The following is a 57,671-nucleotide window of genomic DNA, read 5'->3' on the forward strand; positions in this document are numbered from 1 at the left end:
CTCTTATTTTCATGTACTTTTGTGTCCTGAAAATCTTTTTTGAACTGACGCCATCTGTCGGCGTTCCAATCCGATTACAATATGCACGAAAAAATTATCATCCTCGACTTCGGTTCGCAAACTACGCAGCTGATCGGTCGCCGCGTGAGAGAATTGAACACCTACTGCGAAATAGTGCCCTACAATAAATTCCCTTTCGGGGATGAATCGGTAAAGGGTGTAATCCTTTCCGGAAGCCCTTTCTCGGTGAATGATACCGAAGCTTTCAAAACCGATTTAAGCAAAATCCGCGGCCACTACCCTGTGCTGGGTATCTGCTATGGTGCGCAGCTGATGGCGCAATTGGCAGGTGGTGCAGTGGAGAAAAGTGATAGCCGTGAATATGGCCGTGCCCGTTTGCGTGTGGCTGATAAAAATGACCCTTTACTGGGATTTATTACACAGGAAAATCAAGTATGGATGTCGCACGGAGACACGATTGTCCGTATTCCGGATGGCTTTCGTGTGATAGCGTCTACCGAAGATGTGCCTTTGGCGGCTTATAAGGTGGATGATGAAAAGACCTGGGGGGTACAATTCCACCCCGAAGTATTCCATACGGAACGGGGAACAGGGATATTGGATAATTTCCTTACCGTATGCGGCATGAAGAAGGATTGGACGCCCGCTTCGTTCATTGAGACTACCGTGCAGGAGTTGAAAGAACAGTTAGGAGACGATAAGGTGATCCTTGCCCTTTCGGGTGGAGTAGATTCTTCGGTTACGGCGGTACTGCTCAACAAGGCTATAGGTAAAAACCTCACCTGTATTTTTGTAGATCACGGCCTGTTGCGTAAGAATGAGTTTGAGACCGTCCTTGAAAATTACGAGCATCTTGGACTAAATGTAATCGGCGTAGATGCGAAAGAGTATTTCTACAAGGAACTGGCAGGGGTAACTGATCCTGAGCGCAAACGCAAGATCATCGGAAAGGGATTTATTGATGTGTTCGACAGGGAAGCTCATAAGCTGGAAAATATCAAATGGTTGGCACAGGGTACCATCTATCCCGATATTATAGAATCACTCTCTATTACCGGTGTTACCATTAAGAGTCATCATAACGTAGGAGGATTGCCTGAAAAGATGAGCCTCAAGCTCTGTGAGCCGTTGAGGCTTTTGTTCAAGGATGAGGTGCGGAAGATTGGATTAGAATTGGGCATGCAGCCGCACCTTATTCATCGTCATCCATTTCCCGGACCGGGATTGGGCATACGTATACTGGGGGATATTACCCCTGAAAAGGTGCGGATAGCACAGGATGCCGACGATATATTTATCTCAAATCTCCGTTCTGTCGGGTTGTATGACAAGGTTTGGCAGGCAGGTGCCATTTTATTGCCGGTGCAATCGGTTGGTGTGATGGGGGATGAGCGCACTTATGAGAATACAGTTGCATTGCGCGCTGTGACATCTACGGATGCCATGACAGCCGACTGGGCACATCTGCCGTATGAGTTTCTGGCAAAAGTGTCGAACGAAATCATCAATAAGGTCAAGGGAGTGAACCGGGTCGTATATGATATCTCATCAAAGCCCCCCGCTACGATAGAGTGGGAATGATGAAAAACGTCTGAACAAATAGTTTATGAGTCTAATAAGTATCATCATTCCCGTACATAATACAGCCGGATATGTAAGAAGGTGTATTGATTCTGTTCGAAATCAAACTTTACAGGATATCGAAATTATTCTGGTAGAGAATCTCTCTACGGACGGTTCATCTGAGATATGCGACGAGTATCCAAGTCTTGATTCCCGCATTAAGGTATTGCATCTGGATGTGGCGGATCTATCTACTGCACGTAACGCAGGGATAAAAGTTGCCACGTCTCCCTATCTCGGATTTATCGACAGTGATGATCATATTGATCCTGAGATGTACGAGTCGATGTTAAGCGCCCTGCAGGTGAATAAGGCTGAAATGGTATATTGTAACTTAAGGTACGAAACTGAAAATGGAGAGATCCTCAGGCCTTTTTCTGACACAGGGTCAATTCAGGTAAGGCCTGCAGAGGAAATGCTTAAAGACATCTTCAGGAATAATATTGATAATTCGTGCTGTACTAAACTTTATAAAAGGGAATTATTCAATACGATATCATTTCCCGAAGGATTCTTGTTTGAAGATCACAGTATTATTTATAAAATTGTTCATCTTTGCGATACTGTGGTGCATATCGACCACGTTTTTTATCATTATATTCAACGTGAAGAAAGCATTACCAACAATTGGCAATTCAAGAAAAGATATCATTTTTTTCTTGCCGATTACGACCGGATTCTTTTTATCCGTCAGCATCCTATTTTCTCCAAGGAAGAGGAGCCTGTTGTGGTGGGCGTTATACTTAAAAATTGCTTGCGTCAGTTTCGCGATGCGCTGCTTAAAGCCAATGCGCGGGAGAAAAAAGAGGATATTCCCGTCATGAAAGAGATGTTGCGAGATTTATTACCGATTCAAAAAGATGAATTGGGTGAGAAAATGTATAAACGTTTAAGGAAAGTGCTCTATTTTACTTTTTTCTACCGGAATTTTTATCTGTTGAAAAGAAAATTGGGAAAAGAAAAGAGAGATGAATGATGTGTTATTACCACAAAAGCCATTTATCATAATCTACCCCATAAGCATTATCCAAACACATGCCTAAAAACATTCCAGGATTAGAACTGAACGTGCCCACAAATATTTCGGATTCCCTCAATATTTCCATAGCCGCAAAAAGTTTTATCATATCCTCCTTTTTGTCTATACCTTCCTTCTTCTGAAAATCTGAATAAAAATATCCTCTTTCAAAAGAATTTGTAAGAGTGTAAAAATGCCAATCTGGGAAATCTTGTCGCAAAGTTTCAATAATAGTATAATCATCAGTTAAGACAAAAGCATCTCTCAAAGAAGAATATTGCTCAGCTTTCTGAATATATGTTGCGCACTGTTCAAATGGATGCTCGACAAACTTATCTCCCCCTCGAATATGAAAACCAATGTATTTATCGGGTAGATGTAACGGTTTTATCAATTTCTCGATCTCTTCTGTTGTATGACTATTAAATCGATATATCATATTTACTATTTGCCGGGCGATATCACGCAATCCACCTTCCATCCCATTCTTCGGCTCGGAAAGATGAAGCCGGGAAAACGACGCCATCCGGAACTTACAAAATAAATCAAAAGTAAGGTAAGTCTGTTTATGATGTAATTTCCACCAGATATACCTCCATCGGTCCAGTCCATGCATGTCAAACCAAGGATCTTCGGCACGTGTATTGAATTTATGGTGAAAACTATCGTTCACTTCTTCACAGAAAGGTAAAAAATAATCATTCCAGCCATCTTTGTACTTAAAGTTAGCATCTGCAGAATACATTGTAAATTTAATATCAGCCAATAAGCAATAAATAATGGCGAGTATCATGTTATTGAACTCTGAGTAAAATCCTGAATCGCATCCCATGTGGAATATCAACTCTTTCCTAAAAGATTGATTCATCTTTTTATATTGTTCCAATGTCAGCATTTCTTTAAATAAAGACAGGGTTATGTAATAATTCTTTCCACGAATACTCTATTTCATCGTCACAAAGTACTACTTGTTTTTCAGCATTGTCAGTTAAAAGAGCAGCGTATTTACCTAAAGTTCCTTTGCTCGTTATCTGGTGTTGGCAACGGGCCATGAGGAACAAGTCCATATATCCTTTATCCGAACCATTCAAGTCTACAATGGTGAAGTTGTTCACCAGATGAAGAGAAGGTGTCAACTCGTCTGCAACCCAAGCAGGTTCATCTGAGAAAAAGTAAAAATATGCATTTTGATTCTTTTCCTGAAAGAAAGAAACAGCCTTTGCAAAATACGCCAAGGAAGCCGGTTTCCCATAATCGAATATTTCAATCTTCAAGTCTCCCCGTCGTACATGCACACCTATAGAGTAAGGACGATATATAATCTCTTCACAAAGCCTGGCATTTGTGTTATCTAACACGCCGTTTTTCATTCGGTACAAACGTTGAAATGCAGGAAGCCAGACGGCAGCAGGTAAATGATAATATCCCCCCAAATACACCGGCGGCTTTTTATCAAGAAAGCCAAAGTCCTCTACCCGCTCACCGGTATTATTACCAAGAATAAAAAAATTTCTTTTGTACACCTGGATAGCCGTGGAAGAGGCTTTCTTGAATTTAAGATACGGAAAAGCTTTCAGCAGGTCAAAGTTGCGGGCAAATTGGTTATTCAGATCGCTTCCCCACTCGTGGAAGAAAGAGAGATCATAGCGAACCCTATATCCTTTTTCAGCATACAATTGTCCGAGTAGATATTGATGCATCTGGGAAGAAACGCCTCCATCCATATTCAAAATAATCTTGGGAGAAATCAATTTCATCCGAAGAAACCTCTTATACAGACTTCTTCTCCATCTTGAGAGTACTTTCATTGCTTTATAATTTCTTTTTCCATTGATAATATTTCAACCTGAGATATCCCAAGACCGGCGAAATCTTGTAACTGGCAAATATTTTGCGTTGTCTACGAGTTAAGGTGGATTTTAGATCAGGATATAATGCAAAGCTTTTCTCCAACTTTCTCATGTCTTGTCTGGTATGATCAAAATATTCCCAGGATATTCCGTCGAAAGTCGATTGCAGATGCATCTTCGTCAATTCTTTTTTGAGAGTTTGTTTCAAACCTATTTTCTCTAGGTAATTTTTAATCCAGTCTCGGCATGCCCGAAATTGTGTGTACTGCGAATGGCTTATCTTGTAGGTCATAGAGTTCTCATAGCGATTATAGTTAAGAATTGGAGCAGCCTCTGATACAATTTTATTGGCATAAAAAATCAACTGCGTCATCAGGATGGCATCCTCTCCTAAAGAAATATCAGCCACCGTCTCTATTGGGTGCTGAAATAAAGAGCGTTTTTGAAAGTTGGACCATACACTCCAATAAGCTTTTTCGTCTAAAATCGCTCTATAATATGCTATACCTGTGAATTCTATGAATGGTATATTTGCGGATAATATAGGTTCCTTGTCGGGGTAGCAAAAGAAAAAAGGAGCAGATACAATATCCGCATTGGTTTCCTCGGCTCTATCAACTAATCGTTCGATAGCATCATTGATCAATGTATCATCAGCGTCTAAATGTTGTATATACTTGCCTGATGCTTTTTCAATACCCGTTTTCCTTGCTAAAGGGAGTCCTTGGTTCGACTTACTGATACATATGATGCGATTATCTTGCCGTTGAAGGTTTTCTATAATCTGTGGGCTATTATCAGTGCTGCCATCATTTACGATAATAATTTCTATATTGCGATAAGTTTGATGAAGAGCGCTACGGATAGATTCTTCCACATATTTCTCACTGTTATACACAGGTATAATAATAGAGACTAAAGGGGATTCCATCCTATTTTTCATCTTTTAACAATGAGTCAAACAGGTTCAACCAATTTTCCCCGACAATATCAGGGGAATACTGTGCAGCCTTGGCTATTAGCCCGGGTCTCATCGCATTTTGTTTTTCTGTGTCTTTTATCAATGCCAACAAAGTTTTTGCGTACCTCCCAAGTTTAAAAGGGGGAATTAAAAAACCATTTACTTCGGATGGAGAGAGCATTTCGCGTACTCCTGCGGTACAATCAAAGGCGACAGGTATTACCCCATTTGCCTGTGCTTCGGAAAGACAAAGTGGCCAACCTTCATACACAGACGTAAGACAAAGAATCGACGCATCATTGTAATATGATTGCACATCATTGGTATATCCTGCAAATTTTATCCGTTCTATTCTTTTCCTGTTCACATATCTCTCCAGATGCTCACGCTCAGGGCCATCTCCCACAATAATGAGCTCCCACTCTTCTGCCTTTTTATAAACCCGTTTCCATATCTTAAGTAACTTATCAATTCGTTTGTCAGCATAGGTAAGGCGCCCGGCAAACATAACCTGCTTTTTCTTGTCAAGATTGACGGTCTCAACGACTCTCTCTGTGTTATAAATTACATCTATCTTATCCTGGCTTGGTGCCCATTTCCGCAAATACTCTCTTTTATATTCATCACACAATACAGTATATGCATCTGCTAATTGATAAATACGGTCATATGTATTTATCATAGGCTTGTCATATTTTCTCAACCACATCGTTTTAGGGTAAGTCAACAAATGCCATTCCAACATTTTTCCAATAGATCCCCGACTTTTATTTTTCTTTTCATATAAGTGATGAGTAATCTCCCAAAGAGGGATGCTATGTAATGAGAAAACCAACTTGCAACCGGTCTTTGTATGTATTTCTTCAAACAATTCTACTAATTGCAGTACTACAAGAACAAATATATCTATATGTAGTTCTTTTACTGTCCTTGTAAGAAAATCAATGTTTATATGCGAATCAATGGTTTTCTTATCCGGCAGTTCAATTACTTGAATGCTTTTATTTTCACACACATTTAATGTGCGTGCACTCACATAAACCTCATACCCAAATGTTGTAATATAATTAGCGATATCAATAGTAATCCTTTCTGCTCCACCGGCAGGGAAAGTATCATGAAGAAACAGTATTTTTTTTTTCATTAATTATGCGGTTGTTTCAATTCCGGATAGGCAATACGTGAATGATATATTGTGACTAATTTTTCCGCGAAAACATCTTTTACTGTCTGTATATCTTTGAAAGTGATAGGAGCCGACTTGAAATAACCTTCGGTAACCTGGGCGTCTATAATTTTGTCAATCAGGGTATGGAGCGACTCTTCCGTATATTCGGGTAAGCTGCGTGAGGCAGCTTCCACCGAATCAGCCATCATCATAATGGCGGTTTCTTTCGTAAACGGGTTGGGGCCGGGGTAACGAAAATCGGCTTCATTCGCCTCTTTGCCGGGATTGGCATTCTTCCATGAGATATAGAAAAACTTGGGCATACTTGTCCCGTGGTGTGTTTCGATAAAATCGATAATCTGCTGAGGAAGATTGTGTTTTTGCGCGATCTTCACTCCATCCCTTACATGATTGATAATAATACGGGCGCTCTCTTCAAAAGGTAATCCTGCATGGGGATTCATGCCCGGCACCTGATTTTCTGTAAAGAAGGCGGGATTTGCCATTTTACCAATATCATGGTAGAGCGCTCCCGTTCTTATTAAAGAGGCATTGGCTCCTAATTTTGCTGCTGCCGCCATGGCCAGGTTAGATACCTGTAATGAGTGCTGAAAAGTTCCGGGCGCTTTTTCTGAAAGTTCTTTCAACAATGGTTTATTGATATTGGAAAGCTCTACCAGCGAAACTCCGGAAATAAAACCAAATGATTTTTCTACCATATAAACCAATGAATAGGAGAACATGATAAAGATAAAGTTGATAAGAAAGTACATCAACACGATCCAGTTGATCTCTTTCACATTTCCTTCCTGATACAATTCCAATCCGATATACACTATAGTATAAGTGAGGAGGATAAAGAAAGAGCTCTTGATGAGCTGGGAACGCTCCGACAATTCTTTCAGCATGAATATGGATACCATGGCTACCGCCATCTGGATGACGATGAATTCGAAGGGAAACGGCACCATGAGCGCACTCATGAGGATGGTGACGAGGCTGGCGAACAGTGCGGTGCGCGAGTCTATAAAGGTGCGGATAAGAATGGTGACGATGGCGTAAGGAATGATATAGATGCTGAAAAGTTCAAGCTTGACAGTGATAGCGGTGAGCAGTACAAAAAATGCTATCAGCAACACCATGAAAACTACATGTTTTCGGTTGCGGTATTCTGCCGGACGGAAATAAAGAAGATAGGTGTAAAACGCGATAAACAGGAACGAGATAAGTATGAATTGCCCCAATAGTATCCAATTGTTTCTGGTAGTGCCTCCGCTTCGCTCTTCTGTCACATGTTTCAAAGAAGAGAGTATGTTATAAGTCTGGGAATCGATAATTTCACCCTGGTCGATGATTCGTTGTCCTCTTTGCACCATACCATGGCTTATATCTACCTGTTGGATAAATTCTTTTTGCGCCTTTTCCGAAGTGGTAGCATCATATATTACATTTTCGTGGATATATTCATTGATATTGGCGGCTTTAAGGGTATTGGCTTCGATACTTGCCGGGACATCGTCAAGGACCTTTTCATAAGCCGAACGAATGGTAAAGAACATTTCTACTTTTCGGGACTCGGCTACATTTCCTTTTTTTATGCGGATGCTCTGCGTGCGTGATTGGTATATGCGGTCGTAATCTTCCGACCGCATAATGCCGTTATCATATATTTCATTTAATTTGTTTCGGATATAGAGTTTATATTCGGAGGGGAGTTCGGTAAGTTTGGCATTCAGGTTTGCATCCGCATCAAACTCGGCGAGGGCGTTGTGCTGTATCTCCTCATCAACCACAAAGTAGGGTTCATAAAATTCCAGAATGCTATCCTGCTCGGCCTTCAGTTGTGCAGCAGGTTTATACACGGGGAAATCGAACGGTGCAGTGAGCAGACCATATTGCCATGGCCTGCCTTCATTGAAGTTATACTTGAAACTTCCCTGTCGAGGGAAAAAGTAGGTGATAACAAGTATACCAAAAATGAAAACCAAAGGGACAAACACCCTTGTTTTGATTCTGATTTTTTTCTTATTGGTTGCCCCTTTATTCATACCTCTATGCCCTGACTTTGTAATCCGTATAATATGTCTACAACAACCAAAACGGAGAATTGTTTATATTATTGTGATTATATAGTATGGTTTCAAAATTTCCTCGTAAACCATATTACTTTTTAGCCGTATTTATTTCCAATTTAGCATTTTTTTTTGACATGTAGAAAACCGAAAGATGTTTCTTTATTTGAATTATAAAAACTATTTTTGTAGATATAATGAAGAAAAGGTAGAGCCTTATTCTATTATTTGAAAAAAATATGACCAATAAAAAAAACGATATAAAAGCCATTGCATTTTATTTGCCTCAATATCATCCTACACCGGAAAATGATCAGTGGTGGGGAAAAGGTTTTACTGAATGGACAAATGTGGGTAAGGCAAAACCTCTATTCAGAGGTCATGATCAACCTAAGGTCCCCGCAGATTTGGGATATTATGATTTACGCTTGTCGGAGGTTCGTATTGCCCAGGCAGAACTTGCTAAAGAATATGGGATTGATGGTTTTTGTTATTACCATTATTGGTTTGGCGAAGGTAAACAGATGCTGGAAAGACCGTTTAATGAAGTGCTGAGTTCGGGTGAGCCGGATTTTCCTTTTATGCTTTGCTGGGCAAATGAAAGTTGGCATTCTAAATTTTGGAGTTATAACGGAATTTACTCCAAAAAGATACTTGTTGAACAGAAATATGGTGATGAGATGGAATATGAGAGGCATTTCTTCTCTCTCCTAGACGCATTCAAAGATCCCCGGTACATACAGATAGATGGGAAACCCGTTTTCATGATCTATAAGCCGTTGGAGTTCCCGGATGTTGAGAATTTTATAAAAAAATGGCAATCTCTCGCCATTGAAAATGGATTAAAAGGTATTTTCTTTATAGGTCAATACGGTAATCCTAAGGGATGTAAGGCGGAAATGGAGAATAAAGGTTTTGACGCATTTAACTCTTTGAGGCTTTTTGATCTATTTTATAAGAAAGGATTGGTGAATAAGCTTAAGAAGAAATTGAGGTCTTTAATTCACAGGCCACATATTCTCAAATATGAGACAGTAATGAAACATTTAGTTTCCGAAGAGGATATGGAAGATGATGTATTCCCTACTATTGTGCCAAATTGGGATCATACTCCAAGGAGTAAATCGGCAGGTAATTTACTGAAGGATGCTACCCCTGAACTATTTGAGAAACATCTTGAGAATGTTTTCTCCCTATTAAAAAGAAAGAAGGGGGAACCTGTTTGTTTTATTAAATCCTGGAATGAATGGGGTGAAGGTAACTATATGGAGCCGGATTCAAAATTTGGACTGAGGTATCTTGAGGTATTCAAGGAGGTGAAGGATAGATATAACTGTAGGTAAAAAAGTGATGAATAAAGTAGCGATTGTCGTACAGCGCTATGGCAAGGAGATCAACGGAGGCGCGGAAGTCCATGCCCGTTTATTGGCCGAGCATCTGAAGGAAAAGTATGACGTGGATGTCCTGACCTCTTGCTCGCTGGCTTATCCTGACTGGGGTAATCATTATCCTGCCGGTGAGGAGGTGATAAACGGCGTCCGGGTTTTGCGCTTCCCGGATGAGGGCGAAAACCGCAGGGGGAACCGTCGGTTAGGCCGTTATCTCCGTGGAAACCGAAGGTATTTCAATGAGGCATATACACCGAAGAATTTCATCTCCTTGTCGATCAAACGTATATGGTACAGGAAAAGAAGAAATCATGACCTTCTCTTTGACTGCTGGATACAACATCATGGCCCGGTTTGTAAGGAGATGATTGCATATATTGAGCAAGAAGGTTTTCGTTATAAGGCATTTATATTTTTAAATTATCCGTTCTATCCTACTTATTTCGGGTTACAGAAAACTTCGGCCAAGAGCATTCTCATTCCATTGGCTCATGATGACTCGATGCTGTATATCCCGGGTTTCGGAAAAATGTTCTCCCTGCCGAAATTTATCATGTATAATACTGAGAGTGAAAAAAAACTGCTGGAATCGGTGTACCCCGTTACGCGCACCATCAGCTCGGATATAGCGGGGGTGGGTTTCGATTTGCCGGTATTGAATGAAAACAGGAAATCACCCGTCAGTTCTCCTTATTTTGTCTATATTGGGCGGATAGACGTGGGAAAAGGATGTCCGGAATTAATACACTACTTTTCAGCATTGAATAAATCGCATCAGGATATAAAGTTGGTAATGATTGGCAAGAACAATCTGAAAACTGTTGTTAAGAACGATCATATTATTTTTACCGGATTTATCGATGAGGAGGAAAAACTGCTGTATCTACAGCATTCTATGGGTTTGATCATTCCTTCTCGCTACGAAAGCCTGTCGATGGTCACGTTGGAGGCGATGTCTTTTGGCAAACCGGTTTTAGCCAATGGGTATTGTGATGTGTTGAAAGATCATATAACAAAGAGCCGGGCAGGCTTCCTGTATTATAACGAAAAGGATTTTATTGAAGGCGCAGATAAAATAATAAACCTGTCGGACGCTGACAAGAAGGAGATCGCGCAGAATGGCCGGTCGTATGCCTCTGAAAATTATCAATGGAAATCTATTATGGCTAAATTTGATGCTGCGATTGAGTATGTTGGAACATAAGGACGTATAGATGAAAACAAACAAGAGAAGACAGAAAAAAGTATTGGTCGATTTGTCTGAATTAAGTAATACGTATTGTGGCCTAAAGCAGGTAGCTTTAGCCTATGGAAACTATTTCAAGGAAAACTATAAAAAAGAGGAGTCAGGTTATGCGTTGACCCTTCTTATGCCTAAAAAAATGTTCGGCATGTTTGGCAGCGAGGTTCGTTATCTCAGTTCTTCAAGCCGGCTAAGAAGACGTTGCCCCTACCTGTTTCCGACATTCGACGTATGGCATTCCACGCACCAGTTGAGTCGGTTTAGACCTGTATTCCCCCGGACAAAACTTATACTCACGATTCATGACCTTAATTATCTTTACGAAACTGATGGGGACCGGCGCGAAAGAAAACACCGCAAATTACAACGTAAAGTCTCACGTGCCAATGAAATTATTTGCATTTCTGAGTTTACCAAATTGGAGGTGGAAAAGAATCTCCAACTAGGTGGCAAGGTCTGCAAAGTTATTTATAATGGCGTTGAAAATATATCCGTGAAACCGGAAATAAAGCCCCTCCGGGAAATTAAAGAACCGTTTTTCTTTTCCATAGGAACAGTCATGCAGAAAAAAAACTTTCATGTTTTGCTTGATATGATGAAATTGATGCCCGATAGGCATCTCTATATAGCGGGTGACACGAAGGTGGATGAATATGCCGGAATGATGAAGAAACGTATTGAGACGGAACAAATAGATAACGTTACGCTCCCGGGAACAATCTCGGAGGAAGAAAAAGTGTGGTTCTACGCCCACTGTGAGGCTTTTTTGTTCCCTTCGTTGCTGGAAGGATTTGGCATACCGGTTATTGAGGCCATGCAATTCGGGAAGCCTGTTTTCTCATCTCAGAAGACCAGCCTCAAAGAAATTGGAGGTAACTTTGCCTATTTTTGGCAAAACTTCGATCCGGAAAGCATGAAACAGCTGATAGATGAAAACTTGGGCAAGTTTTACCAAGACAAGGAGTTGGCGCTGAAAGAAAAAGAATATGCCGCTTCCTTTTCATACGAAAAGCACTTGGAGGCATATGAAGAACTGTACACAACTTAAAAATAAAGTTATGGAACCATTTGATATTGACTTGGTATATCTCTGGGTAGATGGAAATGATCCTAAGTGGATAGAGAAAAAGGAGCAATTTACCGGGAGGCCGGCTGATCATTCGGAAGAGAACAATAAAGGAAGATATATCAATAATGATGAGTTGAAATTTTCTTTAAGATCCGCAGAGCAATATCTACCATGGATCCGACGGATTTATATTGTCACCGATGACCAGTGCCCTGTTTGGCTGAAGAAAGATCATCCCAAGATCCAGATTGTGGATCATACGGAAATCCTTCCCCGGGAGGCATTGCCCTGCTTTAACTCGAGTGTCATTGAATATTTCCTGTATAAAATTCCCGGTCTCGCCGAACATTTCCTGTTCGCCAACGATGATATGTTCTTTAATAAACCGCTCTCGTATGATTATTTCTACGATAAGGAAGGTATGCCCATTGTCCGCTTAAAGAAAAAAATCTTTGGAAAATACCATTACCGGTTAAAAAAAATGGTACGTAAGAATCTGGGGCAATTTACTTCAATGGTGGTGGATGGCGCTTCACTTGTAAATCAGGAGTTCGGGAAATATTACTCCGGAATACCACATCATAATGTGGACGCCTACCTAAAATCAGACTATCAGTATGCCGTTGAGCAAGTTTTTGATAAACAGGTGGAAAGGTCGTTGTCGAGTCATATCCGGATGTATGGAGATATGCACCGTTCCGCTTTCTTGTATTATTCGTTGGCCGTAGGCAAAGGGCATTTACAATATGTGGGACGAAAAGAATCGATCCGTATCCCCGTGCATAAGCATGACTACGAAAACCGGTTAAATAAATATCAGCCGGATTTATTTTGCCTGAATGACAGTCAGCGGTCTAAAGATACAGATCGTGCCAGAATAAGACCTTTTTTGGAAAAACGGTTTCCTATGAAATCATCTTTCGAAAAATAATTTTGTCATACAACTTGTTGAGACTGGATTTTTCTTTTGTGCTGTGCCGGATATCTTTCTCCTGAAAGTATTTTAGAAATGTCTTACAACAAATTTTTTCCAGGCATAAGGTATTTTATCCGAGTTTATTCCCGGAATTTTAAAATTGTGTTCGTGCGCAAAGTTGCGGATATAGGTTCTGGCATGCATCAAATCCCGAAGATACTTTTCGCGATGCGCTTTATCCTGCACTGTTGAGATGGAGTTCTCCCAATAATAATAGAAATAGGTAGTATTGGGAACAACCACTAATTTATTGGCATAATATACCGCAAGAAAGGAAAATATAAGGTCTTCCACAAACCGTCCTTCCTCAAATCTCAGATTTTGTCTTTTCAAAAAATCAGTCTTGAACAGATACCGCCATACATAGCCGAATTTGCCGACATAGGTGGCCTTCATCCTGCCGTGGAGTGAAGTATATACTTTGATTTTTTTAAAGCGTTGAGATTTATACCTGTATCTTTCATTCCACATGCCGCCACATGCTATATCGGCATCCGTTTTGATAACGGCTGCCGCCATTTCCTTGTAGTAGTCAAGATTCACGGTGTCATCTACATCCATGAAATGGATATACGCACCTTTTGCGGTGTCTATGCCGATATTTCTGGCTGCTGATAAACCTTGGTTCTGCGCAAGATGAATCACTTGTACGGGATATTCCTCAGAGATGGTGGCAGACCGGTCCTGGGAACCGTCATTTATAACGATGATTTCCAGGTTTTTATAGGACTGGTTGAGCATATTCTCTAAACATGTCCTTATATATTTCTCTCCGTTATAAACAGGGATAATAACAGAAATTAATGGCTCTTTATCCATGGATTCTACTGGTTGGATAGGATGTAATTAAAGCTCAAACTGCGATTTCTCCGGCATGATGCTTTGAAACGCATCCTCAATTTCCTGCATGGTTTGGTTGTAATTGCGCATATGCTCGTTGTCGTTGATGCAGATCAACTTGTAGGATTGTTGACGTATGGCAGTCATTGACTTTTTAGCCCTTATCAGCAAAGGGAACATTTTGGTGTCCCGGTACGTGTTATAGGGCTCGAAATTCGATTGGCAAATCTGCCAGGTTTTGAACAATTCCGGCGTGTAGTCTTCCGAAGACCGGAATCGGTGAGTGGACATAGCCCGTAACTCTTCACCGGCGTATTCCCACACTTCCTCGAAAGTCTTTTTCAGGAAGGGTTGCGCATTGTGAGGAGTGCGTAGCGTAACAAATTTGTTATACCATGATAGCAGATAATTGAGTCGAGCCTTATTGCCGTACGTAGAATTATACCATTTTTCATGATCACGCTTCATAATCTCTTTCTTGTCGAAGCGGCGATTGATAATCCTGATGTTGTTCTTTAAAGATTTACTCCAGGGAGAGAATCCAAAATTTATCCGGAATGTGGCGATGTCTTGAGGAAGTCCGTTTTTAAAAAAACGTTCGACCGGTAGATGATTGGTAATGAAAAAGTCATCGTTGAAATAGACGAAGTGCTCCGTTAAATTGGGTATCCGGTGCATGTAGATCTCAATAAGGTTGGAATTGAATACCGGTAGGAATTCACCGGGGATAAAATCCTCGTGATTGACCAACTTTAACTTGGGGTGATCCGTATTGAGCCATTCGGGTTTTTGGCCGGAGGTGACAAAATGAATGTTCCTCACCCATGGTGCAAATTTTTCTACACCCCTGAACCAATATTTCAAAAGGCCGTGATCCCGAAAACGGGCTTCTGAAACTTCGTTTTTCATATTATTAATGACGCCGGAATGTTTGGCAAAACTCTCCTTCCATTTCGGGTCATCCATATCAACCCAGGTAATCACTAAATCGATATCCATTGTTATTATAGGGGGTTAAAAGATTTTCTCTTTACGGCAGGGTGCATATTGCCTGCCGTATACGACGGAGTGTTTCTTCCTTACCGATCACTTCGGTAATGTCAAACATGTGTGGTCCTTTCCCGGCACCTACGATTGCCAGCCTGAATGCATTCATAACGTTTCCGGTATGCAATTGGTTCTCCCGAATCCAATCCATTACCATTTTTTCCTGGTTTTCAGCAGAAAAATCATCCATTCCTTCGAGCAGTTCGATTAGCTGTTCCATCAATCCGGGAGTCTCTTCTTTCCAGCGTTTTTTTATTGTTTTTTCATCATATTCAGTGGGGGCAACAAAGAAAAAGTAGGATTGATCCCACAGCTCACTGATAAAATGGATACGTTCTTTTACCAGGCTCACCACTTTTTCTACTTTTTCTGCCGGAGCAGAAATCCCTTTTTCCTCCAACACCGGCATAAACTGCTTGGCCAGGTCGATATCGGCCATTTTGAGGAGATATTGGTGGTTGTACCATTTGGCTTTTTCTATATCGAATTTGGCGCCGCTCTTGCTGCATCTGTCGAAAGAAAATGCCTGTACCAGTTCGTTGAGAGAGAATATCTCCTGCTCCGTGCCGGGGTTCCATCCTAAGAAAGCAAGGAAATTGATGACCGCTTCCGGGAGATATCCGCTTTCACGATAACCGGAAGAGGTCTCGTTGGTCTTCGGATCACGCCATTGTAACGGGAAAACGGGAAACCCAAGGCGGTCGCCATCGCGCTTGCTCAGTTTGCCGTTTCCTTCCGGCTTGAGCAGAAGCGGCAAGTGGGCGAATTGCGGCATATCATCTTCCCATCCAAGGCTCCGGTAGAGCCATACATGTAGTGGTGCCGAGGGGAGCCATTCTTCACCTCTGATCACATGGGTTATTTCCATCAGATGGTCATCCACCACATTGGCCAGGTGATAGGTAGGCAATTCGTCGGCCGATTTATAAATTACCTTGTCGTCGAGTACCGAAGAGTTGATGACTACCTTGCCCCGGATCATGTCATCGACAATAATTTCCTGATTGGGTTCAATCTTGATGCGAACTACATATTGTGTGCCCGATTTTATCAAAGACTCGGTCTCTTCTGCCGGGAGTGTAAGTGAATTACGCATCCGGTCTCTGGTGGACGCGTCGTACTGGAAATTGGGAGTCTCCGCCCTTTGGCGTTCCAGCTCCTCGGGTGTGTCGAATGCGATATAGGCAGCTCCTTTATCAAGCAGGCTCTTTACATATTTTTTGTATATATCTCTTCGTTGCGATTGCTTATAAGGTCCGTAGTTCCCTCCTTTGAGGGGGCTTTCATCAAAAGGAAGCCCCAGCCAATCGAAAGTTTCGCCGATATATTCTTCGGCACCCGGTACAAACCTTGTAGAGTCGGTATCTTCTATCCGAAGTATAAAGTCACCATCCTGCTGTTTGGCAAAAAGATAGTTGTATAATGCTGTGCGTACTCCGCCTATATGTAATGGTCCGGTGGGACTGGGGGCAAAGCGCACCCTTGTCTTGTGTGTCATAATTCTTTTTCAAGTTCTAAAGGTGTTCATTCAGAAGCGTATCCTGTGAGGAATGAACCCTTCGTTTTCTTCAGTCTACAAAAGTAGAAAAAAAAGATGATGAATAGAAATCATTAATCCGTCCTTTCCGGTAAATCTTCTTTTTGTATTGGTTTGTAAGGATTCTTCATCAGGTAGATCCGGGTTTCATTCCCCAGATTGAACAACAGGTCGATGATGCTTAAATTAGGGATAAATGCCTGTTTCCGGGTAAATACCTGGTAATATGCCTCCGGTTTATAAGAAGACGGTTTTTTGGGATCGATCGTTTCACGCAGGTCAATTGTTGGGTGAGAAGTCTTTTTCGTATACCCCGAAGTATGGCTGCAAGGTGTTTCAATGCCGATATAACTACAGATAAGAAGGCGCAACTCTTCATTGAAATCGTGCAGGAAAGTGAATTTCCTCTCATAAAAAGGTCTAAAATCCTCTTCGAAATACTGAAAGAAAGGAGTGGAGTTATATGCCGAGACAATCGCATTCCAATGCAGGTGGCGCCACTCGCCATGTTCAGAGATACGAATATCCTTCATACGGTTCTTCTCTTTTTCAGGCTTCTCCACCGGAATACTGAGGGCAAGAGGGCCGTTTGCACCGGCAATGATACACCGGTTACGGTACGACTGCTTCCGGTAGCTGTCATGGACCTCGATCAGCGCCCTATCCGCATGGAAGAGGGCTGCGTAATACTCTACGGGCGCCAGATAGAACGACGACAAAATTATCATCATCAGTAAATTATCGCATCACCACATCGGCAAATCATCCTATGCCGGTATCTTGGCACTGCGGAACAGCCGTTTCCATCTTATCTTGCCGTTGAACCAGTTTTTGTCTTTCTCCAGCGACAACCAAATGAGTATGGGTTGGCCAACGATATGGTCCTCAGGAACAAATCCCCATACACGCGAGTCGGCAGAATTGTGGCGGTTGTCACCCATCATAAAGTAATAATCGAACCGGAAGGTGTATGAGTCGGCTTCCTGACCGTTGATATACACTTTGCCGTCGCGGTAGGCAAAGTCGTTGCCCTCGTAATTCTTGATGCATCGTTCGTAAGCCGCCACCTTGAATTCGATATTGTTGTCGAAATTGATCGTCTCACCTTTTTTAGGTATCCACAGCGGCCCGAAGGTGTCGCGTGTCCATCCCGTGTCGTAGTTGAGCGGATAATAATATTGTCCCGGTTGTTCCTTCTCTTTGATGATATCCCAGACGAAAGGTTTGGCTTTCAGCTGTGATACCATGTCGGCTGTCAGCGGGATGCTGAAATAAACCCTTCCGTTATTCCCGTTGCGGGGATGCAGGTTGAGCCAGGCCATACTCAGGCTGTCTGCTCCGGCAAGATCTTGTGAGCGGGGCACAACTTGTCCGTATTCATTTTGTATGAAGTAGTCGTCCTTGTTAATGCCCAAATCGCTGAAGATGCCGTCAGCAATTATGGTGCCGTCGGTATGGATCATATAATTGTGTTGGGAGAGACGGGGATTAGGCAGGAGGACGCCATCGATAAAAACGGAGTCGTTCTGCATTGCAATGGTTTCCCCGGGAAGACCGATACATCGTTTTACATAGTTCTCGCGACGGTCCACCGGACGATAGACAATCTCTCCGTAAGTGCGTTTGTCCGACCTCACTCCGGCACTGCCGTTGGAATTGTATTTCGAGAGCACATAGAAGTCACTTGCCTGCTGATTGACCGCAACGGTATCTCCGGTGGGGAAGTTGAATACTACGATATCGTTTCTTTTTACTTTTCCAAATCCTTTTAAGCGCCTGTATTTCCATTGTGGCTTCTCGATATATGATTTCCCCCCAATCACCGGCATGGTGTGCTGGGCCAAAGGAAACGATAAAGGGGTGATCGGTGCGCGGGGGCCGTAGCTCAGTTTGCTTACCGCCAGAAAATCACCCACCAGCAACGATTTTTCCAATGAAGAGGTGGGGATCTGGTAATTCTGGAAGAAGAAGGTGTTAATGAAATAGACCGCTATCAAAGCAAACAGGATGGCATCTACCCATTCCATGGTTTTTCTGAAGGCATTGTTCTTCGACTGTTTCCAGAACGACCATGGCACAAATTTAGTAATATAGATATCGAAGAATAGCAGGATAAAAAGCAATAGCCATGGAGAGCCGACCCACAATGAAAACAGCGTGGTGGCTGCCACCCATACGACAAACCATATCCATTGCCGGTGCGACGCATTTGAAAACCTGTCTTTTATAGTCATATTCAATTAAATTTTAAAAATTAACGGGTGAAGTCCAACAAATCTTCCATCGTGAGAAACCCTTTCTTCCCTCGGGTAAATTCTGCGGCAAGTACGGCGCCAAGGGCAAATCCTTTCCGGCTCTTGGCATCATGGGTGATACGGATGGTGTCGGCGTCGGATTCATAAATTACCGAATGGATACCCGGTACCTCTCCTTCCCGGAAAGCATCGATACGAAGCATATTGTCATTTGCTGCATTGTCTCCCAATGCCCATCCTTCTTTTCTGTCGCTATTGGCAAGGATACCTTCGGCAAGGGTGATGGCCGTGCCGCTGGGAGCATCCAGCTTGTGAATATGATGGGTTTCCTCCATGCGCACGTCGTAGTCGGGGTAACGGTTCATCAGTTTCGCAAGATAGTTGTTCAGTGCGAAGAAGATATTGACTCCCAGGCTGAAGTTGGAAGCGTAAAAAAATGTCCGGCCATTTTTCTCACATGCCTCCTTGATTTCATCGAGGTGTGCAAGCCACCCTGTTGTGCCCGACACCACCGGCACTCCGGCCGCAAATGCCCGGCGATAATTGTGTAAAGCACTTTCGGGAGAAGTGAATTCAATGGCTACTTCTGCACTTTTAAACTCGGAAGAACCAAATTTTTTCTCTTCGCCCATATCAATGGTGCATACAATTTCATGTCCTCTTTCACGGGCAATCTTTTCGATCTCATGCCCCATTTTTCCGTAACCGATCAGTGCAATCTTCATTTATTTATTTTCTTTAGGTAGGCAAAAATACAAAATTAATGGATATATCTGGTTGTTGATGATGATAGATTAATCTTTTTTGCGAGTTGCTTTGTGGCAGCACGGTCGGTTTTTCCATTTCCTGTTTGTGGAACGGCTTCGGTTGTATGGATGAGGAGTGGTTGCCGATGACGCGGAAGGAGTTGATGGATGGCGTTCTCAACGTAGGCCGGATCGTCCGATTGTTCTATCATAAGGATCATTGCTTCGCCTAACTTAGGGTGGGGGATGGAGGTGACAGCGAAGTTCCCGGTGATATGGGGGCGTAGAACCAGCTCTACCTCCTCTATCTGTATTTTGATTCCTCCCGAATTAATTATGTTATCACTCCTCCCAATGATACGAAAGCGGCCATCCGCACGAAATTCAGCAATGTCATTGGTGATAAATGGCTTGTCGGCCACCAATGGTGCGTCAATACTCAATCGGTTGTCCCGTGATAATGAGAGGTTGACAGATGGGAAGGGAGTATAATAGCTGCTGGCAGCAGGCCCACTGATCCTGCGTAAGGCTATATGGGAAAGAGTTTCGGTCATTCCATAAGTGGAATAGATGGCATTGGGAAATTCTTTCAAAGCTGCCTCAAGGCTTTTATCTATGGCACCCCCGCCGATGATAAGATATTTGATATGGGATAATCGTTCTTTCTCTTCGGCCAATTGCAGTGAGTTATAGACTTGAAGCGGTATCATGGCTGCAAAATCAAAAGGAATATCTGTCTGCGCAAGAGGATGGCCTCCCGGCATCACGGGGTAAAGGTCCAGTCCGGCATATAGGGCGCGAACTACCATCATCTTGCCTGCTATGTATTCGAGTGGCAGGCAGAGCAACGCTTTGTCTTCTTTTTTCAGTTGGAAGAAATCGCAGGTGCTTTTGGCACTTTGCAGCATATGCTCTTTTCGTACGGTTATCTCCTTGGGTTTTCCCGTTGATCCGGAAGTATGCAGCCGAAGGGTGGGAGATTGGGAGAACCACTCTCTCAGAAAAAGATATAATTGATGGTGAAAAGGAGATTTTCCGGCAAAACTGATCTCCCGCTCCCCCGTAAAATCTACAGGAGTGTGTACTTCGCCTTCTATCCTTATTTCATTCATTTTTCAGGAATTTTCCATTTGGATCGAGCCACAACCGGTCTCCCCTTATTTCCAGAGGCATCGGGATATTGTTGGTATACAAGGTTCCGGTACCCAGCCCCTGCGGTAACGGGTTGTTGAAGGTGGCACACCATTGGGCGATACTGTTGAGTCCTATATTCGATTCCAGGGCAGAGGTAATCCACCATCCCGCATTAATTTCGTCGGCCCGGTTGATCCATTCGGTACAGCCGGCTATGCCGCCATGTAAAGAAGGTTTTAGTATGATATACTGGGGGCGGATTGTTGCCAGTAACTCCCTCTTTTGATCGGGATTGTTTACTCCGATCAACTCTTCATCCAGGGCGATGGGCAGGGGAGTGGAGGCACATAATTCCGCCATCTTCTGCCATTCTCCGGCAGCAATGGGCTGTTCGATGGAATGGATATCGAGTTTAGCCAGTTGATGCAGTTTTTCCATCACTTCGTCATAAGTAAAATTGCCATTGGCATCCACCCGTAAGGTAATTTCATTCGCCGTATAATGATTCCGGATAAAACGGAGCAGGTGGAGTTCCCTCTCGAAGTCTAACGCTCCTATCTTGAGCTTGATACAACGGAATCCTCTCGATAGCAGCGACTCGATCTGTTGCATCATGGTGGCATGGTCTCCCATCCACACAAGGCCGTTGATGGTGATTCCTTCTTCCCCCCTGCTGAACGGGGAGTCCCATAGCTGCCATGAGCGCTGTTGATAGTGTTGCATGGCCGTTTCCAATCCGAAAAGTATCGATGGGTGGTGGCGAAGTAATTCCCGGTCCACTTGTTGCTTCTCTTCCGTAATTTTACAAAAGGATGCCAGTGTTTTTGCATAATCCGGAATATAATCACAACTAAGGTCATGGAGAGGTGCACATTCGCCTATGCCGTAATGAGATGCGTCATTATTATCCCGAAAAACAACAAACCAGACTTTATGGTCTGTATAAACACCTCTTGAGGTGCCTGCCGGCCGTTTGAACCGGAGTTGGTGGGGGATAATCTTTATCCTGAACATCTGTTGGGTTTGTTGAGAAGTTGAGAACCACTTTTCCACTTCAGGGTAGTTTGGGAAATTGCTTGAAATTGGGCTTCCGCTTTTCAAGGAATGCCTGCTTACCCTCCTGCGCCTCGTCGGTCAGATAGTAAAGCATGGTGGCATCTCCGGCCAGCTCTTGAATGCCTGCCTGCCCGTCGAGTTCGGCATTCAGACCGGCTTTTATCATACGCAGTGCCAGTGGGCTGTGCAGCATCATCGTCTCCGCCCACTCAACCACTTCGTCCTCTAATTTGTCGAGCGGTACCACCTTGTTGACCAACCCCATCTCGAGTGCTTCTTGGGCGTTGTACTGGCGGCAAAGGAACCATATCTCACGGGCTTTCTTTTGTCCCACGATTCGGGCGAGATAAGAAGAGCCGAAGCCGGCATCAAAGCTACCCACACGTGGACCGGTCTGTCCGAAGATGGCATTGTCGGAGGCGATCGAGAGGTCGCAAACTACATGCAAGACATGTCCCCCGCCAATGGCATAACCGTTGACCATTGCAATTACCGGTTTGGGAATCGACCGGATCTGCTTCTGCACGTCGAGTACGCTGAGACGGGGCACACCTTCCTTGTCGATGTAGCCGCCTTTTCCTTTTACATTCTGGTCGCCCCCCGAACAAAAAGCTTTATCGCCTGCTCCTGTAATTACCACCACGCTGACCTCCGGCATTTCACGGCAGATGCGCAAGGCGTCGCTCATCTCACCTGTGGTAGTCGGTGTAAAAGCATTGCGATAACGTGGGCGGTTGATTGTTATTCGAGCAATCCCGTTATAGAAATCGAAAAGAATATCTTCGTATTCTTTGATAGTTGTCCATTCTCTGGTTGTCATAATTTTATTTATTTAAAAATATCTTTTTGGTGATGATAATAAGACCGGATTTGTTCCGCATTCCCCTCCATTGATGTGAATACTTCCAGTAAAACCGGTTTTTCATTGTCAATACGGGTAAAGAGTGGCAAATGTTGTTCTAATTCATCGCTATTATGTGCAGAAAGATAGATAAATCCCTGCTGTTCGGCCCAGGCTTTTGCTTCTGTTGTATGTGCGGCGGCAATGTATTCATCCAAAGCCTCCGATTTGTTCAATCCGCGCAGGATGCTGAATATCTCTCCTCCTCCGTTGTTATTCAGTAGGATACGTAAGTTTCGGTCCAAATAATTATTCCAAAGACCGTTCATATCATAGAAGAAACTCAAGTCTCCAATCAGCAGGAAAGTGAGGTTGCCGGATGCCGCAGCATATCCCACGCAAGTAGAGAGTGACCCTTCTATACCGTTGGTACCCCGGTTACAGAACACCCTCACCGACGGAGGAGCTTCGAATAGTTGTGCCAGTCGTACGCTGTTGCTGTTGCCTATCTGTAGAGAAGCATTTTCCGGCAGCGAGTGCATCAATGCGCCTGTGGCATAAAGATCGGAAAAAGCGACTTCCGGTTCCGTCACGGATGCACAGGCACGTTCCCAAAGATTCCGGAACCCCCTTGCTCCTTCGGGTGTGGCGGACGGGTTTTCTGCCAGATAGCGTAGAAATGTTGCATAATCGCTCCGTATAATATCAGTAACCCGCTGAAATGGGTCGGTGACCTCGCCGGAAGGAGAAATATGCCAGTGTTCACGTATATTTGCTGAGCGGATGAACTGTTTCAACCGTTTGGAAACAATATGTCCGCCCAGGCTAATCACCAGATCGGGTGTCCACTCTTCCAATGCTGTCTCTGATGCGGCATAGAGCACCGTGTCAAAAGCTGATATCTCTTTTACGGGGATATTGGATAACTGCTCCGCCAGTACAACGATATTAGTTTTCTGTCGAAGTTTTTCCAATATTTCGGTCAGGCCATGATTGGGAGGGAGTTGGCCAACAATGATCATCCGTTTGGAATAGTTGGCGAATCGTTCTGCATACCTGTCTTCCTTATGGATTATATATCCGGCTGTGGATTGCCGGATTACACGAACGGGGGGCAGGGCAGGGGTATTGAAGCCAAATAGCGGTTCACCCAAAGGAATGTTTATGTGTGACGGCCCTTTTACGTTGATATCCAAGCTGAGTATAGCCTCATTGATCAACCGGTTACAATACCATTCTTCCTCTTCATCTCTTATTTGGGGAAGATGGACCGACTGTCGGGTGATTTCTCTGAAGATACCTGTCTGGGGGATAGTCTGGCCATCCATTTGCCCTATCCAGGCAGCAGGACGATCGGCCGTGATGACCAATAAGGGTAACTGTTGATAAAAAGCTTCTGCCACCGCAGGGCCGAGGTTCAGGGCTGCTGTTCCTGATGTGCAGCAGACTACTGCCGGTTTCCCGACGGCTTGTATGACCCCCAGTGCAAAAAAACCGGCACTCCTCTCATCCACAATGCTGTAACAGGTAAAGTCGCTGTCCATTGCAAAAGAATGGGTAAGCGGTGAATTCCGGGAACCGGGAGACAGTACGATATGTGTAATGTCGTGCGCTTTGAGCAGCGCTATCAGTTGTAAAACATTTCTTTTTTCCGAGTACATATATTTAAATTAAAAGTGAAAAATTAAAAGTGAAAAATTAAATTTCACCATTCACATTTAATTGCAAATTTCTAATCATCAATTGTCTAATTCTGAACTATTAATTCTTCATTTTTCATTCTTCATTATCAATAAATGATATTCAGCATAATTTCCAACTTATGTTCGGTTTCTTCCCATTCGTCATCCAAGGAGGAGGAAGCGAGTAAACCGCTGCCGGCAAACAAAGTAAGCGATTTTCTCTCAATATGCATGCATCTCAGGTTTACATACAGATCAGTTTCGCCCCGGGTGTCGAGCATACCCAGAAAACCGGCATAATAAAGGCGGTCGTGTTCCTCGTTTTCCTGAATGAACCGGTAGGCCTCCTCCTTGGGAAGTCCCGAGATGGCAGGAGTAGGATGGAGCGCTTTTAGCAGTGTGCCGGGCTTTGGTATTTCCGGCAGGATGAAATTAAAATCTGTACGCAGATGTGCGAGGTGGCCGGCATTCACTGTATAGGGACCATTTATCTCGGGGGTAATATGAAAGGATGAGAGCTGTTTAAGAAGGTAGGATGTGACCAGATGCTGTTCCCTGAGGTTTTTGTCATCCCATGTTACAGCATCTGAATTGGGATAGCGGGTTCCGGCAAGTGCCATCGTATGCCATTCGTCTTTTACACCTGTCAAGAGTATCTCGGGTGTGCTCCCCAGCCATGTACCGCTTTGAGGCGTATGAAAAAGGTATACATAAGAATGAGGGTATTTCTCTGTCGCATTAAAAAAAGCACATCCCGGGGAAAACCCATCTTCTCTGCGGATAGTCTTGCTTCGCGACAATACCAGTTTTTTCATCTCACCACTTGTCAGTGGTGCCAGGAAACGGTTGAAGAGCAGGCTGTACGCTGTTTTATCCTTACTGCTATATGTTTTAGAATTGGTTTTATGCTGCCGTTTGTTCAAAAGGGAAACATCTACATCCGGAAAGGTGGTGCGATCGGGACGAATGACGATTACAGGTGATGTCGCGGTCGTACGGAAAGGAGCGATCACAAATCCTTGCTGCCCGTTCAGTGCTTCGATATCTTCAAAGATGGAGGGAAGACCGGATGTTTGCATCACAAACCGGTGTGTGGATTCATACGGCAGCCTGAAAGTAGCGAAACTGGCATTCTGTTCGATCAGTACATCTAAAATACGTGAATTCTGTTGTTCTGTCATCTCTTTTTTAATACACTATTGACAACCCTGATGGAAGAGATGAGTTTGTCGGTTGAAGTAAAAACATCTACATTCCATACATGTGATGAACGTCCTTTGTGGATAATTGTTCCCACAGCACGTACCGAATCGCCTTCATGCGCTGAAGAGAGATGGTTGCCGCTAATCTGCATCCCCACGACAATATCATCCGGTTCGCATATCAGCATCGATCCCATTCCTGCTACTGTTTCTGCCAGTGCTAAGGTAGCTCCCCCGTGCAGTATCCCAAATGGTTGGCGGGTGCGTTCATCTACCGGCATTACCGCTTCAATGCGGCTTGCCGAAGCGTAGGTGTATTGAATACCCAGATTACCCATCAGTGTGTTTTGATTGCCTGCATTCAATCTTTCCGGTGGAATATCTGCCGGGCTGACCGCTGCAATGATAAATTTCTGTACTGCAAGAGCTACACCGTCATTGTCATTATTTTCAGTGGTGTAATCGGCACAGGCCTTGATCGAGTCCTGGGCATTCCCCATGGCAATACCCAGGCCGGCAAGTTGGAGCATCGAAAAGTCCCGTCGGCCATCGCCGATCGCCATCACCTCTTCGGAGGTAATTCCCAATTTTTCAATCAAAACACCCAGCGTATTTCCTTTATCTATAAAAGGGGGAACTACCTCAAGAAAGAAAGATTCCGACCGATATACATCCAACACACCGGCCAAACGTTTTCTCCACTGGTCTTTCAAGGCTACCAATGCAGTCTCGTTGTCGCTGACCAGTACACATTTACAGGGGGAGAAGTCTACAGCGGCAGAAAGGTTTTCTACTGCCACGATTTCCATTCCATTGAGGGTTGCTTCATTGCGAATATGTTCGTTTTCGGGGTCCGTAGTGATAAGCTGATTCTTGTGATAGGTGAAAATGCCGAATCCGTTTTTATTTGCTTTCTTCTCAAGATAGGGAAACATCACCGGGTCTATCCTTTTTTCAAACATCACCTCATCGTTTCCCGTATCAATGACCTGAGCTCCGTTGTAGGGAAGGATATATCCTCCCCATTTTTTCATTTCCAGTTTTTCCACCAAATGACGGAGACCGTACGGCGACCGCCCTGAAGCCAACACAATACGTATGCCCGCATGTTGTATTTTTAACAGCGTTGTCAACGTTTGTACGGATAATTCTTTTTTGCTGTTCACCAATGTGCCGTCCACATCAAGAACTAATAGTTTATATTTCATACGATTAAAACTTTTATTTTTTACACATCATCACATCAGTACATCATACCATCAATTACAACCATCCCGTTCTCTTGTACCAGGCTATGGTCTTTTCTATTCCTCCTCTTAATCTGTAGGCCGGTTGGAAGCCTATATCCTCTTTGAGAGGCGTAATATCGCATGTCCAGTTACGTTGTTTCATAATCCGGTACTTGTCACTATTGAACGTGGTTGCTTTGCCAAAAAACAGTGCAATCTTTTCATTGATAATAGCTGCGGGCTTTACCAGAAAGAGTGGTATTTTTAACCGTAATACATGCTTTTTCTGCAATGCCTCCTTTACAATAGTATTGAATTCACTATCGGTATATATGTCGCCGTCGGCTACGAAATAGGCTTTTCGATTAACCCCTTTCTCAATAAGGGAGAAAATTACATCTGCCAGATCCTCCACAAAGATGAATGAGAGGAGCTGTTTTCTAAAACCTGCCCCCACATCCAAGCCATTTTTAACCGCTCTCATCAGGATAAGATAATCCCGGTCACGGGGACCGTACACTCCGGTGGGGCGGAGGATCAGATAGGGAAATCTGTCGATACTTTTCAGCCAATCTTCTGTTTTCAATTTACTCTTGCCGTAAGCGGTATTAGGGGTGGGGGGCTTATCTCCATACATAGGTGTGTACCCAAATTCATCACCCGGTCCCATCACGCTCAGAGAACTCATAAACAAGAATGAGTTGGGGACGGTATCGGTTTCTATCAATGCTTCCACCAAATTTCGGGTCTGTTGGTAGTTTACCTTATCGAAATCCGATTTATGAACAGCCTTGGTCAGTCCTGCAATATGGATAATATGATCAAAATAGCCCTGACGGCTCGAAAAATCGCGGAGTTGCTCTGTCAGCCTTTGCTTGTCGCTATAATGCAGGTCAATAAAATGAATACGGTTGTCCTGCAGGTATTGTCGGCTACTGCTCTTCCGGATGCCTGCCCAAGTTTCATATCCCAGTTCCAGAGCCTTGTCTACCACATTACTTCCTATAAATCCGCTGGCACCAGTGATGAGGATCTTTTTATTTTGCATGCTTTTCCCTTATATTTTACACAAAAATAATTAAAACTTCTGGAAAGCCCGCAAAATTAAGCATAGAAAGTAAGTGGCTGTAAATTAGAAGTAAAATAGAATAATGAATCATGGTTAAGCCAAAGATTGCTGACTTGGCAAATGCCCCTGGCAGACCAAAGGTATAGTCACACTAATCCTGCTACCCCTCCCTTTTTCCGAGAATATTCTTATGTTTCCGTTTAAAGTTTGACAACGACTTTTTATTATTTGGATGCCAATTCCTTTTTTATTATTCTGAGGATCAAAACCAATGCCGTCGTCTTCAATAATTAATACTATTGAATTATTATATCCAAGGGTTATCTTTGCATTTTTTGCCGATGAATGTTTCGTTATATTTCCAGTGCATTCCTGTACGATGCGATATATTTCATGGGATAAGTTGGATGGTATGGTTCCCAAAATATCCTCCTGTTCTATTTCCAGGTCAAAATAGATATCGGTATTTTCATTTAACTCGTGGATATGATCGATCAGGATTTCCAACAGGGTCGTATATTGGAAAACAGGAGGAATGAGTTCATGAGAAATGCCCCTGACTTCAGCGTAGAGTTCTTCCACTTGTTGCGGAATAGCCTCCGGAATGCCGGTCAGTTTTTTCAATTCCAAGTCAAGTATAAAAAGCCTGTTCGAAACATTGTCATGTAATCCTTTGGCCAGGCGGTCCCTTTCGGCTTCCAATCCATCTAAATAATGACGCATCTGCTTGAATTCGGCCTCTTTAAGTATAGTTGTATATTCAGCCTCCTTTTCATTTATCCTGACGGAAAGTCTTAACGCTTCCTTTTCTTTCTTTAATCTCAAAGATCGGTTATGCAATACAAGCATTAAAAGGAGTATTATAATGACCACTGAAATGCCGGTAGCCAATGTGCGGTTATACATAATCTTTTGCCGCTCTTCATTCAGTCGGCTGATCTCAAGCTCTTTTTTAGCCGTTTCATATTTTGTTTCTATTTCTTTTATTGATTCATATCTGTTTTGCTCATTGAATGTATGTTCTGCATCCATGGCCATTCGATGATACAATAATGCCTCCTTATACCGGTTGAGTCCTTCGAAAGCTGTAGAGAGATTCAAATAGAGTTGAATATAGGACAGCTCGGTATCATCATACCGTTCAGAATTATCAAGCAATTCTTTTTCTTTAAAAAAAGAAGTTTCCGCATCATTAAATTTTTGTTGTCTCAGAAAGATACGCCCTTCTGTTGAGTAGTATCTCCGTAAATATCTGTATGCAGTACTGTCGATATATGTCTTTCCCTTATCAAGGGTAGATATAACTTGCTCCCAATCAGGGTTTTTCCTGTCGGCTAATGCCAAAGTCAATTCATTGTAATACCTGATGATGGGGGCTTTTTGTGCGGCGAGCCCCGGTACGCTGTCCAATAGTGATTCATAGATATCGATCATTTTTTTTGAATAATGGATAATTGAATCATTATAAGAGTAATAGTAGATGGAGTCGGCCTCTTTGGCAAGCTTGTAATAATCTGCTGTTACCGAGTATGCATTGAGTAGAAAAACCCTTTCATTCGTCTGATTATTTATTTTAAGAGCCGCCATTTTATCCATTATCACTTTTGTGCTTTTCAGGTCTTTCCTGTTGATATATGCATTGCCGAGGAGAAAATAGATGTGCAATATCTGGATATTATTATCTCCGGTTTGCTCAAAATAATGGATTGCTTTATACAAATTTTCATGGGATGTATCTTCCGATTCAGGGAAATTGGCATAATAATCCCCCAGACAATAATGTATGTTCCCTTTCATATTGGGATCATTTGTTTCGTCAATCAGAGTGTAGGCGCTGTCTATATACACTTTTCCCTTTGACATATCACTCTCATACAATGATACTACCCTATATAATGTGCAATAGAGATTGATGAGATAAGATCTGTCTTTTTCTTGTTTGGCATAATAGATATTTCTTCTTATCACACGGGCATAATCCTCATAAGGAAGTATTGCCGCTTTATCACCAATGCTCATTTTCTCTTTGATCGTCAGGCTTTGATCGTCTATCAGGCGCAAGATCGAATCTAAAGTGGGCACCGGTTTTTCTTTTTCAATTCCGGATGGGTGGGTTTCTTCCTTTGCATGCATGAAAAGCGTGAGTGTTAAAAGGAAAATAACACACAAAATATTTTTCATAAATCTACCTATTGGAGCAAATTGAAAATTCATCGTTTACAAGGCCCGCACGTAATGCTATTGATACCAGTTGTGCCACATTGTGCACATCCAGTTTCATAAAAAGGTTCTTGCGGTGTGTTTCTATCGTGTTCTCGCTCAAGAAGAGTTTCTCGGCCATACGATGTGTGGTATCCCCGTTTACAATATGCTGGAGTATGAGTTTCTCCTGAGGCGTAAGAGCTATCTGTTTCTTCTTTCCGGAGATATGCTTCGAAATATGCCGGTTCTGAATACGGGAAAAACGGGGACAAAGATAGCGGTTACCCGATAACACTGTGTTTACTGCTTGTACAATATGTTCAGCAGCAGAACTCTTTAGTACAATACCATCCACATCCATCTCCATTAACCGGTTAATATTCCATACCTCTTCGTGCATGGTAGAAACAATAATAAGCGCATCCGAGTCAAACTTACGGATAGTATCGATCAATTCAAAACCCGACATCTCTTTCAACTGCAAATCAATAATGTAGAGATCGCTTTTCTCTTTTTTTATTTCATCACATGCTTGCAAAGCATTCGAAAATCCGACAATTTCACGGGACACAAAAGCATTTTTCAATACTTGTCCAAGCCCATTGAGGATTAATTCATGGTCATCCACCAATAGAATTCTTCCTCCTTTACGCGCAGCATTCATAGTTCTACAATAGTGCTATCCATTCTTTTCTATCACCGTAAAGGTAAACAAAAAAGATAAACTTTATCAAAAAAAGTTTTAACAATAACCGGGAAAAGAACAAAATCACGGAAAACCGTGAGAAATAAGTAGTGATAAAGATGGAATTTTGCAAAATTAAAATGCGTGCGATATACTACACAGTCAATTATTACCCGATTAAAAATGGAAGAAATAATATTATACGAGAAAGAAAAACGATGTACCTGTACCTTATATATGACTGAATCATGTAACCTCAACTGTACCTATTGTTATGAGCGCAAGAAAGGTGTCCTGAATATGTCATTGGATGTGGCGAAAGAAGGTATCATCTCAACCTTTCAAAGGGCAGTAGAGAAAAAAGTCCATTACGTGGAAATTCTGTTTCATGGGGGAGAACCTTTTATTGCTTTCGACAGGATCAGGGAAATATGCGAATGGGTTTGGTCGCGACAATGGCCGGTAAAATACATCTGTTATGCCACTACCAATGGCACGTTGATTCATGGTGAGATAAAGGAATGGTTAATGCGGCATAAAGATCGTTTCGTGCTTGGACTTAGCTTGGATGGAACGCGTGAGATGCATAACCGTAACCGATCCAATTCTTATGATAGAATAGACATAGAGTTTTTTAAAGATATGTGGCCGGAGCAGGGTGTGAAGATGACACCCTCGCCCGGTACTTTATCATCCCTGGCAGAAGGAATCATTCATATTCATCAATTAGGCTTTAAAAGAAATAACTGCTCTTTTGCCACCGGAATTGACTGGACCGTGGATGAATTAGGGAATAGTATCAGCTACCGGGAAGAACTTCAGCATCAGTTAATGAAGTTGGCTTTGTTTTACCTCAACAATCCGGACATTGATCCTGTGGATACCATCCAGATCAGATTCACAGCCATTGCTGCAGGGATAGACCGTTTGGTGGATAAACTCTGTGGTGCCGGTTCTATTATGCGCTGCTGGACGCCCGATGGACAGTGTCTGCCCTGTCATCTCTTTTATGAGGCAAGCAAAGAAAAGAAAGAAAAGATCCCTTTTATAAATTTTAGCTCCCGCCTCAAGATATCCGATCCGCAGTGTAAGGGATGTATTTTGGAACCGGTGTGCCCTACTTGTTACGGGGGTAATTATATAACTTATGGCGATATAGCCAAAAGAGACCCTTTTACGTGTGAGATAACAAAAATCAGGGCTTCTGCCGCATCATGGATGATGGGACAAATGCTGGAAGAACCATACAGATATGTCTGTCTGAAAAATATGACAGAAGACGAGCTGGCCATGACTGTTAAAGGTGTTTTGATGGTCCAGGAGATGATAAAGTCATAAAGAGAATAAGGTTAATAGTTCTTACCCATTGAAATAGAACTTCATTCAAATAATTATTTCTTATGTTTAAATTATCTCGGGAAACTGTATCCTCCATCAATGAGAAATACAGTGAAACTATGAAAAGTATCGAAGGAAAAGAATGGCGAATCAATACCAATCGTTGCGGCTGTTCCGGAGATTGCGGATCTAACTGGATGCGCAGCTAAAAAGGTGGGGGGGGGGATATGCCTCCCCTCCTCTTTTGCTAAAAGGGTAATAGCCGGTTTGAAAATAAAAACAAAAATCACGGGAAACCGTGAGAAATAAGCCGTAATAAAAATCGACTTTTGCAGTGTTAAATTTAACGTATGGGCAAACTATAGACATAAACAAGAGGTGAATTTAAATAGAATATTCAATTTTCGCATATGCATTTAGAACATATATCACTAAAATATAGACATTTGGTTGTGATCCTATGAATGACGAAAGTTGAACCATGATAAAAAAGTTTTAATTGAATTCTTTAGGGTGGATATAATGAATACTGATCAAAAGAAAAAGACGATTTTACTGGTCAACGATAATGAGTTGGTTCTCAACGGACTCATCAGGGTTTTAGAGACTTCCTTTGATTTTGAACAAATCATTGGCTTTTCGAATGCCAAACAAGCCTGCCATGAAATTAAAAAACAAAAATACGATCTATTTATCATTGATTTACAACTGAAAGAAATGTCGGGATTCGACCTCGTCACATTCATCCGTAGCGTACAACCCCATGCTTCAGTGATTGTTGTAACCAAACATGAAGAAGTATGGACAATCAACCGGATGTTGGAGATGGAGGTGGACGGAATTGTGCTGAAAAGTTCTCCTACGGAACATATCCTTCAGGCTGTCAAGTCTGTACTGAAGGGAAACCGTTATTTATGCCCCCGTTTTAATCATCTGAAAAATCAATTTCGACACAAACATACATCCCAAATGAAACAGGTAAGGCTACTCACCGAGCAGGAGAAAATAATCCTCAGGTACATCGTGGAAGGGCTTTCTTCCAGAGAAATAGCAGAAACCCTTTCCCTGAGCGAGAATACAATTGAATCCCATCGGAAAAACCTGTTTGTAAAACTTGATGTACGCAACGTTGCACAGTTGGTGGCTGTAGCATTACAAAACGGAATTGTGAATGATGATTAGCCGTAAAACCGTATGGTCAATCCAACAATTGGTATTCAAAATACACGGAAGACAAAAAATATAGTTACACAATTATTAAAAAAAGTAAGATGAAAAAAGAAAATTATTGGATTGTTGCATTCCTGGTGACAATGTTTATATTACCGGTAGGATGCAGCGACGGAGATGAAATTATTCCTGAGGAAAAAATAGAAGTCCAAAACGAGGAGGCACTTACACAAACGTCTTATGCCAATAATGAGAAAGGAAAAGAAATATCCTTTTCTACACCGGCAGCATGGAGTTCGGTTATTGAGAGTACCACAGATACCAGAGCTTCTGATTCACCCGATTGGCTTTCCATCAGCCCGGAAAGCGGAGATAAGGCAGGTAATTATAATGTTACCATCCATTTAACATCTAATCTGACAGGTAAAGATCGATCTGCCTACATCCATATTGTCTCCGCTGATACGAAGATTACTATCAACGTAACCCAGATGGGAACTAAAGAAGACGGTGAAACATTGGGACGCAGGGTTATCTTCCATGTCAATCAGTGCAATGAGAATTGGAGTGGATCCGCAAATCCTTACTTTACCAATGAAGGTGACACTTTAACCCTCTTCAAGGATTTGCAGAAGGTGGGCACGTACCAGACTGATGAGGAGGGTTCGATCGAACTTCTCCTTGAGAATGGTGAATATGAATATGTGGTAAGTAATGGTGATCTGAAAAATATTAGCAAAGCAGGGTATCTGATAGCCGGAATTTACACATCACAGGAAGAGATAGACCAAGCCCCGAAAGTTGAAACCGGCTCACTCAAACTTGGTGATTTAATGTTGAGTGACCTGGATGGAGACGGGGTAATCAACAAAAACGACGTTGTGACAAAAGCTCCATTGACAGTTGCTCCCGGCAAGGAGGAAACCCAAACGGTTGAAGTATATATGGCGGCCGGTGAGTTTGTCCCACTGAACCGATTCTCATATGATGAAGAGAAGTTTACCATGAGTCGGAATTACAGCGAAATGATACGCCTGTCTTATATCATTGATGCGGCACTCACCCATGAGGCTGATATGCCCGCATATAAACAGTTTTCCAATTATTCGTTCACTGCTAAAGACAATAATGTGTCTGATCTGTGGAATGCCTCTTATGGAACCATCCTTACAGCAAACAATATATTGGAACGAATAATCTATATACCAGAATATTCCCATGCCGAAAAAGATAAATATATGGTTGAGGCAACTTATTACAGGGCCTACGCATATGGGGTATTACTCAGTTATTTTGGCGGTATGCCCCTGATCTCTTCGCGTACATTTCCCGATGATGCAATCCGCAGTAGTGAAGCAGAGACCGTTCAATTTATCATACAAGATTGCGATGAAGTGGCAGGAAAAGGGGATGGGTTTCTCAAATACGCAGCTTTACAGTTGAAAGCACGCAATTTCATTTTTATGAAGAATTGGGATGGAGCAACCGACGCGTTGACTCGAATCATCGATTCAAACAAATATACTCTCCCCGCCGGCAATGAATGGGGAAAAGATGCTATCAGCGAAGGACTGGTGTTTGCTTCCGGAGTTTTCCCCGATGTGTTGAAGAAGGGAGACAGGGTCTACCCGGTACGGTATACTGAAACATTGTTATTATATGGGGAAGCGATGATAGAGTCGGGAAGGGCGACTATGGTTACTGCAGATTACCTGAATGAACTCCTGCTCATGGCCGGAAAAGCACCCTTGCAACCTATCCAGATGACGCAGGAACAGTTACGCGAAACAGTTAACATGTTGTGGAAAGATATCCTGTCAATGGAAGGACATTCCTTCTTCCAATTAAGAAGGACAAACCGGTTTATCAGCTTTGCGAGTGGATTCGGTGCAACCGAAAAACATAAATTACTGCCAATTCCCGATTCAGTAATTCAGAAATACAGGAATATCCAACTGAACCCCGGGTGGTAAATACCGTAATTAGGAAACAAAATCAAAACTCAAATGTTACATCCTTTTTTTTAAACGGAGAAAAATTTTTTTGAACGGAGAAAAATGAGCGGGATTCTTTACTCTACAGAAATATTTCCTTACTTTGCATTTAACTAAAATGAATTTGGATTGTTTAAAAAGAAATAATATAATCGTATGAGTAAAAAATCAACATCGATGCCTTCTGTTAATAGGTTGAAAAAGAAGGAATTGATCCCTTTGGTGATAAATTTTCTCACCCAGAATAACGACAAGCAATTTAACTATAAACAGATAGCAGCGGCGCTGGATGTCCGTGGTGAAGAAGGGCGGCGTGTCCTTGTCAGTGTACTCGATAAGCTACGCGCTGAAGATATACTGCTGGAAACATCACGCGGCAGATACCGTATCAACAACCGGGGATTAATGCTGGAAGGGCGCTTTGAGCGGAGGAGCAACGGTAAGAATTTTTTTGTGCCGGATGATGACGGAAATATCATTTATATACCTGAGCGTAACAGCAAACATGCAATGAATGGAGACCGGGTGCGGGTACAGCTGTTGGCAAAGCGGAAGCGTGCCGATACGGAGGGTACTGTGGTAGAGATACTGGAGCGTGCCCAAAGCCGCTTTGTGGGAGTGCTGGAGGTACAGAAACATTTCGCCTTTTTGGTGATGGACAGTAAATTTTTGTCGAATGATATCTTTATTCCGAAAGAGGAATTTAACGGTGCTAAAAATGGAGATAAAGTATTGGTGGAGATCACCGAGTGGCCTGCCAAAGCCAATAATCCGGTGGGAAAAGTAATCGATGTGTTGGGTGAGCCGGGACATAACGATACCGAGATGCACGCTATCCTGGCGCAATACGATCTTCCTTACAGCTATCCGGAAAAGGTGGAGAAATATGCTGATCGGATACCTGAAAGAGTGGATAAAGACGAGATAGCCCGGCGGGAAGACTTTCGTGACGTATTTACTATTACCATCGACCCGAAAGATGCCAAGGATTTCGACGATGCCCTTTCCCTGCACCAACTTTCATCCAACCAGTGGGAAGTGGGTGTGCATATTGCCGATGTGACCCATTATGTGAAACCGGGTGACCTGATTGATCGGGAAGCGGAAAACCGGGCGACCTCCATTTATCTTGTCGACAGGACAATTCCTATGCTGCCGGAACGACTAAGTAATGGGATTTGCTCGTTGCGTCCCCACGAAGAGAAATTGTGTTTTTCGGTTATTTTCACGTTGGATGATAAGGCGGAGATAAAAAAATCACGTATTGCACGGACCGTGATCAAGTCGGACAGCCGGTTGACGTATGAGGATGCTCAGGCGGTGATTGAAACCGGAAAGGGTGATTTCTCCGCGGAGATATTGCAACTGCATCATCTTGCCAAACAACTGCGTGAGCGTCGATTTGCCAATGGCGCCATCAACTTTGAGCGGTATGAGGTAAAATTCAACCTCGATGAAAATGGAAAACCATTGGGAGTCTATTTTAAGGAATCGAAAGAGGCTAACCATCTCATTGAGGAGTTTATGTTGCTGGCCAATAAAAATGTGGCTGAGTCTGTGGGGATAGTCCCCAAAGGGAAGAAACCGAAAACATTTGTTTATCGTATCCATGATGTGCCTGATCCCGAAAAGTTGGATACGCTGAATACGTTTATCCTGCGCTTCGGTCATAAGATAAAAGCCGACGGTTCGAAAGTGGAAGTGGCAAAGAGTATCAATTCGTTGCTGGATAAAGTGCAGGGACGTCCGGAGGAAAATCTGATTGAAACCATTGCGATCCGTACAATGTCCAAAGCAGTCTATTCTACCAAGAATGTTGGACATTACGGGCTGGCTTTCGATTATTATACCCATTTTACATCTCCCATCCGGCGGTATCCCGATATGCTGGTGCACCGCCTCCTGGAGTGTTATCTGGAAGGGGGGCAAAGTGTAGAGCCGGGGGCGCTGGAAGAAGAATGTAAACATTGTTCGCAGATGGAGCAGGTGGCTGCCAACGCTGAAAGAGACTCTATCAAATATAAACAGGTAGAATTTATGTCCGACAAGATCGGAAAGGTGTATGACGGGGTTGTATCCGGTGTGACGGAGTGGGGAATTTATGTGGAGATCAACGAGAACAAATGTGAGGGGATGATTCCCATTCGTGAGTTGGATGACGATTTCTACGAATTGGACGAAAAGAATTATCGTCTGGTCGGTCGACGCACTAAGAGAGAGTATCGTCTGGGGCAACCAGTCTCTATTCAGGTGTCAAGAGCTAATCTGGATAGAAAGCAACTTGATTTTATTCTTGCCTGATTTCTTATCCTGGCGTTGTCTTGATGCATCTCCTGGCGGCAATTTTCAAAACTCCCGATAAATAGTTATTTTTGTATCCATAATGATGGAAGAGAGTTTCGATATACATAGTAACCGCAATTTCAGGGATACCGAACGCGAGTTTGAAAATAGTCTGCGACCGTTGACTTTCGGTGATTTCAGTGGTCAGGGTAAGATCGTGGAGAACCTGAAGATATTTGTCAGCGCAGCTCGCCTGCGGGGTGAGTCGCTTGATCATGTGCTGTTGCATGGCCCTCCGGGATTGGGGAAGACGACCCTGTCGAATATTATCGCTAATGAACTGGGTGTGGGATTCAGAGTGACTTCAGGCCCGGTACTTGATAAACCGGGTGATTTGGCAGGTGTACTTACCTCATTGGAACAGAATGACGTACTTTTTATCGATGAAATACATCGTCTTTCGCCTGTAGTGGAGGAATATCTCTATAGTGCCATGGAAGATTTTCGGATCGATATACTGATCGATAAAGGTCCCAGTGCCCGCTCCATACAAATCGACCTCAATCCTTTTACTCTCGTGGGAGCTACTACCCGGAGTGGTCTATTGACCAGTCCCCTGCGGGCGCGCTTTGGTATCAATATGCACCTTGAATATTACGATCTTGAGACCCTTACAGGAATCGTTTTGCGTTCTGCAAATCTAATGCAGGTTGCCTGCGATATCAACGCTGCGCAAGAGATCGCTTCCCGCAGCAGGGGGACTCCACGTGTGGCCAATGCCCTATTGCGGCGTGTGCGCGACTTCGCCCAGATAAAAGGTACCGGAAAGATAGACAGGAAGATCTCGTCTTATGCACTGGAAGCTCTTAACATCGACAAATACGGATTGGACGAGGTAGATAATAAAATATTACTTACCATTATTGATAAATTCAAGGGAGGACCGGTGGGTATTACTACCATCGCCACAGCAGTAGGGGATGACGCCGGTACCATTGAAGAGGTATATGAACCGTTCCTGATCAAAGAAGGGTTTATCAAACGCACTCCCCGTGGGAGGGAGGCGACCGATCTGGCTTATCGGCATCTGGGCCGTAAAAGGGGAGAGGAACAGGGGCTCCTATTCTAATTGGTCAGGTTACTGAAAATCATATCCAGTTTTAAATTTCCTTCCCGTTTATCCAATCTCACAGCTGATGGCCAAATTTGATTGTAGATAGACATCGGGGTCGTTGTCGTTTGTCCGTATGAATTTGTGACAAATGTAACATCCACGGGAATTAGGCAATAAACCAATTTGAACTCTTCAGTAGGTTTTTCTTTATGCTTCTCATTGTAGTAATTCACCATAGTGGAGATATTACCAAAACTATAAGAATAAGTGGATGTGTCAAATTTACCGATAAAACTGGTTACCTGATCGGTGAGTTTCTTTTTCTCAAAAAAACCATCCAGCGAATCTTTGTGTACTAACAACAGGTAAGTGGGTGGACTCAGTTTTACCATACTCCCTTCATCCGTTTCGGGTATGGCGGGGATGGTGAGATCTGCCAAGTTCAAAGCCTGCGATTTTAGTTTCTCATGCACTCCTTGTTCTGAGAACGGGAAGGTAATTTCTGTAGTTACCCCTGCCGGACTTTTGACATAAGCATAGTCCGTATCGTACAATAATTGGTCGTTTTTGTTTTCAATATGATTGATTTGGGTGACTTCGGGAGTGATATTAAGCGACATGGCCGTTGTGCGGATGGTATCCTGTCCTGTGGATGAGCCGCCTTTATCCGTATACTTATAATGTACCATCAGTGAAGTAAGACTTACACTGATAATCGTACTCTTTCCGAAATCAGTGGTAAAATATAATCCGGGGAAGAATTCCCTGAACTTGTCCGGATCCACTAACTTACCATGATTCTCCTTTTTGTATTCGGTGAGAAATTTATCACCGATATCCTTGGGAAGTTTTACATTGATTTCATATACCCTTATGGAACTTCCTGAACTGCTTGTTTCGGTCCTATAAGTTGAATTTCTTCCGGTAAAAATTTGTGTGCCCAATGGAGCCGACATGTCGGCATACTCCTTTGGATCGATATTTGAATAATTTTTCACTCCTTTTAGCGATTCGGTCACCTCATATACCGATAAACCCATTGGAGATAATGAATCTCCCATCATGGTGGTGTAGGCAAGCTGTACTCTCACCGAGTCGATGGCTGCATCATCAGCAAACCCTGTCCCTTCGGGAAAGTAAAACTCACCGATATATTCGGATTTGATCGTACCGAAAACGGGATCAGTATATTCACCTAATACCGGATATCGGGTTTTAGCATATATGGAATCCATTTGCAAGGTTCTCGCCAATAACTCGAGCGTGTCGAGGCCAATTTCTCGGCGATCATCAGGTGGTTGTACTGTAAATCCTGGTCCCTCGAGAGTGTCGTCGCATGAAACCGCGAACAAAGCTATAAGGATGATAACAAAAACGCTGTACAAGGATTTGAATTTCATCTGTTAGTCATAAAAATTAAACTATTTGCGTGACGAATTTTCTTATTACTAATCTTGCGTTTAACATAATCAAAACATGTTTCACCGCTATCCTCGCCTAACAAAATAGTTTTGTTTGTATTCAATGCCGCAAATATCTGAAAAAAATGATTCAAATAAAAACGGGAGAAAGGCTTTCTTTTTATTTTTAATGATATTTGTGTATAGGTGCAATGAAAAAATAAATTCATTAAGGATTTTAATCGGTTTAATTATCGATCTCCTCATAAAAAGCATTAATCATCTCAACCCTTTTATCAAAATCAGTATCGTAAGGAAGAAACTTTACGCCTTTCTCCTGAATATATTCTATAATTTCCGGAGATGCTTTTTCACTTCCTTGGATAACGCCGTCGGAATAATCAATGGCAAGTTTCATCAGATTGATGTAATCAATGTCACCCCGTTCTTTTATCTTTTCGATCTCAGGATCGCCAATGCCGTCAAACCGGAGTTTTCCTGCGAACCCGTTCTGGAAAGCTTTACTGAATGATTCGTCATACAGAGAATAGATTACTCTGGCTCCTCTGAAACAGGGGTCATCTGCATATCCCTTTTTGATATAAAGGGGGGCCAATGCACTGAACCAGCCGTGGCAGTGAACAATATCGGGTACCCAGCGTAGCTTTTTGATGGTTTCCATCACGCCGCGGATAAAGAAAATGCTTCGTTCGTCGTTATCGTCATATTCCACTCCATTGGTATCGACCAATGTTTCACGATTCTGGAAAAAGTCGTCGTTATCTATGAAATAAACCTGCATTCGTGCCGACTGGATGGAAGCAACCTTGATGATAAGGGAATGATCGGTATCATCAATAATAAGATTCATCCCTGATAGGCGGATTACTTCATGCAACTGGTTGCGACGTTCATTGATATTTCCATATTTAGGCATGAATGCACGGATTTCCTTCCCTTTCTCCTGTATTGCTTGAGGCAAATAACGTGACGTATTTGAAATATTGGTCTCTTCGAGATAAGGATAAATTTCCTGTGAAACGTACAAAACTTTTTTTTGGGACATGTAGCTAATTATCTAAATTTGAGTACAAAGATAATAAAAAAAAACCACATAATTACAAAGTGAAATCTCATGTATTTTGCAAATGTCTTATATACAGTGGTTCATCATCTTTTTGCTGGAGGTTATGCGGAGATTTACTCCTATTTTTTTCTATATGTGGTAAATATTTTGTTGCTTTGCAATGTAAAATCAAATTGATGAAAGTCATTCAAACAGTAAAAGAGCTGCAGACGCTTCTTCGACAGTATCGGCAGGCAGAAAAAAACATCGGTCTTGTGCCGACCATGGGTGCGCTCCATGAGGGGCATGCCACCTTGGTAAAACGATGTGTGTCAGAAAATGATATCTGTGTGGTAAGTGTTTTTGTAAATCCCACACAATTCAATAATTCAGACGATTTGAAGCTTTATCCGCGTACTCCGGAAAAAGATTACGATTTACTGGAGAGTATAGGAACCCATATTGCGTTTACTCCTACGGTAGAAGAGATATATCCCGAACCGGATACCCGGATTTTCGACTTTGGCGGGCTCGATAAGGTGATGGAGGGCACATTCCGCCCCGGACACTTCAATGGCGTAGCCCAAGTGGTGAGCAAGCTTTTTGATTTTGTCAAACCGGATAAAGCTTACTTCGGAGAAAAAGACTTTCAACAACTCTCCATTATAAAAAAAATGGTGAAACAGATGAAGTTGCCGGTTGAAATTGTGGCAGTTCCTACGGTAAGGGAGTCGAGCGGTTTGGCTATGAGCAGCCGGAACCAGCGGTTATCGGAACAACAGAGGGAATATGCTGCAGGAATACACCGTATTATGCGGGAGAGCACGCTGATGATGGCTGAGAAAACGCCTGACGAATTGACCCGGTTGGTAACCGAATGGGTAAACAATGTACCGGAGTTGCGTGTTGAATACTTCCGGATTGTTGATGGAGATTCATTGCAACAGATATCCTCGTGGTACGACTCCGGGAATATAGTGGGGGCAATTGCTGTCTATTGTGGAGAGGTGCGCCTAATTGATAATATAAGATACAGATAAGCATATATGTGGATAGAAATATTGAAATCCAAAATACACAGGGCAACGGTAACCGATGCCAATTTAAATTACGAAGGAAGTATCACGATTGATGAAGATCTGATTGATGCGGCCAAAATGATCGTACATGAGAAAGTGGCGGTGGTCAATAATAATAACGGCGAACGTTTTGAGACCTATATCATCCGTGGTGAGCGCGGATCGGGGATTATTTGTCTGAACGGGGCTGCTGCCCGGAAGGTACAGAGAGGCGACATAATCATCATTATGAGTTATGCATTGATGTCGCCCGAAGAGGCTGAGACATTCAGGCCTACTGTCATCAATCTGGATGGAAACAACCGGATAAAAAAATAATCTTGTCGATAATCATACAGATCCGTCGGTTGCGGGGGCAATCGGCGGCTTTTTTCTTAAAATTAGGTGTATTCCAATAAACACATTGTTAAAATCAGTGCGCCCATCCTGTTGAGCTTGTTGGCGCAAAATATTATTCAAGTAATCGATACTGCATTCCTTGGTCGTGTAGGGGAGGTAGAACTGGGCGCATCAGCCCTGGCGGGTGTCATCTATATTGCGTTATATACATTGGGATTCGGGTTCAGTATGGGAGCCCAGATCCTTATCGGACGACGTAACGGGGAGAAGAACTATGACAAGATAGGTGATATCGTGATTCAGGGGTCCATATTCCTGCTGATCCCGGCAATTCTGCTGATTCCCTTGGTGAGATACGGAAGCGTTCATTGGCTACCGTTGATATTCGAGTCGGCTGATGTGGCGAATGCAGTAATCGAATACCTGCAATGGCGTGTTTTCGGGATTGTGTTTGCCTTTGTCAACCTTATGTTTCGTGCATTCTATATCGGTACTGCGCGTACTAGGGTCCTCACTGTCAATGCTGTTGTCATGGCCGTGGCAAATGTGATATTTGACTACGGATTGATCTTCGGGAAGCTGGGAATGCCGGAAATGGGAATGGCCGGAGCAGGTATCGCATCTGTGATTGCTGAATTTACTTCATTCGTGTTTCTCCTGCTATACACCCGTAAGACGGTTAATCCTGAGAAGTATGGTTTCAATAAGATCGGTTTTCAATGGCCGGTGATTAAAAAAGTCCTCGATATCTCCATATTTATGATGGTGCAATACCTGTTCTCCATTGGTACGTGGATGCTTTTCTTCGTATTTATAGAGAATTATATGGGCGAGAGGTCTCTGGCCGTCACCAATATCGTACGGAGTTTTTATACTATTTTTACGATCCCTTCCAATGCATTGGGCTCGGTGGCAAGTACATTGGTAAGTAATACCATTGGTGCAGGTAAAAAAGAGGAGGTACCCGACCTGATAAAACGAATCCTCTATATAAGTCTGGGGGTAATGGCCGCGGTGATAGTTCTCGTTTCCATTTTTCCTCGTACGATGATTCGTATTTATACCGATGATCCGTCCCTTGTCAGTGACACGGTTTTACCCCTTTATGTACTGATTTCATCGCTGCCCATCTATAGTATGGGAACGGTATTATTCAATTCTGTATCCGGCACGGGTAATACCCGTACCGCTCTCAAGTTTGAGATTGTCACACTGGTCTTTTATCTTTCCTACATGTGGTTTGTCATTATTTATATGGGCTTTTCCGTGGCAGTGGCATGGACAACGGAGCATGTATACTGGTTATCCCTGTCGATATTTTCCTTTATTTACCTGCGCAGCGGTAAATGGAAGGAGAGGGTGATTTAATTTACTGAATTTTGTATTATCTTTACCGGCGGGAATAAAAGTGGAAGACTAGGGAGAATGGGAGTGTGATAAGGGTATAGGAAAATCATTGTGGCATATGTGGAAAAGGTTTGTCATTGCATTATTTATTTTACACGCGGGACTGGTGTTGCATGCACAGGAATATCGCTGGCGGGTGGGGGTTGACTATTTTTTTGATAACCGGGAGTACAAGCATTCTTCGCTTACTGATCCACAAACCTTGCACGGGATATGGTTTAATACGCTGCTGGGTGTTTCCTGGGATTCAACGCACACCATTTATGCCGGTGTAGACCTACTGAGGAAAACAGGGACGAAAAAAACCATTGATAAAACGGACATAACCATTTATTATCAATACAGGAAGCCTGCAATTCTATTTCAGGTGGGGACTTTTCCCCGGAATGAAGTATTGCCCAACTATTCTGATTTCTTTTTTGAGGATTCGGTGACATATTTCAAGCCACTTATACAGGGTATTTTCTTTCAGTTAGGCAACGACCGCAATTTTTTTAATGCATGGATGGACTGGACCGGATATGCCACGTCAACCAACCGGGAGAGTTTCTTTCTGGGGTTCTCGGGAAAAGCCTCCAAAAAGACTCTCTTCGCCGATTTTCAATCTTATCTTTACCATTATGCGGGAACTTTACCCGCGAATCCGGATTATGGCGTAAGTGAGCAAATGGAGATTATGGCGTCGGTAGGGCTGGAGCGTAAAGAACCGAACAGTTTCAAGTGGTTGTTGTCTGCAGGTGTTTTTGCAGGAGTGGAAAGGGACAGGAAAGCTGAGGAGACTTATAAGCCGGTAGGATTTGTGGCGCGTGCCAATGCGGAGTTTTATGGAATTGGTACCGAAAACAAGTTTTATACCGGAGATGCCCGGATGCGTCTATTCTCCAGGTATGGAGGAGATCTCTACTGGGGTACGCCATTCCTGAGAGGTTCGTCTTATCTCCAGAGTAAATGGTATATACGCTTATTGGAATCGGGGCGGGTCTCTGCCCGTGTCAATTGTAATATACATTTTTCTGAAGGAAATGTATTGCTACAACAAACGCTTTCAGTAGCAGCCAATATCTCTAATATCTCTAACCCGAAGAAGAAAAAGGAAAATAATATATTGACGAAGATCTTTTAAATTAAAAATTAAAAGTGATTTTTTTTTCTTTACTTTAATAAATTAGCAATCAGTAATTTGTAATTAGTAATTGGTGGTTAAAATGTTCTCAGTCAAACAGCAGATAGAGTCGCTTCGCAGACAACTGCATGAGCATAATTATAATTATTATGTATTATCGCAACCGACGATCTCCGATTTCGAATTCGATGGCTTAATGCGGCAATTGATAGAATTGGAAACGGCATGTCCTGAATATTACGATCCTAATTCACCTTCGGTACGGGTAGGAAGCGATATCAACAATAATTTCACACAGGTGACCCATCGTTTCCCGATGCTTTCGCTGCAAAATACCTACTCAGAGGCCGAAGTGGCTGATTTTTACAATCGAGTGAAGCGTACGCTGAACGAAGAGTTCGACATTGTGTGTGAACTCAAATTCGACGGAACATCTATTTCATTGGTTTATGAGAACGGCCGCCTGACACGTGCGGTAACCCGCGGGGACGGACGCAAAGGAGATGATGTGACTGCCAATGTACGGACAATTCGTAATATACCCTTGGTTTTGAAAGGAGATGATGTACCGTCGTATATCGAAGTGCGGGGCGAGATATTGATGCCTTGGAGTTCTTTCGATGCGCTCAATAAGGAACGGGCCGAACAGGAGGAACCTTTATTTGCCAATCCCCGTAATGCGGCTTCGGGCACACTAAAGATGCAGGACTCACGTGTGGTAGCTTCCCGTAAACTGGAATCATATATCTACTTCATGTTGGGTGACGACTTGCCCTCACGGAATCATTATGAAAATATGACCATGGCCCGGAAATGGGGATTGAACGTGTCTGATACCATGAGAAAGTGCCATACCCTGGAAGAAGTCTTTGCCTATCTGAAAGAGTGGGATATTGAGCGTAAAAACCTATCGGTGATTACCGACGGAGTAGTGCTGAAAGTAGACTCGCTTATACAACAACGTAACTTGGGAGCTACCTCCAAATTTCCACGCTGGTCAATCGCCTTTAAATTCAATGCGGAACAGGCTATTACACGTTTGAAATCGGTCTCCTATCAGGTGGGGCGTACCGGCGCTGTTACTCCTGTGGCTAATCTGGAGCCGGTATTATTGTCCGGTACCACAGTGAAGAGGGCTTCGCTTTACAATGAAGATGCTATCCTCGCACTTGACTTGCACATCGGCGATCAGGTCTATGTGGAGAAAGGCGGAGAGATCATACCCAAGATTACCGGCGTAGACAAGGAGGCGCGTTTTCTGGTCGGTGACAAAGTTACTTTCACCCGAAGATGTCCTGATTGTGGTACCCCGCTGGTACGCAATGAAGACGAAGCAGTATATTATTGTCCCAACAGCGAAAGGTGCCCCACGCAGATAAAGGGACGTATTGAACACTTTGTAACCCGCAAAGCGATGGATATCACTATCGGTCCCGAAACCGTCAATTTGCTTTATGATAAAGGTTTGATCCGTGATGCAGCCGATCTTTATCTCTTGCAATTTGGTGATCTAGCCGGTTTGGAGCGGTGGGGGGAGACCAGTGCGAATAATCTGATAGAAAGTATAGAAAGATCGAAATCGGTACCTTATGAAAGGGTCCTGTATGCATTGGGTATCCGTTTTGTGGGAGAGACCGTTGCTCAGAAGCTGGCGCATGCTTTTCCCGATATCGATCAACTGGCGCATGCGACCGTAGATCAACTGGTTACGGTGGATGAGATTGGCGATCGGATTGCACAAAGTGTGACTGCTTACTTTGCGAATCCCATTTATGCTGAGTTTGTACGGCGATTGCGAGAACATGGATTACAGTTTACATTGAGTGAAGAGGTCCTGGCAGCAAAGACCGATAAGTTGAAAGGGGTATCTATCGTCATCAGCGGGACATTCGAACTGCATTCACGGGACGAATATAAAGCCCTAATTCTTCAGAATGGAGGAAAGAACAGTGGCTCGGTATCGAAAAATACTGATTATATTCTTGCCGGTGACAATATGGGACCTGCCAAACTGGAGAAAGCTGAAAAATTAGGTGTAAAAATCATCGATGAACACACTTTCCTGAAGATGCTAGAATAGGTCGGATATATTTCACTCCCCGCTCTCCTGTCTACCTATTATAGGCTTTCACCAACCGGTCAGTTTTTTCCTGTTTTTTCCGGTTCCGGTTCCGGATAGGATCAAAATCATGCCCGGAAGGCTTTACCAATTGACCGCCGGTAGGAATTGCCTCCAAATGCTTTCCTACATATTCATACCTCACTGATCCTGCAGGAAGTTGATTGATCGGAGGAGCATTGGTGACGGTGGTATTGATGTAAATTTTATATTTTTCCGGTGGATTGAGTATTCTGATCCGGTCCAATTTTGTGGGCAGTTTAGTAGTGGGGGACACTTTCAGCACTTCGTTATCCTGATTGGGTAATATTTGCGGTGTATACTGAAATTGTGGATTCACGGATAGATTTTCGGGAGGAATAAGTGACTGACGAAGCCTTTTCTTCATTTCATCATTCAAATCCTGTGCATTCAATTTTAGTGCAATCACTCCGAATACGATACATAAAGGAATAAGACAGGAAGTTCTTTTCATCAGCCTGTTATTTTGCCGGAAAGGGTTTAGTTGTTCCCATTGTAGGGAACGGTTTTCCTATTCCCATAGATGAGCGTAGATCGGAAAAGTTGCGTGACTTTCCGTTAAATAAGGAAGACTAAATGTTAAACAGTGAAAAATGTCAATCTTTCATAGAGAAACTGAATGAACCTATATGATGTCCATCGGCAAAAATATCGGCTTTATAAGTGCCGGGCATCAGAAATTCTTCTATATCCCAATACATGGAAACAGGTATTTCTTCTCCTCCATATTCAACGGTACGTTTCATAGAATAAAGTATTTCGCTGTTTTCGTAGGGGAATGTATTGGATTGACTTTTTGAAAGGACTGAACCATCAGGGGGCATAAGGCGGACGAAAATGGTGCGTTCTCCCGGCTCGGCAGTGATATTGCGGGCCAGGGTAAAAGAAACAACAAACTGCGTGCTGCGACTGAGGCGTGATTGCTCCTTTCCTCTATCGTTTACTGCTTTGACACTGATATTGGTGGCGACTAATTGTGCGGCTAACGATACTTTTTCCGAGAGTTGTTCCTTTTCCTGTGATACTTGTCTGAGTGTTTGGGTTGTTTTTTGATATCGATCGGTGATTTGCTGGTTCTCCGCACGTAGTTGCTCATTGAGCCTGTTAAGTGAGTCAATCTGCTGTACATAAGAACGGAGAATTTTCCGCAATGTCGCCAGTTCATCTTTCAGCCGTTTTATTTCAGCCTGGTCGCTTGCCTTGGTCATCCGCAATTCTTCCTGCAGACGAAGTACCTTCGCCTGTTCATTCTCTAATTTGTATAACAGAGAATCATTCTGGACGCTGAACTTAAATCCTTCATATTGCAATGAGATCGCTTCGTATTCATCTTCAAGCTCCTGTTTGTCAATAGTAAACTGCTCCTGCATCTGGCTCATTTGTGAGCTTTTATTGAGGAGAAATCCGATAAGAATAGCTATCCCTATGGCGAGTACACCGATTACAGCAATCAACTGAGGCGTCCGGTCTTTCAAATTTATCTTCATCTAAGTACTTATTTTCCGATCGATCGCAAAAATAACCCTTTTCGGGCTAACCCCCAATGAATCACAAACCTTTTTTGTAAATTTAAGAATTGATTTATTATTACTGTTGGAGACATATATATGAAAATTTTATTTGCCGGGAAGCAGGAAGGGCTGCTTAAAAAATAGATGAATTGGTTTTGGTTGTAAATTCTTCCAGAAATAACATCCCCTTGTATGAATTTCCTTTTTTATTGAGCCGGGGGCTCCATACGGCAATGGCATATTTTTCGGGATGAACGGCCACGATCCCCCCGCCTACACCACTCTTGCCCGGTAACCCTACTTTAAAGGTAAATTCTCCCGCTTCATCATAAAAACCGCAAGTCTGCATAAGGGCATTGGTCCTTTTAGCACGACTGGCAGAGAGGATCTGTTCCCCGGAATAGGGAACTACACCGTTATTGGCGAGAAAAAGAAAAGATTGGGAAAGTTCTTGACAATTCATTTCAATGGAGCATATATGGAAATAAATATCCATCACAATGTCGATGTCATTCCTGATATTACCGAATGATTTCATCAGATTAACCAGAGCATAATTTCTGTAACCTGTTTTTCTTTCCGATAAGGCTACTTTTTCATTATACCCTATCGTATTAATTCCGGTTAGGCGGTGGATAAAGGAAAGGATATTCTCTTTAGGAGAAGCGAGTTCACTCGCCAGAATATCGCAGATCACAATAGCTCCTGCATTGATAAAGGGATTACGTGGTAAGCCTTTATCATATTCCAGTTGTACCAGAGAGTTGAACGGTGTACCTGCCGGTTCCAGTCCTGTTCGTTCCCATATATTGCTTTTGATGCGGGAATAGGCAAGTACAAAGGTAAATACCTTGGAAATACTTTGAATGGAGAAGCGCTTTTTTGCATCGCCGAAAGCAAATTTATTCCCATCGATGGTAGTGAGGTGGACACCGAATTGATCCGGATCCACATATGCCAGTTCGGGAATGTAATCGGCTACCTGTCCTGAATCTTCTATTGGATGTAGTTTCCAGTAGATTTCTTGAAAGATTGTTTCGTAATGCATTTTTATTGTAATGTACTCCTCAAAGATACAGAAAAACAGGAATTATTTGTCCTTTTAGGGATTTTTTCTTAATTTTATCGATTCAATCGAACAACAACCGGATTATGAAAAAACTAGTATTGTGCCTTTTTCTGTGTATTTCATTTATTTTTACCGTATCTGCCGATGAAGGGATGTGGATGTTACATCTATTGAAACAACAAAAGCTTTCAGAGATGCAGAAACTCGGTTTGGAACTGGAAGACTATGATATTTATAATCCTGATGGTCGTTCCCTGAAAGATGCCGTTGTTTTTTTCGGAAGGGGATGTACCGGCGAAGTGATTTCTTCGCAGGGATTGGTGCTAACCAATCACCATTGCGGATATGGTCAGATCCAAAGCCACAGTACCTTGGAAAATAACTACCTGGAAGACGGATTTTGGGCCATGACCCAAGCTGAAGAACTGCCTAATCCCGGTCTCACCGTTACTTTTATTGATCAGTTGGAAGATGTGACTGATTATGTGAGGCAGTGCCTTGAAAGGGACAAAGATCAGGATGCCGATGGTGTCTTTTTTCTCTCGCCTTCTTATCTTCAGGGAATTGCACAAGAAAAAGCAGGCGAAGAGTTTCTGTCTCTACCTGGTAGAGAAGTGGAAATAAAACCTTTTTTTAATGGGAATCAGTATTTTATGTTTACTAAAAAGGTCTATTCCGATGTTCGTCTTGTAGGTGCTCCTCCAAGTTCTATCGGCAAATTTGGTGCCGATACTGATAATTGGATGTGGCCACGTCATTCGGGTGATTTTTCTCTCTTCCGTATCTATGCCGATAAAGAGGGCAATCCTGCAGAATATTCGCCAGAAAACGTACCGCTGAGACCAACACGTTGGTTAAGAATATCCACTGGCGGGGTAAATGAAAACGATTTTGTGATGATGTTGGGATTTCCCGGTACAACCCATAAGTATTATACCTCATGGGAGGTAGCTGAAAGAAGAGATATTGATAACAAGGTGCGGATCAATATGAGGGAGATTCGTCAAAATACCATGCTGGAAGAGATGCTGAACGACCCGGCTGTAAATATACAATATGCTGCCAAATATTCCGGTTCTACCAATGCCTATAAAAATGCTATTGGCACCAATTGGGCTATCGATATGCGCGATTTTGAACAATTGAAATTGGAACAACAGAATCGTTTGCTTGATTGGGCCGGGAATAACCGTAAGCCTCAATATGCGGAGGCATTGGATGAAATTGAGCGAATGGTTGGAGAAAGAGCCGACCTCCGTTACAGAAGTTGGATGCTTAATGAGGGGATTATCCGGGGAGTAGAATTTGCCAATGTGTCTCAAAAGGGATGGAACTTGCTGCTTAAGGTGTTGGAGGGCGGCAGTCGCAATATTGAAAAAGCCATCCTGCAATTGAAGGAAGATTATGCCCTTTTCGCCGATAAGGATTACAATATCGATGTGGATAAGAAGGTCTCTGCTGCGATGATTTCGGAATATGTAAGGTCGATTGATAGGGAAAAACAACCTGCTTTCTTCGGTCTTCTCCACACCCAATACGATGGAGATGTGAAAGCCTTTATTGATTATATTTTCACTCATTCCCTTTTCGGGAACCAGGAGACCTGGATATTATTTTCCACCGATCCACAGTCGTTCATTTCAAACAAAGGGCGGAGAGAACAACTGCTTAATGACCCCATGTTCCTGTTTGCCCGTTCGGTGAGAGACGAAGCGCTTTCGCTTGCAAACCAATTGAGTAAATATGATGTCCCTTTTTCAATTGCACGACAAACCTATCTGGAAGGAATTCTTGCCATGGACGGACCTTATACACACTTTCCGGATGCTAACCTGACACTCAGGCTTACTTATGGACAAGTGAAAGGCTATCAGCCCCGTGATGCGGTTTATTATAACTACCAGACTACATTGAAAGGTGTGATGGAGAAAGAAGAACCGGATAACTGGGAATTCATGGTCACGGATAAACTGAAAAAACTCTACAGGGAAAAAGATTTTGGAAATTATGCTCGGACTGATGGTAACATGCCGGTAAATTTCGCGGCAACTACCCATAGCACCGGGGGGAATTCCGGAAGCCCTGTCTTGAATGGTAAAGGAGAATTGATTGGACTCAACTTCGACCGAAACTGGGAAGGTGTCGGGGGAGATATCCAGTATCTGCCCGATTACCAGCGAAGCATCATTGTGGACATCCGTTACGTGCTTTTTGTGATCGACAAGTTTGCTGGCGCCGGTCATCTGATTGAAGAGATGTCAATCCCTACCATATGAGTTGAAAACCGGATGCCAAGTTAACGTTACTCGTTGAAAAGACGGCTTCGTGCAATCATGCAGGCACCGATGATGCCGGCTTTATTCTTTAGTTTTGATGTTACGATTCTTGTGTCTTTATTGACCAGGTTCAGGGAATGTTTCCTGATGGAACTGCGAATGGGTAACATGATAAACCCGTCCGTTTCGGCTACTTGCCCACCGATGATTACCAATTCGGGATTGAAAATATTAATGAGGCCGGCAATATATTTACCCAGTTTATAACCTACCTCCTCCACAATCTCAATACAAAGTGGATCCTCCATATTAGTAGCTTTGATAATATCTGTAAGGGTGAGTTTGCTAAGATCTTTTACCTGCTCTGTAAGGAGGGTGCTTTCACCTTTTAAGATACGTTCCATCACGATCCTATGTATGGCCAGACCAGACGCTTCTGTTTCAAGACACCCTTTTTTTCCACAGTGACAAAGTATTTCATTGTCAAAACTAGGAAAATGGCCAAATTCACCGGAAAATCCCGATTTCCCGTAATAGGGCTTTCCATCGATAATGATACCAATACCCAATCCCCAGGAAATATTGACAAAAATCACGTTCTGTTCTCCTTCGGATACGCCTTTCATATATTCGCCATACGCCATGGCCCGGGTATCATTATCAATGCCTACATTATAATTCAGCCGTTTTGTGAGCGTTTCGCTGATGGGGCTTTCGCTGAAATAAAAACTACTGTAACTGTATCCTGATTCCGGATTCACACGGCCCGAGATATTCAGGTTGATATTAAAAATCTTTTTTTTGAGTTCACCCGTCTTGTCAATAAATTTCCGAATGTGGTCACAAAGCATATCAAATGATTCGGTTGTATTTTCATAGGTATAGGAAATACCTGTCTGATACTCTACAATGTTACCTGTGAAGTCCATCAGGGCTATGTTCAGATGATGCCGGCTCATATCCACGCCTACAAAATAGGCGGAAGTTGGATTAAGACCATACACACTCGGATGCCTTCCTCCCGGAGTCTGAATCTTGCCTAATTCGGCTATTAATCCCTGGTCCTTGAGTTCGGCAATGAATTTGGTGATGGTCGGTACGCTCAGGTCGAGCTCCTTGGATAATTCGGCGATAGTAGCGTTCCCTGTAGTGATGAAATGATTAATAATGTCCTTCTTTATCTGGACATTCTTTGGGCTTTTGTCGCTTTTTAAAAGAAAATTCCTTACCATGATTATATTCCTGTTTAATATGCAAAACCAGATTCCCCCACCCATATACGGAAAAATGATCCGACCTGATCGGGATCCCCGCTTGCAGAAACAAACAAAGTTATTAAAAAAATGATTGAATGAAAGCGGAATATGAAGAAAACTTTGCTGGATATGTTCCATATCTTTTTATTTTTTTGATACCTTTGTGTAATATAGTAATAATACCCTGTTGAATGGTCGGATTTGATAAGTCATAAGAAAGACAATCTATAAATATAATCATATGAATTATTTCTATCTTGTACCAGTTGCCTCTGTGATGGCACTGTTTTTCGCGTATTACTTCTTTAAGAGAATGATGCAGGAGAGTGAGGGCACTGAAAAAATGAAAACTATTGCCCGTTACGTTCGGGATGGCGCCATGTCATACCTTAAACAGCAGTATAAAGTGGTGACCATAGTATTCGTTGTGTTGGCTCTTCTTTTCGCAGGTATGGCTTTCTTTGGCCTACAAAACAGTTGGGTACCGTTTGCTTTTCTTACCGGTGGTTTTTTCTCCGGACTGGCGGGGTTTTTTGGGATGAAGACTGCCACTTATGCCTCTGCCAGAACGGCCAATGCTGTGCAGCGTTCATTGAACAGCGGGTTACAAATAGCTTTCCGTTCAGGAGCAGTTATGGGGCTGGCGGTAGTGGGGCTGGCATTGCTTGATATCTCTGCATGGTATCTGATACTGGATCACTTTGTGGAAAATGCCGATGCCGGGCACAAGTTGATTATGATTACCACAACCATGTTGACTTTTGGAATGGGTGCTTCCACGCAGGCTTTGTTTGCCCGTGTGGGCGGTGGAATTTATACCAAAGCCGCAGATGTGGGAGCCGACCTGGTCGGGAAGGTGGAGGCCGGCATTCCCGAAGATGATCCGCGGAATCCGGCTACTATTGCCGATAATGTGGGTGATAACGTGGGCGATGTAGCAGGGATGGGGGCCGACCTCTATGAATCGTATTGCGGATCTATTCTTTCTACTGCCGCTTTGGGTGCATCTGCCTTTGTGATGAACCCTGCCATGCAGAAGAATGCCGTATTTGCTCCCATGATCATCGCTGCGATAGGGGTATTTCTCTCTATTTTCGGTATTTTTTTGGTAAAGACCAAAGAAAATGCTTCGGTGAAACAGTTGATGGATTCGCTTAACAGGGGAGTGAATGTGAGTGCGATCCTGATTGCCGCGGCTACATTTGGTATATTATACCTGTTGGGCTTTTCTAACTGGTTGGGCTTGTCGTTCTCTGTAATTGCCGGTCTCCTTGCAGGTATTATTATCGGGCAAGGTACCGAATATTTCACATCACCTTCTTATAAACCTACAAAAGGTATTGCTGCCAGTGCGCAGACCGGTCCTGCTACGGTAATTATTTCAGGAATGGGGACAGGTTTTATCTCCACCGTGATTCCGGTAGTTACCATCGTTTTGGCTATTATGATTTCTTACCTTGCTGCAATTAATTTTGATGTGCAGAATATGATTGCGGGAGAGAACCTGAGTATGGGGTTATACGGCATTGCCATTGCTGCGGTAGGTATGCTCTCCACGCTGGGAATTACCCTTGCTACCGATGCTTATGGCCCTATTGCGGATAATGCCGGCGGAAATGCCGAAATGTGTGGCCTCGAACCGGAAGTGAGAAGACGTACCGATGCGCTCGATGCATTAGGAAATACTACTGCAGCTACCGGTAAAGGTTTTGCCATCGGATCGGCTGCATTGACCGGATTGGCATTATTGGCCTCCTATATGGAAGAGATACGGATTGGGATGTTGCGATTGGGAAATGAAGTGCTTGAATTTGCGAATGGAGATACTGTGGAAGTGACCAAAGCTAATTTTGTGGATTTTATGAACTATTATCAGGTCACATTGATGAATCCTAAAGTACTGGCGGGTATTTTCCTCGGATCGATGATGGCATTTCTTTTCTGCGGCCTTACCATGAATGCTGTGGGAAGGGCGGCACAAAAGATGGTGGAAGAAGTGCGACGGCAGTTCCGTGAGATAAAAGGGATAATGACGGGTGAGGCTACACCAGATTATGCGCGTTGTGTAGAGATATCTACCAGAGGCGCCCAGCGGGAGATGTTGCTGCCTTCGTTGTTGGCCATTATCATTCCTGTATTGACCGGTTTGATCTTTGGAGTATCCGGTGTGATGGGGCTGTTGGCCGGCGGTCTGGGTGCCGGTTTTGTGTTGGCCGTCTTTATGGCTAATTCAGGTGGAGCATGGGACAATGCCAAGAAATATATTGAAGAAGGTCATTTAGGAGGAAAAGGAAGTGATGCACACAAAGCGACAGTGGTAGGCGATACGGTAGGTGATCCATTTAAAGATACCTCCGGCCCATCCCTCAATATTCTTATCAAGTTGATGAGCATGGTGGCTATTGTGATGGCAGGTCTAACGGCCGCATGGAGCTTGCTGTAACCTCCTATGGTTCGTCCTTTTTAGCGTTTATTATTAGTTGATATGCCTTCCGATACGGCAATGTTTTGTATATTTGATGCCTCAAATCACACTTGTGGGGGCTAATGAAATCGACGTATTATTAACATTCAAATATAAACTAATTATGAGCTTTCTGACGAACGACAAATTAACGATTGTAGGAGCTGCCGGGATGATCGGTTCCAACATGGTGCAAACAGCTGCCATGATGCGTTTAACACCCAATATCTGCCTTTACGACCCATTTGCTTTGGGTCTTCAGGGGGTGGTGGAAGAGATGCGCCACTGCGGTTTTGAAGGTATAAACTTCACTTATTCTACCGACGTGAAAGAAGCATTTACCGGGTCTAAATACATGATCTCTTCAGGTGGTGCACCCCGTAAGGATGGGATGACCCGTGAAGACCTGCTGAAAGGGAACGCTGAAATCGCTGCCCAATTGGGAAAAGATATCAAGGCCTATTGTCCCGACCTGAAACATCTGACTATCATCTTTAACCCGGCTGATATTACCGGATTGGTGGCTCTGATTTATTCCGGTCTGAAACCGTCGCAAGTAACCACTTTGGCTGCGTTGGATAGCACTCGTTTACAAAGTGAGCTGGCAAAGCACTTCGGTGTAGAGCAGAGCAAAGTGACCGGTGCCCGTACGTATGGCGGCCACGGTGAACAGATGGCCGTTTTCGCTTCTACCGCCAAAGTGGACGGCAAACCTCTTACTGACTTTATTGGAACAGATGCCCTCTCTAACGAAGCTTGGACTGAATTGAAAGTACGTGTAACCAAAGGTGGTGCCAATATCATCAAGTTGCGTGGACGTTCTTCTTTCCAGAGCCCGGCTTATACCTCGGTAGAGATGATTCGTGCTGCTATGGGAGGCGAAACCTTCCGTTGGCCGGCAGGATGTTACGTGAATATTCCCGGATTTGAAAATATCATGATGGCGATGGAAACCACACTCGACAAGAATGGTGTTTCTTTCGGTGAAGTAAAAGGTACCGATGCTGAAATCGCAGAACTGAAACAGAGCTATGGACACTTGGTGAAACTGCGCGACGAAGTGATTTCCATGGGTATTATACCGTCTGTAAATCAATGGAACAGCGTAAATCCGAATCTGTAAGCATAGAAAACAGAAGCCTTTATCGGGCAATAGTACAAGCCGGTGCTGAAAAGTGCCGGCTTTTTTGCGATATAGGCGACTTATGTTCGATTTTTTTATTTTGCCTATGTTCTTAGTGTGTATTTGATGAAATTTGCCTATGTTTTTAAATTAAATCATTATCTTTGGTCTGTAATTCAAAATTATAGATATGTTTTACAGAAATATACTCTCCAAATTAAGAGAGTGGGCTTCGAATCCTGACCGGAAGCCCCTTATCTTGCGTGGAGCCAGACAAGTTGGGAAAACAACCGCCGTGGAAGAGTTCAGCCGGGAATTCGACAACTTTATTCACCTGAATCTTGAAAAAATAGGGGATGCGCGTCTTTTTACTGAGGCGGACACAGTATCTGAGATCATGGAGATAGTCAGTTTCCGACAAAATATATCTGTGGAAAGGGGTGGCAAGACGTTGTTGTTCATCGATGAAATACAGACTACGCCAAAAGCAGTTGCATTATTGCGCTATTTCTATGAGGAGATGCCGTACCTTTATGTTATAGCTGCCGGATCGATGTTGCAGTCACTTCTCAAAGAACGTGTCTCTTTTCCTGTGGGGCGGGTAG

General features: G+C 43.0%; 47 protein-coding genes (1 of these 47 running past the window's edge). 21 read left to right on the plus strand and 26 right to left on the minus strand.

Translation table 11 applies throughout. The features are described from left to right. Positions 1 to 81 precede the first annotated feature (81 nt). Both guaA and B4G81_RS05365 read left to right on the plus strand, forming a co-directional pair. Positions 82 to 1,602: a glutamine-hydrolyzing GMP synthase gene (gene guaA, locus B4G81_RS05360; RefSeq protein ID WP_294080860.1), complete on the plus strand. Its 1,521-nt coding sequence runs from the start codon at positions 82 to 84 to the stop codon at positions 1,600 to 1,602. A gap of 25 nt (positions 1,603 to 1,627) precedes the next feature. Continuing rightward, a complete protein-coding gene (locus B4G81_RS05365; protein ID WP_294080862.1) occupies positions 1,628 to 2,620 on the plus strand; it encodes a glycosyltransferase family 2 protein in 993 nt (330 codons plus the stop codon). Between the two features lie 7 nt (positions 2,621 to 2,627). Here the strand turns inward: B4G81_RS05365 and B4G81_RS05370 are convergent, their stop codons facing one another. The 5 genes from B4G81_RS05370 to B4G81_RS05390 are packed head-to-tail and all read right to left on the minus strand — an operon-like array spanning position 2,628 to position 8,689. Beyond that, entirely contained in the window at positions 2,628 to 3,557 is a 930-nt protein-coding gene (locus tag B4G81_RS05370; protein ID WP_294080864.1) for a hypothetical protein, read from the minus strand. Between the two features lie 4 nt (positions 3,558 to 3,561). After that, positions 3,562 to 4,470, minus strand: coding sequence for an alpha-1,2-fucosyltransferase (locus tag B4G81_RS05375; protein ID WP_294080868.1), 909 nt, complete (start codon positions 4,468 to 4,470; stop codon positions 3,562 to 3,564). 4 nt (positions 4,471 to 4,474) lie between these two features. Further along, positions 4,475 to 5,443, minus strand: a complete 969-nt coding sequence (locus tag B4G81_RS05380) for a glycosyltransferase family 2 protein (protein WP_294080870.1) — start codon at positions 5,441 to 5,443, stop codon at positions 4,475 to 4,477. A gap of 1 nt (position 5,444) precedes the next feature. After that, positions 5,445 to 6,617 (minus strand): glycosyltransferase, encoded by a 1,173-nt coding sequence (locus B4G81_RS05385; RefSeq protein ID WP_294080872.1) that lies wholly within the window; start codon positions 6,615 to 6,617, stop codon positions 5,445 to 5,447. After that, the gene (locus B4G81_RS05390; RefSeq protein WP_294080873.1) at positions 6,617 to 8,689 is read right to left on the minus strand and encodes an HD family phosphohydrolase; all 2,073 of its coding nucleotides are present in this window, start codon (positions 8,687 to 8,689) and stop codon (positions 6,617 to 6,619) included. The genes B4G81_RS05385 and B4G81_RS05390 overlap by 1 nt, the downstream gene beginning before the upstream one ends. A 263-nt stretch (positions 8,690 to 8,952) precedes the next feature. Between B4G81_RS05390 and B4G81_RS05395 the strand changes: the two genes are divergently transcribed. Genes B4G81_RS05395 through B4G81_RS05410 form a run of 4 tightly spaced genes read left to right on the plus strand, consistent with a single transcriptional unit; the run spans position 8,953 to position 13,344 of the window. Then, complete coding sequence (locus tag B4G81_RS05395) at positions 8,953 to 10,056, plus strand: glycoside hydrolase family 99-like domain-containing protein (RefSeq protein WP_294080874.1); 1,104 nt, start codon at positions 8,953 to 8,955, stop codon at positions 10,054 to 10,056. 7 nt (positions 10,057 to 10,063) lie between these two features. After that, positions 10,064 to 11,305, plus strand: coding sequence for a glycosyltransferase family 4 protein (locus B4G81_RS05400; RefSeq protein WP_294080876.1), 1,242 nt, complete (start codon positions 10,064 to 10,066; stop codon positions 11,303 to 11,305). A 10-nt stretch (positions 11,306 to 11,315) separates the two neighbouring features. Beyond that, positions 11,316 to 12,392 carry a glycosyltransferase family 4 protein gene (locus tag B4G81_RS05405; RefSeq protein WP_294080878.1) on the plus strand — a complete coding sequence of 359 codons (1,077 nt, stop codon included), beginning with the start codon at positions 11,316 to 11,318 and terminating at the stop codon, positions 12,390 to 12,392. A gap of 10 nt (positions 12,393 to 12,402) precedes the next feature. After that, complete coding sequence (locus tag B4G81_RS05410; protein WP_294080880.1) at positions 12,403 to 13,344, plus strand: Stealth CR1 domain-containing protein; 942 nt, start codon at positions 12,403 to 12,405, stop codon at positions 13,342 to 13,344. A 72-nt stretch (positions 13,345 to 13,416) separates the two neighbouring features. On the opposite strand, the gene B4G81_RS05415 is transcribed toward B4G81_RS05410, so the two are convergent. The 15 genes from B4G81_RS05415 to B4G81_RS05485 all read right to left on the minus strand — a co-directional run bounded on the left by B4G81_RS05415 (position 13,417) and on the right by B4G81_RS05485 (position 30,893). After that, complete coding sequence (locus B4G81_RS05415; protein ID WP_294080882.1) at positions 13,417 to 14,208, minus strand: glycosyltransferase family 2 protein; 792 nt, start codon at positions 14,206 to 14,208, stop codon at positions 13,417 to 13,419. Positions 14,209 to 14,235: 27 nt separating this feature from the next. After that, positions 14,236 to 15,228: a stealth family protein gene (locus tag B4G81_RS05420; protein WP_294080884.1), complete on the minus strand. Its 993-nt coding sequence runs from the start codon at positions 15,226 to 15,228 to the stop codon at positions 14,236 to 14,238. 31 nt (positions 15,229 to 15,259) lie between these two features. Further along, complete coding sequence (gltX, locus tag B4G81_RS05425; RefSeq protein ID WP_414703168.1) at positions 15,260 to 16,774, minus strand: glutamate--tRNA ligase; 1,515 nt, start codon at positions 16,772 to 16,774, stop codon at positions 15,260 to 15,262. A gap of 113 nt (positions 16,775 to 16,887) precedes the next feature. After that, entirely contained in the window at positions 16,888 to 17,547 is a 660-nt protein-coding gene (locus B4G81_RS05430; RefSeq protein WP_294081133.1) for a WbqC family protein, read from the minus strand. A 33-nt stretch (positions 17,548 to 17,580) separates the two neighbouring features. Then, positions 17,581 to 19,047, minus strand: a complete 1,467-nt coding sequence (gene lepB / locus B4G81_RS05435) for a signal peptidase I (RefSeq protein ID WP_294080886.1) — start codon at positions 19,045 to 19,047, stop codon at positions 17,581 to 17,583. A gap of 20 nt (positions 19,048 to 19,067) precedes the next feature. Continuing rightward, on the minus strand, positions 19,068 to 19,793 hold the full coding sequence (gene dapB, locus B4G81_RS05440; RefSeq protein ID WP_294080887.1) for a 4-hydroxy-tetrahydrodipicolinate reductase: 726 nt from the start codon (positions 19,791 to 19,793) through the stop codon (positions 19,068 to 19,070). 35 nt (positions 19,794 to 19,828) lie between these two features. After that, the gene (locus B4G81_RS05445; protein WP_294080889.1) at positions 19,829 to 20,926 is read right to left on the minus strand and encodes an AMP-binding protein; all 1,098 of its coding nucleotides are present in this window, start codon (positions 20,924 to 20,926) and stop codon (positions 19,829 to 19,831) included. Beyond that, the gene (locus tag B4G81_RS05450; RefSeq protein WP_294080891.1) at positions 20,919 to 21,962 is read right to left on the minus strand and encodes an o-succinylbenzoate synthase; all 1,044 of its coding nucleotides are present in this window, start codon (positions 21,960 to 21,962) and stop codon (positions 20,919 to 20,921) included. The genes B4G81_RS05445 and B4G81_RS05450 overlap by 8 nt, the downstream gene beginning before the upstream one ends. A 40-nt stretch (positions 21,963 to 22,002) precedes the next feature. Then, positions 22,003 to 22,827: a 1,4-dihydroxy-2-naphthoyl-CoA synthase gene (gene menB, locus B4G81_RS05455; RefSeq protein ID WP_294081134.1), complete on the minus strand. Its 825-nt coding sequence runs from the start codon at positions 22,825 to 22,827 to the stop codon at positions 22,003 to 22,005. 5 nt (positions 22,828 to 22,832) lie between these two features. Further along, complete coding sequence (gene menD, locus B4G81_RS05460) at positions 22,833 to 24,506, minus strand: 2-succinyl-5-enolpyruvyl-6-hydroxy-3-cyclohexene-1-carboxylic-acid synthase (RefSeq protein ID WP_294080892.1); 1,674 nt, start codon at positions 24,504 to 24,506, stop codon at positions 22,833 to 22,835. A gap of 128 nt (positions 24,507 to 24,634) precedes the next feature. Continuing rightward, entirely contained in the window at positions 24,635 to 25,708 is a 1,074-nt protein-coding gene (locus B4G81_RS05465) for an isochorismate synthase (RefSeq protein WP_294080893.1), read from the minus strand. Beyond that, a complete protein-coding gene (locus B4G81_RS05470; RefSeq protein ID WP_294080894.1) occupies positions 25,705 to 26,937 on the minus strand; it encodes a Cof-type HAD-IIB family hydrolase in 1,233 nt (410 codons plus the stop codon). Before B4G81_RS05470 ends, B4G81_RS05465 begins: the two co-directional genes overlap by 4 nt. Positions 26,938 to 26,992: 55 nt before the next feature. Continuing rightward, positions 26,993 to 28,006 carry an NAD-dependent epimerase/dehydratase family protein gene (locus tag B4G81_RS05475; RefSeq protein WP_294080895.1) on the minus strand — a complete coding sequence of 338 codons (1,014 nt, stop codon included), beginning with the start codon at positions 28,004 to 28,006 and terminating at the stop codon, positions 26,993 to 26,995. 114 nt (positions 28,007 to 28,120) lie between these two features. Further along, complete coding sequence (locus B4G81_RS05480; RefSeq protein ID WP_294080896.1) at positions 28,121 to 30,208, minus strand: sensor histidine kinase; 2,088 nt, start codon at positions 30,206 to 30,208, stop codon at positions 28,121 to 28,123. Between the two features lie 4 nt (positions 30,209 to 30,212). Beyond that, positions 30,213 to 30,893: a response regulator gene (locus tag B4G81_RS05485; protein ID WP_294080898.1), complete on the minus strand. Its 681-nt coding sequence runs from the start codon at positions 30,891 to 30,893 to the stop codon at positions 30,213 to 30,215. Between the two features lie 204 nt (positions 30,894 to 31,097). Between B4G81_RS05485 and B4G81_RS05490 the strand changes: the two genes are divergently transcribed. The 6 genes from B4G81_RS05490 to ruvB all read left to right on the plus strand — a co-directional run bounded on the left by B4G81_RS05490 (position 31,098) and on the right by ruvB (position 38,828). Continuing rightward, positions 31,098 to 32,252 carry a radical SAM protein gene (locus B4G81_RS05490; protein WP_294080900.1) on the plus strand — a complete coding sequence of 385 codons (1,155 nt, stop codon included), beginning with the start codon at positions 31,098 to 31,100 and terminating at the stop codon, positions 32,250 to 32,252. 62 nt (positions 32,253 to 32,314) lie between these two features. Beyond that, positions 32,315 to 32,461 (plus strand): hypothetical protein, encoded by a 147-nt coding sequence (locus B4G81_RS05495; RefSeq protein ID WP_294080902.1) that lies wholly within the window; start codon positions 32,315 to 32,317, stop codon positions 32,459 to 32,461. A 313-nt stretch (positions 32,462 to 32,774) separates the two neighbouring features. Beyond that, positions 32,775 to 33,434 (plus strand): response regulator, encoded by a 660-nt coding sequence (locus B4G81_RS05500; protein WP_294080904.1) that lies wholly within the window; start codon positions 32,775 to 32,777, stop codon positions 33,432 to 33,434. A gap of 89 nt (positions 33,435 to 33,523) precedes the next feature. Beyond that, positions 33,524 to 35,395, plus strand: a complete 1,872-nt coding sequence (locus tag B4G81_RS05505; protein WP_294080906.1) for a RagB/SusD family nutrient uptake outer membrane protein — start codon at positions 33,524 to 33,526, stop codon at positions 35,393 to 35,395. A 177-nt stretch (positions 35,396 to 35,572) separates the two neighbouring features. Beyond that, positions 35,573 to 37,717, plus strand: coding sequence for a ribonuclease R (rnr, locus tag B4G81_RS05510; RefSeq protein WP_294080908.1), 2,145 nt, complete (start codon positions 35,573 to 35,575; stop codon positions 37,715 to 37,717). Between the two features lie 85 nt (positions 37,718 to 37,802). Then, the gene (ruvB, locus tag B4G81_RS05515) at positions 37,803 to 38,828 is read left to right on the plus strand and encodes a Holliday junction branch migration DNA helicase RuvB (RefSeq protein ID WP_294081135.1); all 1,026 of its coding nucleotides are present in this window, start codon (positions 37,803 to 37,805) and stop codon (positions 38,826 to 38,828) included. On the opposite strand, the gene B4G81_RS05520 is transcribed toward ruvB, so the two are convergent. Together B4G81_RS05520 and B4G81_RS05525 are read right to left on the minus strand one after the other, a co-directional pair. Further along, positions 38,825 to 40,213 (minus strand): DUF4270 domain-containing protein, encoded by a 1,389-nt coding sequence (locus B4G81_RS05520; RefSeq protein ID WP_294080910.1) that lies wholly within the window; start codon positions 40,211 to 40,213, stop codon positions 38,825 to 38,827. The genes ruvB and B4G81_RS05520 overlap by 4 nt on opposite strands. A 247-nt stretch (positions 40,214 to 40,460) precedes the next feature. Beyond that, the gene (locus B4G81_RS05525) at positions 40,461 to 41,279 is read right to left on the minus strand and encodes a glycogen/starch synthase (RefSeq protein WP_294080912.1); all 819 of its coding nucleotides are present in this window, start codon (positions 41,277 to 41,279) and stop codon (positions 40,461 to 40,463) included. A 197-nt stretch (positions 41,280 to 41,476) separates the two neighbouring features. Between B4G81_RS05525 and panC the strand changes: the two genes are divergently transcribed. The 5 genes from panC to ligA all read left to right on the plus strand — a co-directional run bounded on the left by panC (position 41,477) and on the right by ligA (position 47,307). Next, positions 41,477 to 42,319 (plus strand): pantoate--beta-alanine ligase, encoded by an 843-nt coding sequence (gene panC / locus B4G81_RS05530; protein WP_294080914.1) that lies wholly within the window; start codon positions 41,477 to 41,479, stop codon positions 42,317 to 42,319. A gap of 6 nt (positions 42,320 to 42,325) precedes the next feature. Next, positions 42,326 to 42,676, plus strand: coding sequence for an aspartate 1-decarboxylase (gene panD, locus B4G81_RS05535; RefSeq protein WP_294080916.1), 351 nt, complete (start codon positions 42,326 to 42,328; stop codon positions 42,674 to 42,676). A gap of 66 nt (positions 42,677 to 42,742) precedes the next feature. Then, entirely contained in the window at positions 42,743 to 44,065 is a 1,323-nt protein-coding gene (locus B4G81_RS05540; RefSeq protein WP_294080918.1) for an MATE family efflux transporter, read from the plus strand. Between the two features lie 97 nt (positions 44,066 to 44,162). Further along, a complete protein-coding gene (locus B4G81_RS05545; RefSeq protein ID WP_294080921.1) occupies positions 44,163 to 45,227 on the plus strand; it encodes a hypothetical protein in 1,065 nt (354 codons plus the stop codon). 82 nt (positions 45,228 to 45,309) lie between these two features. Beyond that, the gene (ligA, locus tag B4G81_RS05550) at positions 45,310 to 47,307 is read left to right on the plus strand and encodes an NAD-dependent DNA ligase LigA (RefSeq protein WP_294080923.1); all 1,998 of its coding nucleotides are present in this window, start codon (positions 45,310 to 45,312) and stop codon (positions 47,305 to 47,307) included. A 31-nt stretch (positions 47,308 to 47,338) separates the two neighbouring features. On the opposite strand, the gene B4G81_RS05555 is transcribed toward ligA, so the two are convergent. The 3 genes from B4G81_RS05555 to B4G81_RS05565 form a co-directional block, all read right to left on the minus strand. Next, positions 47,339 to 47,821, minus strand: a complete 483-nt coding sequence (locus B4G81_RS05555; RefSeq protein WP_294080925.1) for a hypothetical protein — start codon at positions 47,819 to 47,821, stop codon at positions 47,339 to 47,341. A gap of 142 nt (positions 47,822 to 47,963) precedes the next feature. Then, positions 47,964 to 48,854, minus strand: coding sequence for a hypothetical protein (locus B4G81_RS05560; protein WP_294080926.1), 891 nt, complete (start codon positions 48,852 to 48,854; stop codon positions 47,964 to 47,966). Between the two features lie 157 nt (positions 48,855 to 49,011). Beyond that, positions 49,012 to 49,926 (minus strand): glutaminase, encoded by a 915-nt coding sequence (locus tag B4G81_RS05565; protein WP_294080928.1) that lies wholly within the window; start codon positions 49,924 to 49,926, stop codon positions 49,012 to 49,014. 104 nt (positions 49,927 to 50,030) lie between these two features. Here B4G81_RS05565 and B4G81_RS05570 point away from each other — a divergent pair, with 104 nt between their 5' ends. Beyond that, positions 50,031 to 52,223 carry a S46 family peptidase gene (locus B4G81_RS05570; protein ID WP_294080930.1) on the plus strand — a complete coding sequence of 731 codons (2,193 nt, stop codon included), beginning with the start codon at positions 50,031 to 50,033 and terminating at the stop codon, positions 52,221 to 52,223. Between the two features lie 26 nt (positions 52,224 to 52,249). Here the strand turns inward: B4G81_RS05570 and B4G81_RS05575 are convergent, their stop codons facing one another. Beyond that, positions 52,250 to 53,455, minus strand: coding sequence for an ROK family transcriptional regulator (locus B4G81_RS05575; RefSeq protein WP_294080932.1), 1,206 nt, complete (start codon positions 53,453 to 53,455; stop codon positions 52,250 to 52,252). Positions 53,456 to 53,720: 265 nt separating this feature from the next. On the opposite strand from B4G81_RS05575, the gene B4G81_RS05580 reads away from it, so the two are divergent. The 3 genes from B4G81_RS05580 to B4G81_RS05590 form a co-directional block, all read left to right on the plus strand. Then, positions 53,721 to 55,922: a sodium-translocating pyrophosphatase gene (locus tag B4G81_RS05580; RefSeq protein WP_294080934.1), complete on the plus strand. Its 2,202-nt coding sequence runs from the start codon at positions 53,721 to 53,723 to the stop codon at positions 55,920 to 55,922. Positions 55,923 to 56,067: 145 nt separating this feature from the next. Continuing rightward, complete coding sequence (locus B4G81_RS05585) at positions 56,068 to 57,066, plus strand: malate dehydrogenase (RefSeq protein WP_294080936.1); 999 nt, start codon at positions 56,068 to 56,070, stop codon at positions 57,064 to 57,066. Positions 57,067 to 57,256: 190 nt separating this feature from the next. Further along, positions 57,257 to 57,671, plus strand: the start of a protein-coding gene (locus tag B4G81_RS05590; RefSeq protein WP_294080938.1) for an ATP-binding protein. The gene runs 929 nt beyond the window's last position; only the first 415 of its 1,344 coding nucleotides appear in the window; the start codon lies at positions 57,257 to 57,259; its stop codon lies beyond the right edge, outside the window.

Source organism: Proteiniphilum sp. UBA5384 (genome assembly GCF_002410825.1).
Lineage (GTDB): Bacteria > Bacteroidota > Bacteroidia > Bacteroidales > Dysgonomonadaceae > Proteiniphilum.

Bases quoted from the DNA above. Each gene is read 5' to 3' on its own strand.
- B4G81_RS05560 (WP_294080926.1), bottom strand. From the start codon at position 48,854: ATGAAGATAAATTTGAAAGACCGGACGCCTCAGTTGATTGCTGTAATC.
- B4G81_RS05485 (WP_294080898.1), bottom strand. From the start codon at position 30,893: ATGAATGCTGCGCGTAAAGGAGGAAGAATTCTATTGGTGGATGACCAT.
- B4G81_RS05490 (WP_294080900.1), top strand. From the start codon at position 31,098: ATGGAAGAAATAATATTATACGAGAAAGAAAAACGATGTACCTGTACC.
- B4G81_RS05575 (WP_294080932.1), bottom strand. From the start codon at position 53,455: ATGGTAAGGAATTTTCTTTTAAAAAGCGACAAAAGCCCAAAGAATGTC.
- B4G81_RS05580 (WP_294080934.1), top strand. From the start codon at position 53,721: ATGAATTATTTCTATCTTGTACCAGTTGCCTCTGTGATGGCACTGTTT.
- B4G81_RS05500 (WP_294080904.1), top strand. From the start codon at position 32,775: ATGAATACTGATCAAAAGAAAAAGACGATTTTACTGGTCAACGATAAT.
- B4G81_RS05565 (WP_294080928.1), bottom strand. From the start codon at position 49,926: ATGCATTACGAAACAATCTTTCAAGAAATCTACTGGAAACTACATCCA.
- ruvB (WP_294081135.1), top strand. From the start codon at position 37,803: ATGGAAGAGAGTTTCGATATACATAGTAACCGCAATTTCAGGGATACC.
- B4G81_RS05465 (WP_294080893.1), bottom strand. From the start codon at position 25,708: ATGACAGAACAACAGAATTCACGTATTTTAGATGTACTGATCGAACAG.
- B4G81_RS05525 (WP_294080912.1), bottom strand. From the start codon at position 41,279: ATGTCCCAAAAAAAAGTTTTGTACGTTTCACAGGAAATTTATCCTTAT.
- panC (WP_294080914.1), top strand. From the start codon at position 41,477: ATGAAAGTCATTCAAACAGTAAAAGAGCTGCAGACGCTTCTTCGACAG.
- menD (WP_294080892.1), bottom strand. From the start codon at position 24,506: ATGTACTCGGAAAAAAGAAATGTTTTACAACTGATAGCGCTGCTCAAA.
- B4G81_RS05505 (WP_294080906.1), top strand. From the start codon at position 33,524: ATGAAAAAAGAAAATTATTGGATTGTTGCATTCCTGGTGACAATGTTT.
- B4G81_RS05375 (WP_294080868.1), bottom strand. From the start codon at position 4,470: ATGAAAGTACTCTCAAGATGGAGAAGAAGTCTGTATAAGAGGTTTCTT.
- gltX (WP_414703168.1), bottom strand. From the start codon at position 16,774: ATGACACACAAGACAAGGGTGCGCTTTGCCCCCAGTCCCACCGGACCA.
- B4G81_RS05585 (WP_294080936.1), top strand. From the start codon at position 56,068: ATGAGCTTTCTGACGAACGACAAATTAACGATTGTAGGAGCTGCCGGG.
- B4G81_RS05475 (WP_294080895.1), bottom strand. From the start codon at position 28,006: ATGCAAAATAAAAAGATCCTCATCACTGGTGCCAGCGGATTTATAGGA.
- B4G81_RS05450 (WP_294080891.1), bottom strand. From the start codon at position 21,962: ATGTTCAGGATAAAGATTATCCCCCACCAACTCCGGTTCAAACGGCCG.
- panD (WP_294080916.1), top strand. From the start codon at position 42,326: ATGTGGATAGAAATATTGAAATCCAAAATACACAGGGCAACGGTAACC.
- B4G81_RS05400 (WP_294080876.1), top strand. From the start codon at position 10,064: ATGAATAAAGTAGCGATTGTCGTACAGCGCTATGGCAAGGAGATCAAC.
- B4G81_RS05555 (WP_294080925.1), bottom strand. From the start codon at position 47,821: ATGAAAAGAACTTCCTGTCTTATTCCTTTATGTATCGTATTCGGAGTG.
- guaA (WP_294080860.1), top strand. From the start codon at position 82: ATGCACGAAAAAATTATCATCCTCGACTTCGGTTCGCAAACTACGCAG.
- B4G81_RS05570 (WP_294080930.1), top strand. From the start codon at position 50,031: ATGAAAAAACTAGTATTGTGCCTTTTTCTGTGTATTTCATTTATTTTT.
- B4G81_RS05495 (WP_294080902.1), top strand. From the start codon at position 32,315: ATGTTTAAATTATCTCGGGAAACTGTATCCTCCATCAATGAGAAATAC.
- B4G81_RS05420 (WP_294080884.1), bottom strand. From the start codon at position 15,228: ATGGATATCGATTTAGTGATTACCTGGGTTGATATGGATGACCCGAAA.
- ligA (WP_294080923.1), top strand. From the start codon at position 45,310: ATGTTCTCAGTCAAACAGCAGATAGAGTCGCTTCGCAGACAACTGCAT.
- B4G81_RS05480 (WP_294080896.1), bottom strand. From the start codon at position 30,208: ATGAAAAATATTTTGTGTGTTATTTTCCTTTTAACACTCACGCTTTTC.
- B4G81_RS05380 (WP_294080870.1), bottom strand. From the start codon at position 5,443: ATGGAATCCCCTTTAGTCTCTATTATTATACCTGTGTATAACAGTGAG.
- B4G81_RS05520 (WP_294080910.1), bottom strand. From the start codon at position 40,213: ATGAAATTCAAATCCTTGTACAGCGTTTTTGTTATCATCCTTATAGCT.
- lepB (WP_294080886.1), bottom strand. From the start codon at position 19,047: ATGACTATAAAAGACAGGTTTTCAAATGCGTCGCACCGGCAATGGATA.
- B4G81_RS05445 (WP_294080889.1), bottom strand. From the start codon at position 20,926: ATGAATGAAATAAGGATAGAAGGCGAAGTACACACTCCTGTAGATTTT.
- B4G81_RS05390 (WP_294080873.1), bottom strand. From the start codon at position 8,689: ATGAATAAAGGGGCAACCAATAAGAAAAAAATCAGAATCAAAACAAGG.
- B4G81_RS05405 (WP_294080878.1), top strand. From the start codon at position 11,316: ATGAAAACAAACAAGAGAAGACAGAAAAAAGTATTGGTCGATTTGTCT.
- B4G81_RS05415 (WP_294080882.1), bottom strand. From the start codon at position 14,208: ATGGATAAAGAGCCATTAATTTCTGTTATTATCCCTGTTTATAACGGA.
- B4G81_RS05410 (WP_294080880.1), top strand. From the start codon at position 12,403: ATGGAACCATTTGATATTGACTTGGTATATCTCTGGGTAGATGGAAAT.
- dapB (WP_294080887.1), bottom strand. From the start codon at position 19,793: ATGAAGATTGCACTGATCGGTTACGGAAAAATGGGGCATGAGATCGAA.
- B4G81_RS05470 (WP_294080894.1), bottom strand. From the start codon at position 26,937: ATGAAATATAAACTATTAGTTCTTGATGTGGACGGCACATTGGTGAAC.
- rnr (WP_294080908.1), top strand. From the start codon at position 35,573: ATGAGTAAAAAATCAACATCGATGCCTTCTGTTAATAGGTTGAAAAAG.
- B4G81_RS05370 (WP_294080864.1), bottom strand. From the start codon at position 3,557: ATGCTGACATTGGAACAATATAAAAAGATGAATCAATCTTTTAGGAAA.
- B4G81_RS05365 (WP_294080862.1), top strand. From the start codon at position 1,628: ATGAGTCTAATAAGTATCATCATTCCCGTACATAATACAGCCGGATAT.
- B4G81_RS05385 (WP_294080872.1), bottom strand. From the start codon at position 6,617: ATGAAAAAAAAAATACTGTTTCTTCATGATACTTTCCCTGCCGGTGGA.
- B4G81_RS05395 (WP_294080874.1), top strand. From the start codon at position 8,953: ATGACCAATAAAAAAAACGATATAAAAGCCATTGCATTTTATTTGCCT.
- B4G81_RS05545 (WP_294080921.1), top strand. From the start codon at position 44,163: ATGTGGAAAAGGTTTGTCATTGCATTATTTATTTTACACGCGGGACTG.